The sequence below is a fragment of the Phormidium sp. FACHB-592 genome (assembly GCF_014695795.1).
Taxonomy (GTDB): Bacteria; Cyanobacteriota; Cyanobacteriia; order Leptolyngbyales; family Leptolyngbyaceae; genus Stenomitos.
This window is the reverse complement of sequence record NZ_JACJOZ010000075.1, coordinates 230,686-288,356: the sequence shown is the minus strand read 5'-3', so window position 1 is coordinate 288,356 and position 57,671 is coordinate 230,686. Positions and strand designations below refer to the sequence as shown.

The following is a 57,671-nucleotide window of genomic DNA, read 5'->3' as shown; positions in this document are numbered from 1 at the left end:
TTCTGCATTACCTCCTCTGCCTTCCCTGCTCCCTTCTAGCTGCTGGTTGCTCACTCCTTGCGCCTCGCTCCGCTTCTTTCTTTACCTATTTTCCAAAATTTTTTGATCAACTCTCCAAAATATGTGTAACATCGCTGGTGAGTAAGAGCGCTAGAGAGGGAAAGTCTTTTTTCTGCCGATCGCACCCTTCATTATTGTAGTAAGGGCAATGTATGATTGCTTTCAAACGTAGGGTCAAGACTGCGATTGATGGCTTTAATGATGGTTGCTTAAGACAAAAAGGTTTTTGCTTTCAAGCCTCCTTACCCAGCGCAGACTTCGGATCGTTTTTCTTTGTTGAAAAGCTGCTAAATTGGTGAATCTTTTTAAGGTTTATCTCTTTATTTCTAAAGTGGTCGATCTGAACTAGATTGGGTATCATACCTAACACTAGATTCTGCTTGATTCGTTTTTATAAACTCGCCTTTAACTGTTTAAGTGAGTAGACAGCATTGTGGTTAACTCTCTGAGAAATCTGCTTCCTGGAAAGCCTAAGGGCATTGGTATTGAGCTGTCTCCCGATCGGATTAGCGTGGCTCAGCTACGCAAGCAAGGTCAGACGTTTAAACTAGAGGCTTTGGCAACGGTTCCTATGCCAGAGGGACTGTTTCAAGAAGGTCAAATTGTTGATGCTGCGGGCATGGCTGAACTTATTCAGTCAACGCTTGCAGAAAATAAACTCAAAATTAAACGGGTTGCTACAGCAGTGCCAGGGGGGCGCGATACTGTTACCCGCATTATTCCAATTCCAGCAGAGCTGAATGATCAGGAACTGCGAGAAATGGTTCTTAATCAAGAAGCAGGGCTTTATTTACCCTTTCCACGTGAAGAAGCAGACGTTGACTATCAAAAACTAGGGCTGTTTGTTGACGAAGACGGCATTGAAAAATTTCAGGTTTTGCTGGTAGCGACTCGCAAAGAAATTACAGATTCTTATGTTCGCACCTTTCAGCAGGCTGGCTTGCAGATTGATGTGCTGGAAATCAGCAGCTTTTCACTAATTCGCACCATTCGTGAGCAGCTACGGCAGTTTTCACCCCAAGAAGCAGTAGCGATTGTAGATATTGAGTTTGAGAGCACCGAAATCTCGATCGCGGTGGATGGCGTACCTCAGTTTTCTCGTACCGTACCGATCGGCACTTACCAAATTCAAAGCGCTTTGTCGCGGGCTATGAACCTGCCTCCGTCGAGAAGTACTGAGTTACTCCAGAGCATGACTATTCCCGTGAACCCGGCGGATGGGATGGGTAATCCTGGCAAGATGGGAGGCGGTAATCCAGGTGCAGCCGCTATGCTGCGGATTATTGGTGAACTGGCAGATGAGTTGCGGCGATCGATCGACTTCTACTTGAATCAGGGCGATAACCTGGAAGTAGCCCAATTGCTGCTAGCTGGACCTGGTGGCTCGATCGGTCAGCTCGACGAATTTTTCACGCAACGATTAAGTTTGCCAAGTAGTCAAATTGATCCGATTGCCGCGCTGGGTTTAGAAGTCGCTCAAGATGTACCTCTAGCCCAACGTCCAGGGCTAGGAGTAGTACTGGGCTTAGGTTTACGGGAGGCTAAGTAGAATGTACAGTCTAGACATTAACTTTCTCAACGATCGACCGGAGTATAAACCGGAAGGCGCACGTCAGAAAACAAAGGCAGTCTCAACCGATAGTAAGCGACCGATCTTTGTTGGTGCGGCGGTAGCGGTCGCTCTGCTAGCAGCAGTCGGTGGCTCTCTGCTCTTCTTGCAGGCGCAAAACGCAACCCTTGAGCAACGGCAGTCTGAGTTAGCCAGCCAGATTGGCGACTTAGAGGCTAAACAAAAGCAGATCGCTGCCATTAACGCCCAAACGCAAGAAATCAAAGCTGAAACGGCTGCGCTGGCAGGTGTGTTTAATCTGGTCAAGCCTTGGTCTGCTATGACGCAGGAGATGCGCGATCGTATTCCTCCTGGTGTACAGCTTTTAAGTATTACCCAATCAGTACCCACGGCTTCAGCAACGCCCCAGGCAGCACCAAGCCCAGGCGCTGCCCCCGCAGTTGTCGGTCCTCCTGGGTCAGTGCTTCAGATAGCGGGGATTGCTAATTCATTCAATGATGTCAACGACTTTTTGCTGGTGCTGCAAAAATCAAACTTTTTGAAAGCCGAGAATACAAAACTTGTGAAAGCGGAGTTGCAGAGAGAGGCTACCAGAGTTGAACCAGTCAGGCTGCAAAACTCTCAACAGCAGCAATTGCGAGCCGAACAACTGCCGCTGTTGCCCAGACAAGTGGCATTTCAGATTGAAACAGCCTTAAGCGACGTACCCGCCTCTGATTTATTGCGCGAGCTTGACCGTAAGGGTGCAGTTGGTTTAGTGACCCGTATTGAGAATTTGCAACGTAAGGGAGTGATTAAACCATGACCGCTGGCGGTGATTTTATCCCCAACGATCCAAATCTTGATACTGAACCCAGTTATCCAGTTATTTTTGGCATCGCGCTAACACCCGTTATCATCGGCACGTTGCTGGCAGTCGGTGGTCTTGCACTGGCAGCTTATCTGTTCTTGAATTTTGTGCAGCCCGCACTGGCACAATACAACACCTTGAAACAGAAGGTGCAGGATCAAGAAGCGCAAGTACAGCAGGCAGCCGCGATCGCCAAGCAAGATGCTGAAGCAAGAGCTAACCTCGAAGCTGCTAAAAAACAGGGTGCTGATGTTTTAACGCTGTTCTCTAATGAAGCCACCCTCAACACACTGCTACTTGACTTAAACCGTCAAATTGAAACGCGCAACGCTGGTGTAGCCAGGTTAGAGCGCGATCGGTTAGCAGCTTGTCCGGCATGGGTGCGTAACAACGTTGATGAATTGCGGAAGAGTGGTGTAGAAGTGGCACGGAAAGCTTCATTGAGAGAATTTACACCTAATGCAAAAGCGTCAGGGGTCATTACTGATGGTGCTTATGGTTCACTTGTAAACAACAAGCTCAAGCGCCAGGTTGCTAATGTCGTCTTTGAAGGCAATGTTAACCAAACGCAAGCCATTTTCCGCAATATTGAGCGGTTACAGCCGTTTCTTGTCTTCAAAGACGTGAAGATTGTCGTGGGTGACGGGACGCAAGCCCCTACCACTGTGAATCGACTGTTTGAGGTTCGGGGTAACACAGTACAATTTTTGCCAAACTGTCAGCCTGAACCGAAGTTGACCACAACCTTCACACTAGAAGCCCTGTCGCCCTTAACAGCGGCAGAAAAACCAAAAGCTGCGCCTGCGCCTGCCCCTTCGCCGTAGCGTGATGAACGTCATAGCCTGACAAAAGTTATAGTCTGATGAAAAAAGTGTAATAAGGCAGCACGTTACCAAGTTGATTTCGTGACAGTTCATTTTTAGTATCAACAGCCCAAGCCCAGCATCTGTGCAAGCAATCTAACGATTTGAGTGAGGAAGGAACCGTGAAACAGTCTCTAGGATTTAATAGCATTGCGCTGGGTGGGGCAGCCGCACTGATAGCCATTCAACCCGCACTAGCCGCACCGGTACAAGTAACAGGTGTGCAGCTTAATCGAACGGCATCGGGTGTTAATGTGACGCTGCAAACTCAGTCCGGTAGTCGTCCTCAGGTTTTTGCAGTGAATCGTGGCAATAGCTGGACGGCAGATTTGCCAAGTAGTCAGCTCCGTCTAACAAGCGGCAAGAATTTTCGTCAGGATAACCCAGCTCCAGGCATTGCGTCTGTAACCGTTGCGCCTTTAAGTGCCACCAGTGTCCGCGTTACTGTTGTTGGCAAGTCAGGTGCGCCGGTAGGACAGGTAGTGCGACCCGACAAGGGTGGTGTCTTATTAAGTGTAAGTCCGTTTGGTACGCAGCAAGCGGCAGCGCCTACACCGATCGCGGCAGGGGCAGGGGCAGCAGCAGCGTCTGCTCGCTCGTACTCAGTAATCGCGCAGCCACCAGCGTCTGCGGCTGGTCTAGCGCCTACAACAGCCCCGATCGCTGTCCCCTTACCAGAAAAACCAGTAGCATTGGCTCCAGCGCCCACTAATCGTGTGCCTGTAAGCTCGCGAACTGTGATTAGTCAGGCACCTGTTACTCCAACACCTGTTGCCCCCGCGCCTATTACTCCAGCACCTGTCACCCCCGCGCCTGTCACTCCAGCACCTGTTGCCCCCGCGCCCGTTCCGGCAAGCCCCACAGCCGTTCCTACCAACCGAACGGCTCCGCTGTTGCCCAATCCAGAGATTCAAGTTCGGGATGCGTCTGGGGCATTGGTACCTCCTGGTGTGGTAGGCGTTGCCCCACGTGCAGTACCGCCGCCAGCAGGGGATATTGCGACTGCTCAGGTTGATGCGTCTGGGACAACGATCGATTTAGGGTCCGCGGAACGAGTCCCCCGTCTTGTCTTGCGAGATGCTCCCGCGCGAGAAGTGCTGGGGTTATTGGCACGGGCAGCAGGGCTGAACCTTGCCTTCGTGGGTGATTTGTTAACTCAGGGGCAGCCAGGACAGCCAGCACCCGCAGCAGCCGGACAGGCAGGTGCAACCGCCGCTAGCGAAGGACCGAGAATAACGCTAGATGTTGAAAATGAGCCAGTGCAAAACGTGTTTAACTACGTGTTGCAAATTACGGGCTTAGAGGCAAATCGCGTTGGACGGACGGTTTTTGTTGGACCGAAGCTGCCAAATACGGCGCGTAATCTTGTTGTACGGAGTGTGCGCCTCAACCAGGCATCTATTACAACTGCAATCAATTTTCTGGTAACGTTGGGTGCTGAAAGTGCGGTTAGCCGCGATCGTCTGGTGACCAACGCGGTAGCAACACCCGTTGGCACCCTGGCAGGCGGTGCTGGTGGTTCGGCAATCACACAGACGCAGACTGCCACCGAGTCTCGTATTGAGAACCAACGGGTGGAGTATCAAGATTCCACACCACTGCTGCGCGGCTTGCAAATTTCTGGCGATGAGCGGACGAACCAGGTCACGCTAGTCGGTGAACCGAAAAAAGTTGGTATAGCGATCGCCCAACTCGCTCAACTCGATATCCGTCGTCGTCAGGTCACAGTCAACGTTCGCGTTGTGGATGTTGATCTACTCAGCAGCGACCAGTTCTCTGCCAATTCGTCCTTCGGTATTATTGATAACACGCGTGCAGTACTGGATGCTGGCACCGCTGTCGTTAACTTTGGTCGGACTGCGCCTGCCGATACGGGACTTGGCAGCGGTTTAAATACGCTCGGCTCAGCAGTCGGTGCTGGTCTTGGCGGTCCCTTTAACTTCGCACGCAACTTCCTTCTCCAGCTACAGGCATCAATCTCCAGCGGCAATGCCAAAATCCTGACTGACCCCACACTCCTGGTACAAGAAGGGCAAACAGCAACGGTCAACGTAACCCAGGAGGTAATTACAAATATTACCCAACAAACGACCGCCTCTGAAAACTCGACTCAAACCACAATTACCGTTGAAAAAGGTCGTGCAGGCTTAATCTTGCCCATCAAGGTTGATCGGATTGATGACAATGGCTTTGTTTCTCTCTCCATTGCACCGTCGGTCTCGCGGATTGGTGACGTTAGAAACGTCAACCTCCAGGGCAGCGTCAACGCCATCAACCTGTTGAACGAGCGTCGCTTAGAATCTGGGCAGGTGCGTCTACGCGATGGGCAAACCTTACTGTTAACGGGCATTATTCAGGATGAAGACCGAGCCGATGTTACCAAAGTGCCAATTTTAGGCGACATTCCTATCCTCGGTGCCCTTTTCCGTCGGACAAACCGGACAAACCAGCGCCGGGAGGTTATTGTCATCGTTACGCCGCGTGTTCTGGATGATAGCCAGCAAGCGACCTTTGGCTACGGCTATTCACCCGGTCCAACCGTGCGTCAAGTGTTGGATGGCAATAATGGTAATAGGCAGTAAAGCGCTACTAGCCTTCCGCTAGCACCGCTTTGTTAAGACGGAGTGCAGGAGTTTCTCTTGCACTCCGTTCGTTTGATGTCGCTTCAAGTGGATCAGTCATCGCCTTCTTGTAAAGGGAGCAAGCGATGTAACGTGATTCCCACAACAGATGTATAGCAGTCGAAGAGAACGTAGGACAGACATAAACCTTAAAAACTCTTTTGAGCCAGGGCTTCGTTTCATCCCACCGCAGAGCGGAAGCAAGCTACAGCCCTCGTCCCTCATCCTTTTGCTATAGGGGCTAGTAAGGTCACTTGTTCAAAAGACAACGGCTATCTTTGTGCAGGCTTAATTTGTATCATTACCTTCGCGCTGACATTGCCTTCTTTAATTCACTACGGCTTTAGCTTAGTTCGCTCCAGGCGTTCTGGTGGCTACCTCACGGTGCTGTGCCAAAGGGGAAAAACATTCGCTAGCGTGGTAGGTAGTTGTTGTCTTTCAACCTGCCATGTATCGTTTGTCTTTTTTAGCAGTCTTAGGTCTTGCCCTGGTTGCTTGCCGTACTGCTGATACCTCGCGCGCTGCACCAACGGCTGACCCTGCGGCATCTGCTAAGGCATCTGGGTCACTTAGCCAGACACAAGCAGCACCAACGCCAGCCGCAAAGTTAGTTAAGACAGAGGCTTTGTCGCCACAACCCATCAAAATTCTCCCTGATAGCTTGCCGCAATCCTACGCTAGCAGCAGTGCATCTAAATCGCCCAACGTCATTCCTATTCCGTCAACACCAACGCTAAAAGTTCCGGCTGGTTTTGTGGTTAGCGTTTTTGCGGAAGGTTTAGACCGTCCTCGTTGGCTGGCGCTAACGCCTACGGGTGACGTTCTGGTGACAGAAACGCGTCAAAACCGCATCCAGCTTTTGCGCGATGCTAATCAAGATGGCGTAGCCGAGGTGCAGAAAACCTTTGCTGGCTCACAAAACGGCTTGAATATTCCCTTTGGAATGTCATTTAGCAACGATGCCTTTTTCTTAGGAAACACTGCCTCTGTGCTGCGCTTTCCTTATACCAAAGGACAAGAGCAGCTTAGTGGGACCGGTACAAAAATTACTGACTTACCAGGAGGTGGCTATAACCAACACTGGACGCGGAATGTTATCGTTTCGCCCGATCGCACAAAGCTCTATGTCTCGATCGGCTCTCAGTCGAATGCAGATGAAGAACCTTCACCACGAGCTTCCGTGCAGGTCATGAATTTGGATGGTTCCGATCGCCAAACGTTTGCCTCTGGTCTGCGGAACCCTGTTGGGCTAGCGTTTCATCCCACAACACGCGAACTCTATACCACTGTGAATGAGCGCGATGGACTGGGCGATGACCTAGTGCCTGACTACTTCACCCGTATTCAGGCAGGGCAGTTTTACGGCTGGCCCTATGCTTACATTACGCCCGATCTCCTCGATCCAAATCATGTCCAAAATGGGCGTAGCGTTCGTCCTGACCTAGCCGCTCAAACTCGTACTCCAGATGTACTGTTTCAAGCGCACTCCGCCGCTTTGGGCGTACAGTTTTACAACGGTCAAACCTTTCCAGCCAGATACCGCAACGGAGCTTTTGTTGCCTTTCGGGGTTCCTGGAATCGCGATCGAGGCACTGGCTACAAAATTGCCTTTGTACCTTTTAATGCCCAAGGACGACCACAAGGTTATTACGAAGACTTCTTGACTGGCTTTCTAGTCAATCCCACGGGTCCCGATACCTGGGGTAGACCTGTGGGATTGTTAACCCTCCCCGATGGAAGTTTGTTGGTCACTGAAGAAGCGAATGGACGGATTTATCGGATTCAGTATCGGGGGTGAGGGATGAGGGATAAAGTTTCTTTTGCTCCTTTTGCTCCCTCTGCTTCTTGCTCCTGCTATCGTCCCCATCACTTCACTTCCATTGAGAAGGCATAGCGATAACCCTTAAAGTTGGACTCTAGCTCGATCGCGTAGTCGCCAGTCTGTGTAAGGGGTCCGCTCCAGGTCGATCGCCTGTCGTCTTTCTCATGTCCTAATAGCACGGTGCCATCAGGGGCAGTAATCATCGGAAACGGTCCACGATCGCGGTTAATGGTCAGTGTTTGACCCTGCTCAACGGGGAAAACGTAGCGATGGCTGCCTGTACCGACGAAGCGATCTGCCACTTGCACGGGGTCGTTGGCATCACTCAGGCTAATACGCTCTACTTTTTCGTTGCAGCTATTCGTTGTCTGCCGCTTAGAAATCCAGCCTTTCAGTGGTGTTTTGATTTGGAGCCAGCCGTTTTGGTCAGATGCGATCGTTACTAGCGTCCCGTTCTTCAGTTGACCAACCACATTATCGCCCTCGGTTGTAGGTGCTGAACGAACGTTTAGCGGCGGTTCAGGGTCATTAACCAACGCCATTTTGACTACGCAAGACTCAATGGTGCGGTTGGCAGCACTTGCCCGGTTGTCAGTAGCCGTCTGATTTGCTGGCTCGGTTGTTTGCTTCTGTATCGTTGTTTTTGGAGTCGAAGCAGGGGAAGGACTGGGAGAAAGGCTGGGAGAGGGGCTAGCTGGTGCGGTCAGCGGAGACGCACTGATTGGCTCTGGTGGCTCTGTTACCGAAGATTGAGAACAGGCAACCGTTAGTCCGGCAAGTGCTGCTAACGAGATGGCACCTGCTACAGCCAGCACAGAAGCATTAGGTTTCATAGAAGAGGGTTCCTGGAAGATGTATCTAGAGAGTGGCTACACAGCGCCTGAAGATGGCGACGGACGAAGCCTAGTAGTCTGTGCAGCTTTTTGAAGTGCAACATCATGAGGGGCAATGTGTTTGATCTGTCTGGCAACAGATAGCAAGAGCAAGGCTTAATGACAATCAACAGACCCCGTTGTAAAGACAGCTAGCTCCTCGTCCTTTAGGATAGATTGCCTTTAACTGAGCCTAGTTATAAGACATTTCACTTACCGTTTTGAAAGAACAAATCGGCATGAAATCTGCCATATCTTACCAATAACCTAAACGTTACAAGGTGTCTGTGTAGCTATCGTTCTACTGCATCAAGCAATACTGACGTGCCGTCTAGGGGACTGTCACAATTTTGGCTAGGATTGCAACATAATCGGCAGCGATCGCCCTTCATGCCATCTATATTGATCTTAGTTGTTGTCAGAGGGATCAAGGCTTGAGTGAACCATCGATCGTTGAACAAGCGTGGGAAGCCCTTGAAAAATCGATCATTTACTACGAGGGGCAACCGATCGGCACGATCGCAGCCAGTGACCCTGAAGTAGCATCGCTGAACTACGACCAGTGCTTTATCCGCGACTTTATTTCATCGGGGCTGCTGTTTCTGATCAAAGGCAAGCCCGCCATTGTGCGCAATTTTTTGGAAGCGACCCTCAAGCTGCAGCCTAAAACTGGGCAGCTTGATTGCTCTAAGCCTAGTCGTGGGTTGATGCCTGCTAGCTTCAAGATTGTGATGGTTGACGGGCAAGAATATATCAAGGCAGACTTTGGCAATCACGCGATCGGTCGAGTGGCTCCCGCCGATGCCTGTTTATGGTGGATTATTCTCTTGCGTGCGTACCTCATTGCAACGCAAGACTTTGAGCTAGTGCAACGGGCTGATTTTCAAGAAGGCATTCGCGTCAGCCTCGAACTCTGTCTGGTCACACGCTTCGATATGTATCCGATGGTATTGGTGCCGGATGGAGCCAGCATGATCGATCGACGGATGGGGCTTTACGGGCATCCGCTCGATATTCAGTCTCTGTTTTATACCGCGCTGCGAGCCAGTCTCGAGCTACTGGTGCCCAATACAGACAATCAAATTATGATTCAGGCAGTGTGTAGTCGTCTACCGCTCCTGCTGCGACAGCTACGCGAGGATTACTGGCTTGACCCAGACCGCTTGAACGTCATTTACCGCTACCAGGTTGAAGAATATGGTGAAGAAGCGCTCAACCAGTTCAATATTTACTCCGACTCAATCCCGTTTTATCGACTGGCAAAATGGGTGCCCGAAGCAGGGGGCTATCTAGCGGGCAATTTAGGTCCTTCGCAGCTAGACTGTCGCTTCTTTGCGCTGGGTAACTTGATGGCGATTATCGGGTCGCTTACGACAGAGTTACAATCCCATAAAATTTTGAATCTGATTGAGCTGCGCTGGAGCGACTTGATCAGCTATATGCCCATGAAGCTTTGCTATCCGGCGCTGGAAGACGTTGACTGGCGCACGATTACTGGCGCTGATCCCAAAAATCGTCCCTGGTCTTACCACAATGGAGGAAGCTGGCCGGTTTTGCTGTGGATGCTGGTGGCAGCGGCAAAAAAAATGAACCGTGGTGAACTGGCGCACCACGCGATCGCCATTGCCGAACGCCGACTAGTACAAGATCAATGGCCTGAATACTACGATGGTCCCGATGGTCGTTTAATTGGCAAAGAAGCACGGCGCTACCAGACCTGGACGATTACTGGGTATTTACTCGCCAAAGAAATCCTTGCAAATCCTGATCACCTCAAACTTATGACCTTTGATTTCAATGGATAACGCTACTTCGCTCTACTGAGCCACGTTTTCCTGCCAACCTTTGGAGGAACGTTATCTCAATTCAAATGCTTGCTACAGATTCCCTCTGCCTACTGCTCCCCCTTAATTCCTCTTATGGGTGGGAAGCCGTAGCAGGGGGATCTTGCTTTGTTGCGTGTCAAAAGAGAATTGGTATGAAACCTTTACAACCTGATGTTGACCTGTCGATTTAAACAGAGTGTTGTCATCAGTTAGAAGCCTCGAGGAGCGCTGCGATCGCCACCCCTCGCTAGAGTGCCAGACTTAAACCTTCCGTATTCGGAGATACAAACTACCCCTTCTAGCAACACGTACGCTGGCGAGTAATCTGACCCAGCAAGCGAGTAGAAACCAAATGCAAACGCACTATGCTGTCGTTATTGTCGGTGGCGGTCAAGCTGGTTTAGCCATGAGCTATTGCCTGAAAGCAAGAGGCTTTGACCATCTCGTTTTTGAGAAAAACACGATCGGCTATTCGTGGCGTGCCAAACGATGGGATTCATTTTGCCTAGTGACGCCCAACTGGCAGTGCAAACTCCCTGGCTTCCATTACCCAGGCGATGACCCACACGGGTTTATGCAGCGCGATGAAATTGTGCAATACATTGAAGCCTACGCCGCCTCGTTTGATCCACCTTTAAAGGAAGGCGTTGCTGTGTCAAAGGTGCGACGCAATGAGGCTGGCGTGTTTGAGATTGAAACAACGATCGGCAACTACACAGCCGATCAGGTCATCATTGCGGTCGGCGGCTATCACGTACCCAAACTACCCTCGATCGCCGAGCGTTTGCCTGAAGCGATTGTCCAATTGCACTCATCCGAATACCGCAATCCAGAATCGTTGCCTGACGACAAGGCAGTTTTAGTCGTTGGTACGGGGCAATCTGGCTGTCAAATAGCTGAAGATCTTCACCTTGCAGGCAAGCAGGTGCATTTATGTGTGGGCAGTGCGCCACGCTCGCCCCGTCGCTACCGCGGCAAAGATGTAGTGGATTGGCTCGATCAAATGGGGTACTACGACCTGTCGATCGACGAACATCCTCAAAAAGAGAAAGCACGCACGAATACCAATCACTACGTTACGGGTCGCGGTGGCGGACGCGAAATCGATCTGCGCCAATTTGCACTCGAAGGGATGCAACTCCACGGTCGGCTCAAAACCATTCGCAACAATAAACTCGAATTTGCCGATAATCTGAAGCAAAACCTCGATCAAGCTGATGCAGTTGCCGAAAATATCAAAAAAGGCATTGATAGCTTCATCGAAAAAAATCACATCTCAGCCCCGATCGAACCACCCTATCAACCTGTCTGGGAACCTGAGCAGGCGCTCCTCGACCTTGACTATGAAGCCGCCAATATTGGCGCAGTTGTTTGGTCTACAGGCTACCATTCCGACTTTAGCTGGATCGAAATTCCAGTCTTTGATGGCAAAGGCTATCCAGGGCACGATCGCGGTGTTACAGACGTACCAGGCTTCTATTTTCTTGGGCTACCGTGGCTATACACCTGGGGTTCTGGCAGGTTTTCAGGAGTCGCACGCGATGCAACGTATCTTGCCGATACGATCGTCATGCGAAAAAAAGTCTCCCAACGCAACGACTGGAGTACCATCAACGAATTTTTGCTGGGTTCGTAATGGCAGCACTACCAGAATGAAAAGCCCTGTTACTTCGGTAGACTAGGAAGCGCTATCACTACCATCTCGCCCAGAACTCTGGGAACACAACAACTGCATGCTCAGCTACCTCAAAGGCACTGTTGCTAATGGCAGTTGCCCGTACCTTTCTGGGATGCGGCTGGATCACCAATCACCAAACGAGTTGGGATAAGCTGGGGCTGGCTGGCGCAACGGAAGCACTCACCTGGGACTGCAATGCCATTGGCGGCACTTGGATGGAAGAACACATCACCTCAATGGCAGGCGCACAAGATGGTACGTGTATGGAAATTGAGACGTTGCAAGAAGCGATCGCCTCGATCGATCGCCCTATCGCCAGCACGATACTCTGTATAAGGTTATTAGCTTATTAGTTATTAGGTTATGTCAATACTGACGCATCCCATTCTTTTTAAAGCCCTACAGGGTAATTAATTGTTTAGTTACTCTGAAATCTCAAACAGTTTCGTTATCTTTTTATGGATATTGAAGAGTTTCAGAAAAATTTTCCAGCGGATTTAGAGATACCTGAGATTCTTGTGCGCTTGCTTGCGTTCCAAAACATTCGAGACGAATACTTTGGTGGTTTTAGCCTTATAGAATTCTCTCACGATGATGTTCTATCGTGGTTTGGCGGAAACAAACACGCTGCTTCTCAGTTCATTATTTTTGGGCATTCTCCTGCGGGTGCCTCATACGGTTACTGGTTATACGATAAGCACAGGATTGATACGGCTCCGATTGTTGTAATTGGCTTTGGTGGGGATGGTAACACAGTTGTTGCTAACTCACTTCAAGATTTCTTAAGAGTAGTTTCAATTGGAGAAGATCCCCTCTGTTATGTAATTACTGAATGGGGGTGGAGCGATCGTGATGAGATTGAAGTAAATCAAAACTTAGAGAACTACCGCAGATGGTTATTGAGGGAATTGGCTTTAACCGTACCAAGCATTGAGGAAGCTGAGGCGATCGTTACCGCAGCAAAGAATGCACATCCTGATCTAGAACAGTGGATACAGCAGTTATATAAAAATGATTAAAACGAAAATATTTGCAAGATTGACAGTGAATAGAAAAAAGCTTGTAGGTAATAGGGAGCTTGTTCTAAACTCAGTTGCCAGTCAAAAAATTAACAACTCACCACTAACAACCAACTGCATGATCGGCTACCTCAAAGGCACTGTTGCATACATCCAGAAAGCGAACAACCGTGTCACCTTAACGTTAGAAGTCGGTCAAATTGGTTATGACATCCAAATTGTGCCGCGTCTGTTGCAGCAGTTGGCTGGCGTGGGGGAGACGGTGCAAATTTTTACGCATCTCCATGTGCGGGAGGATCAGATTGTACTGTTTGGCTTTGATTCGGCTGCCGAGCGCGATTTGTTTCGGCAACTGGTCAGCGTCAGTGGTATTGGTCCGCAGTTGGCACTAGCGCTGCTCGACACGATGGGGTTGCAAGACTTGATACAGGCGATCGTCGTTGGCAACACCCGTGCCCTCTCTCGCACTCCAGGCGTAGGTACTAAAACCGCCGAACGTCTTGCGTTAGAGCTAAAAACAAAGTTAGCAGAATGGCGACAGCAAGCAGGCATGATCACCGCTCCTTCTGCGGGACCAATTCTTTCAATTCAGGAAGATGTGGAGATGACCTTGCTGGCATTGGGCTACACCAACAGTGAAATCGCCCAAGCACTACAAACGGTAGGACAAAGCAGCAGCCTCTCGAAAACTGCGGATGCGGAAGAGTGGATTCGACGGGCGATTGCCTGGTTAAGCCAATAGGGCAGGAGGCAAAGGGCAAAAGGCAGAAGGCAGAAGGCAAGAGGCTCACAAATCCTTGCTCCTCACTCCTCTCCCCTCACTCCTTCCCGATCCAGGTTGCAATCCGTAGTCATAACGAGTATGATTTAGGGGTGAGCTTGAGAGAACGGCAATGGTCAGAGTAGAAGCAATACCCATTGATAAGATTCGTCGCCCCTTGTTTCGACAAAATGATCAGGCGAAAGTTAGTGCTTTGATAACATCCATTCAAGACATTGGGCAGCAAGAGCCGATCGATGTCCTTGAAGTTGAAGGCGAATATTACGGTTTTTCTGGCTGCCATCGCTATGAAGCTTGTAGTCGTTTGGGGCAAGAAACGATTCTTTGCCGCATTCGACGTGCTCCGCGTGCGGTGCTACAGCGACATTTGGCTTAGGCTGCTTTTACGAGCAGTTTGCACGAATGGGTAGTATTTTTTTGCCGCAGCAGACTAGCGGCGATCGTTCTTAACAAGCTACTGTCTAAACAAGCTACTGTTAGAACTCGTCACAAATCGCTCATTTCAACGTTTTCACTGCGTTCAACGAAACGATTTCTTTTACTTAAAGGACATTATGGCAATCCCAACCGAAACAATGCCCATCAACATCGGCATTGACGAAAAAGCGAGAGGCGAAATCGCGGAAGGTCTGTCTCGTTTTCTGGCAGACACGTACTCCCTTTATCTCAAAACCCATAACTTTCATTGGAACGTGACTGGTCCCATGTTTCAAACGTTACACCTGATGTTTGAGGGGCAGTACACCGAATTGGCTACGGCTGTTGATTTGATTGCTGAACGAATTCGGGCACTTGGCTTTCCTGCACCTGCTACCTATTCAGAGTTCGCGCAGTTGAGTTCGATTCCCGAAACGCTAGGCGTGCCCAAAGCAGAAGACATGATCCGTGAATTGGTTGCCGGTCAAGAATCGGTTGTCCGTACGGCGCGATCGATCTTTCCAGTTGTCGATCAGGTGAACGACGAGCCAACAGCTGATCTGCTAACTCAACGGATGCAGGTGCATGAAAAAACTGCCTGGATGCTAAGAAGCCTCTTAGAAGGTTAAGAGTGAAGGTTAAGAGTTTTGAGTTTTGAGTTTTGAGTTGAATTGACCACTTAAAATTCAAAACTTAAAACTTAGAATTTCTTTCCCTATGTCCCCAGATTTTACCCACCGTTTGCGCGAGTTGATGCAGTCGGTGGGTTTTTCTAGTTTTAGGGCGCTGAGTCAGGCAGCAGGTGTGTCAGAAAACCAAGTTCTGCGGCTACGACGTGGCGATACTCAACTGCGGGTCGAGACGCTGCTGAAACTGAGCCATGTTCTTCAAGTACCTGTAAGCGAATTACTGCCTGTAGCGGCTGATGCGAAAGGTCAGGCGTCAGCGGTCAGCGGTCAGCAGCCAGCGGTCAGCGGTGAGCATTCAGAACTCAAAACTCAAAACTCAAAACTCGAAATTGACCACGCTGCACTTCATCAACGCCTGTTGGACTTGCAGCATGAGTACGATCGCCTACAGCAACAGCTTGCGCAGCAACGCCAAGATTTGTGGCAAGAGTTTCAGCAGTCAAGCGTGCAAGTTCTGGAATCACTGCTGCTGCAACTGCCAACCGCTGCCTATGCCGCGCAGCAAAATCCACAAGCTCCGGCTGCCAAAATGCTGCCATTGCTGCGTCCACTGGATCAACTGCTGCAAGCATGGGGTATCGAGCCGATCGCCACGGTTGGCGCTGAGGTGTCCTACGATCCCCAGCAGCATCAATTGATGGCAGGTGTGGCTCAATCCGGCGATCGTGTCAAAGTTCGTTATACGGGCTATCGTCAGGGCGATCGCTTGCTCTATCGGGCAAAGGTTAGTCCGGTTAGTTAAAAGATCGCACGCCGTTTAAGCAATTGCAAAGAAGCAGATGATTGGGGTTAAGAAGAACTATCTTAGGATGGAGTTCAATCAATCCCTACTTTTTTGGGTCGGTTATGCGGATAGAATGCGTTGCTCAAGATCAGAATGCTCAGGATCAGCTTTACAGGCAGCGAGCGACGGTAGCTGTCAAAGCACTACTTCGTCAGCCATCGCTTGGGGTCGTGTTGGCGATCGCATCTATGTTCGGGCTTGGGCTTGGGCTAGCAGCACCCGGCACCGCCGCCACTCGTAAGGATGTCGAGTTGCAGATTGGTGTGGTGCAACGCTTTGGCAGTAAAGCAACCGATGGACTGATGTTGCAGGCAGCCACAGGCGATCGCCTGACCTTCCGGTTTGAAACAAAGGGCAAGGCTCAAACTGTTACCGCTACAAGCGCCAAGCTAGATATCGTTCAGCAAACTCTACCGGAACCAAACCTGCAAGAACGAGTGGTTCTTAGCACTCACCGCAGTTTTGAGAGTGCCGAAGCGAGCGCTAACCGCTGGCTAGCGCAGGGCATTCCGGTCGAAGTTGCCCAACCAGAACGTTGGCAGGTCTGGGCAAAACGAGACACGTATAGCAATCCCTTACTCCGTCGTCTGCTGTTGCAGAGTCTTCAGGCACAAGGTATGCAAACGGCATACATTGATACTCAGGTGTTGCCGCAACAGCCGCGTGCATCGCTAGTGGTCAATGGCTACCGCTATACTCGCGATCGCGTTGAGATTGGGTCGTCACAAGGCACGATTCAAGTCCTACAGACAAGCGGTGACAAAAAACGCACTCTCTACGCTGGTAGTTTACGGCTGCAACCTAATACCTATGGCACGTATACGCTGGTTAATCAGGTGCCACTTGAAACCTATTTGCGTGGAGTGGTGCCGCATGAGATTGGTGCTTGGGCAGTGCAGCCTGTGCTAGAGGTGCAGGCAATTCTGGCTCGTACCTATGCCCTGCGTAATGTGCGACGCTTTGCGATCGACGGCTATCAGCTTTGTGCCGATACCCAATGTCAGGTCTATAACGGTCTTACAGGCGCTCATCCAGCGACCGATCGCGCGATCGCTGCCACTCGTGGCACTGTCCTCACCTACAAGAACGAGCTGGTCGATGCCGTCTACTCTTCCTCAACGGGCGGCATTACTGCACCCTTTACCGATATTTGGGCAGGTGCCGATCGCCCTTACTTGCGGGCTGTCATCGATTCAGTGGGTCAGCCATGGGATTTGGCGCGGCAAAACCTGGCAGAGGAAAAGAGTTTTCGCCGCTTCATTAGCCAGACCAAAGGCTTCAATGAAGCCGGGGCTAACCTCTTTCGCTGGCGGGTTGAGAGCCGTTTAGAGGATCTTAATCGAGACATACGGCGCTACCTGGTCGCCTTAAAAGATCCGCTAGCCAACTTTAAAACCATTCAACGTCTTGAAGTGACCAAGCGATCCCCGGCTGGACGAGTGCTAAACGTACGCATTACCACCGATCGAGGCACCTTTGAACTGGTGAAAGACAACATTCTCGTCGCCCTGTACGCGCCGAACAGCACCTTGTTTTACGTCGAACCGCTCTACGGCGCAAACAAGACCCTACAAGGCTACAGCTTCGTTGGCGGTGGCTTTGGGCATGGCGTTGGGCTAAGTCAAACAGGCACCTATCATCTCGGTAAGCTGGGCTGGTCGAGCGATCGCATCCTTAGCTTCTACTATCCCGGCACTCAACTGCGACCCATCAGTGATGCCATTACGTTCTGGCGCGGCGACCAGAACAACGGTAGCTAAAAAGCAGTTAGCTGCTACTCCTAGTCAAGCTCTTTTGAGCCATCACTCATCCTTGCTGACCTGAGAATAGTTGCTCTACCAACATTAAAAGTGGTGCTTTAGCTCTGCTCTCAGTAAGTTTAGCCAAGCCAAAATCTCTACCCAGAGCCTAAGGTTATAAAAACAAAAACAGGCGGTAAAGAGCTATAGAGACTCCTTACCGCCTGTTTTTACATCAGTACAGCAACAGCGTAACCGTTAGTACAGTTCTTCTTCTTGATGGGTCAGGATTGTGACATCCGAGGTTGGGTAAGCAACGCACGTCAGCACGTAGCCTGCTTCAATCTGATCATCATCTAAGAACGATTGGTCTGATTGATCAACCGTGCCTTCCTTTAGCTTGCCAGCACAAGTCGAACAAGCACCAGCGCGGCAGGAGTAGGGTAGATCAATCCCCTGTTCTTCGGCAGCATCAAGAATATACTCGTCTTCAGGAACCTCAATCGTTGTATTCAGCCCTTCAGCCTCGTTGACTAACGTGACTTTAAAAGTTGCCATGCAGTGGTCCTCTCAATTAATGGAAACAGTACTCTAAGCTCATTGGAAGCTGGCTCCGTAGCTTTATTTGAATAAAGTCTGCTTCCTGAATCAGCTTTACTCTTGATACTACGGGAAAACCATTGGTTTAGAAACGTTACGTCATCAGTGGGATGAATGGTATTCGTAATAAAAGTACCAGATTTTATCTAGTTAGCTTATATAACGACCTGTAACGCCCTATCTCATAATGATGCAAACACGCGATGGAACGATAACTTCAGTACTGCTAAGCCGAAGCCTCATGTCTTGGCACTACTGGCAGAAGGCGGTTTCTATCCTTAACTATTTTTTGTGGTGCTAGGGTTTTGTGATGACAGGTACATTAAGAGTGCAGCCCATGACAAAAAACGCCTCGTCTTTTTCGATCCCTCTCCAGGTTGGACTGGTTGGTACGGGCTATGCGGCAAAGCTGCGATCGCAGGCACTTCAGGCAGAACCGCGTGCCACACTAGCCGCCGTTGCCGGACACATCCTCGAAACCACGCAGGCATTTAGCCAGACCTATAGCGCAGATGCGATCGCGTCCTGGCAAGCACTGCTGGAGCGATCGTCTCTAGACTTGATCATCATCGCTACAGTAAATCGGGAGCATGGGGCGATCGTCCGAGCCGCGTTGGAAGCAGGGAAGCACGTCATTGTGGAGTATCCCCTAGCGCTGGATGTTGCCGAAGCGATGGAGTTGATTGCGTTGTCGAAAGCTCAAAATAAACTGCTGCACGTTGAGCATATCGAGCTATTGGGCAATATGCACCAGGCGCTGAAAGCCTCCCTGCCGGCGATCGGCACTCCCTTTTACGCCCGCTACGCCACCATCAAACCAGAGCGTCCCGCTCCTCAGCGCTGGACGTATCAGCCTGAACTCTTTGGGTTCCCGCTGATGGGTGCCCTGTCGCGGCTGCATCGTTTCACCGATCTCTTTGGCAAGGTGGCAACTGTAAGCTGTCAGACCCAGTTTAGCGATCGCAGCGAGTTGAGCGATCCCCATTACGCGTCCTGTTATTGCACTGCCCAGCTACGGTTTCAATCGGGTCTGTTGGCAGAAGTCATTTATGCCAAAGGGGAAGCCATGTGGCAACCAGAGCGCAAGATGGAGGTGCATGGCGAAAAGGGCGCACTGATTTTTGATGGGGATCAGGGAACGCTCGTGCAGGCAGAGGGAAGCCAACCGATCGCACTAGGCAGCCGTCAGGGACTCTTCGCCAAAGATACGGCAATGGTGCTGAATTACTTAATCGACGGTATTCCGCTCTACGTAACACCCGAAGCGAGTTTATACACGCTAAAAGTGGCAGATGCAGCAAGGCGATCAGCTGAAACAGGACAAACCATTACTTTAGAGTAACCATTGCCGCTTGCCTTTTTCATGCTTTCGTTTACTCTTGATCGTTCGCAGGACATGACTTAATCCTGCAAGGCTTCCTCATTCTTTATTGAGAGATGGTTAAGGAATACAGACTCTCACGATAAAATGGGAGACTCAAGCACGATCGTCCCCTGCTGCACTGTTAGACTTCCACCACACTCGCCGTTCTTAAGCTAATCTCAAGTCCATGAAGCATACTCTCTCGGTTCTAGTTGAAGACGAAGCGGGGGTTCTCTCCCGCATTGCTGGTTTGTTTGCCCGTCGTGGGTTTAATATCGAGAGTTTAGCTGTCGGACCCGCTGAGCAAATGGGCGTTTCGCGCATTACGATGGTTGTTCCTGGCGATGATAACAGCATTGAGCAGTTGACCAAGCAACTCTACAAGCTTATCAGCGTGCTGAAAGTGCAAGACATTACCGAAGTGCCTTGTGTCGAGCGCGAACTGATGCTGATGAAAGTCAACGCTACCAGCACCAATCGTTCTGAGATTGTGGAACTGGCGCAGATCTTTCGGGCACGGGTGGTTGATGTCGCCGAAGATTCTGTCACGCTAGAAGTAGTCGGTGATCCGGGCAAGATGGTGGCGATCGTCCAGGTGCTCAACAAATTTGGCATTCGCGAAATTGCTCGCACCGGCAAAATTGCCCTTATGCGTGAATCGGGTGTGAATACAGAGTATCTCAAGTCTCTAGAAGCGAAAGTCTGAATAGTTGTTGGTCGTTAGTTTTTAGTTGTTAGCTTGAGACTGGATTTTGTCTAACAACCAACAACTAAAAACCAACAACTTTATGCTGCTACACGAAGTTGATTCATCCATGTAGCAAGATCGTTAAAGGAGCGATCACGGTACATGCCATACCGTTCTTGCTTGTTGCGAATGCGTTTGGGCAGTTCTGGCAGAATTCCAAAGTTGGGCGGCATGGGTTGAAAATGCTTGGGCGATGCCGAACTAATGAAGTCGAACAAGGCACCCATCATGGTGGTTACAGGTAGGGCGATCGGCGCTTGTCCTAACGCGACCCGCGCTGCATTCGTGCCAGCCAGCCAGCCGCCCGCTGCTGCTGCTGTGTAACCTTCAGTGCCAACTAATTGACCTGCGGCGAGCAAGGTTTCGCGCTGCTTAAATTGCAACGTTGCATGAAGTAACTCTGGCGCGTTGACAAAGGTATTGCGGTGCATCACACCCATGCGAACAAATTCGGCATCCTCTAAGCCCGGAATCAGTCGAAACACACGCTTTTGCTCACCCCAGCGCAGGTTTGTCTGAAAGCCCACCATATTCCACAGTTGTCCTGCTCGATCTTCTTGCCGCAGTTGGACGACTGCATAGGGACGCTTCGCCTTATTTTCAGGCTCCCGAAAGTCTCCCTGCCGTGCATCAAACAAGCCCACAGGTTTCAGTGGACCGTAGCGCATGGTATCTTCGCCGCGTCTCGCCATTTCTTCGATCGGCAAACAGCCTTCAAAAAACTTCGCTGTTTCTTGTTCAAAGTCTTTTAGCTCTGCCTGCTCTGCCTGACACAGCTCTTGCCGAAAGTGAAGATACTGGTCACGATTCATAGGGCAGTTGAGATAGGCGGCTTCACCTCGATCGTACCGAGACGCAAGGAACGCCACCTCAAAATCGATCGACTCGCCCACGACGATCGGGCTAGCGGCATCAAAGAAGCTCATGTACTCCATGCCTGTAAAGCGGCGTAGATCCTCTGTTAGAGCCGGACTGGTTAAAGGTCCTGTCGTCAAGACGCTAATGCCCTCAGTGGGAATCGCCTGCACTTCTTCACGTCGCAGATCAATTAGAGGATGCTGAGCAAGCGTTTCAGTCAAATTCTTGCTAAAAATGGCACGATCGACCGCCAGCGCACCACCTGCTGGCACTGAGTGTTGATCGGCTTTACTAATCACGATCGAACCCAAACGCCGCAGTTCCTCATGAAGCAAACCAGAGGCGCGATCGCTCGACTGTGCCCCAAAGGAGTTGCTGCATACCAGTTCTGCCAGATGCTCTGAATGGTGCGCCGGACTTAACCGTTGTGGTCGCATTTCGTATAGAACGACTGGGATACCTGCCTGGGCAATTTGCCAGGCGGCTTCCGTCCCCGCCAAGCCGCCGCCAATCACATGAATAGGTTTAATCTCTGCCATCGCTATCTCAGACCGCTATGCATCTTTAACCAGGATACGAGGTTCAGGGAAGATGGTGGTTGCTTGGATGCTTAAAACTCTAGAAGACTCTCGCCTAAACGCTGGCAATTTTGAGCAGGAGGGTTTCGTGTGTTTGTAAGGAGCCTCAAGCAGCTTTCTACATCAACTACGCAAGATATTCTCGTAAAATGTAAAAGGATTGTAGAGACAAAGGTTAATTCATGTTTTGGGCTGACAAAATTGCTGCGGATGCACAAGAAAACCAGGTTGTCAACGATTCAAAAACTCCCTCTGGAAGGGTTCATGTTGGATCGTTACGAGGGGTTGTGATCCATGATGTGATTTACCGAGCCTTAAAATATGCTGGGAAATCGCCTAAGTTTCTCTACGGTGTGGATGATTATGATGCGCTTGATACGGTGCCTCATTATCTCGATCGCCAAAAGTTTGAATCGTATCTAGGTTTTCCTCTCTGCAATGTGCCCTCACCAGAGGATGGTGCTAGCGATTACGCGAAATACTTCATGGGTGAGTTTCTAGAAGTTTTCGAGTATTTAGGCGTTAAACCAGAGGTTTACTATTTACGTGATCTGTATCGCTCTGGTCGCCTAAATACTTACATTGATATCTTTCTCAAAAATGCTCAACTTGTAAGAGAAGCTTATCTAGAAGTTAGCAAAGCACGGCGATCGGATAACTGGTATCCCTTTCAAACCATTTGTGAAAATTGCGGCAAGATTGCAACAACTGTCGTCTCTGATTACAACGGTTCGGAAGTTTTCTATACCTGCAAGCCTGATGCAACTGATTGGGTAAAAGGTTGTGGTCACTCAGGATGGGTTTCTCCGTTTGATGGCAATGGCAAATTACCCTGGAAAGTGGAGTGGGTCGCTAAGTGGGATCTTTTAGGCATCAATATTGAGCTTGCTGGAAAAGACCACTCCCAAAAGGGCGGCTCTAGAGATGTTGCGAATGCAATCTGCCGCAAAGTATTACGCAAGCAGCCACCGTTTCATTCACCCTACGAATTCATTCTGGTCAATGGAACAAAGATGAGTTCATCGAAGGGCGTTGGCTCAAGTGCTAAAGAAATTGCCGCCTTACTTCCGCCTGAATTACTGCGCTTTTTGATACTGCGAACGCAGCCCAAAACGGTCATCAACTTTGCTCCCAATTATGAGACGACAACTCGGCTCTTTCGAGACTATGACACTTTAATTGAGAAGTATCAGGCTTTATCGCCAGCGCTGCAACAAGCAACTGCCTTGCCCGAAGAGCTAAAACCATTGTTGTATGCTCAACTAGATGGAGTCGTTAAGCCCTACCATCCAGTCGAGTTAAGTACGCTAATTTCTTTGCTTCAAGTGCCGCACCTTGATCTGCAAAAAGAGATTACAGCACGTAGTACACAGCCCCTTAATGAATATGACTGGCAGATTGCCAATCAAAGAATTGCGGTGGCTCAAAAATGGTTGGCAGACTATGCTGACGAAGAAGAAAAATTGGTGATTTATCTTGACAAGGTGCCTGAAAAGGTAAAAGACCTAACTCAAGAACAGGTGGCTTATCTTAAACAGCTAATCCACACCTTAGCTAATGTTCCAGCCTGGGAAGCTGAAGCGCTACAAACAGCATTGTTTGCAACGGCAAGAGAATTAGAGATGCAGCAACCCCTTGCCTTTAAAGCTGTTTATTTATCTTTTCTGGGCAAAGAACGTGGACCGAAAGCAGGCGCTTTACTATCGTATTTAGAGCGGGACTTCACCTTAGACCGCTTGAAAACAGTCACCGCTAGCTTTACGCCAGTTTAAGCTGTTCCTGCTTTATGCCTGGGGAGTCCGTTGAAGAAGCTAGCCAGATATAGCGATCCTATCTGGATTGTGAGAAAGGATTTCAGGGGAATCCTTTCTCACAAAGCCTCTCAATCTCACAACTATTAGGACTGTTATAGGACGTTTCGTGGCGTTGGATCACAAGATTAACGATCGCACGTTCATCCTGCCGCAATTCAAGTCAGCTTAATCAAGCTTGTCTAGTTGACCTAGAAACTCCTCTGGGTCTTCTTCTGGCAATAGCGCGGGTTCCTTATTCGATCGCATCCAGGCGGCAATCATACCCGCGATCGGAATGGCAAGAAAAATTCCCAGCAAGCCAGCTACCCGTTCGCCCACAAAGAGAGCCAAAAATAGCAGCACCGGATTTAATTCCAAGGCATCTCCCATCACTTTGGGATGCACAAAATTATCCTGAATTTGTTGAAGGATGACGCAGGTGATCACCGCTTTAAGGGCGATCGCGCCTCCTTGAGAGGCGAAGACTAGCAGGGTCACAACCAGTACGCCGAGCGTGGCTCCAATGCCAGGAATCGCATCTAGTATGCCGATGATTACCGCCAGAATAAGGGCATAGTTAATGCCCAAAAGCGAAAAAAGAATAAAAGTAGCGCTTGCTAAGAACAGCATTAACAGCAGTTGTCCACGCAAAAAGCCGAGGAAACTGTGTCGGAACGTCTGAGCAAAGCGATCGCGAGACGCAATAGGTGCCAGCCTAAGAAATAGTTGCCATAGCTTTTCACCATGAATCAGCATATACAGGCTAATCACTGCCCCAAAAATACCGGTAAAAACGCTAGAAAAGATGGTTTGTACCACGCCTAGTCCGGAGGCTAAACCTGTTTGCAGCGTGCCAATGAACCTGCTGATATCCAGTTGATTGAGGAAGTCCCGGAATGGCAGGAAGTTTGGCTGGTTCAAAGTATCTTTGAGCTGAGTCAGCAACCCCTGCCCCTGGTTCACCACTTCCAGCCCAACCAGCATGATTAGACCCAGCAGTAAGGCGATTGCCCCAAGAAAGGTAATGGCGATCGCCAGTCCTCTAGGCATAGAGCGTGACAGCCAATCCACTGGATAATTCAAGAGTGCAGCAAAGATGCCCGCAGCGGTAAAAAGGGCGATCGTGCCATAGAAGTAATTGATTAGTAAAACAGTTGCCCAGCCACAGCCAAACAGCAGTAGGTAATGCAGGAGGGTGGTATTACTATAGGCTTGCCATAATTGGGTTAAAGGCTGGGAGGGCTGCGGTGGGCGCATTGTCAATTCTCCTGGCTCAAAGCCATCGCTCGATCAACCAGGCGTGAGCGTTCGCGTCACGATGTTACCAATCTGATGGAGCCGCAGCACTGCCACAAGTACTTCAACCAGTTCTACCGCGATCGCCTGAACCGCAATTATAGGCGCTGGGCTACTAATGAACAATCCTTCCTAAATGTCTGAGTTCGCTATGGCTTTGGATAGGGTGATCAATGCAGTTATGCAAGCGAAAACGGCTGTAAAGAGCATTTACAGCCGTTCAATTAATTTCAAGTGCAAGACCTACAGCGTGAAGCTTTCAGACAGCAATTATTTTTTAGAAACCAGTGGTTGCTGTCAGGTGATGTTAACTCAACCGAATCAACAGCAAGGGGCGATCATGTTGAGGGGTAGATGCACCCCTTGTAAGCGTTTAAACGATTGAGAAACATGCAGGAAACTGAATCATCAACAAGGCGATCAACTTACAAAATTACGTTAGAGATATAATCTACGACAACGTAATTCACTTGATCAAGCAGCAACACATTAGAACCAATAACTACTAGATCATAGTTCGCTGGCAAGTTGACGTATGTGTTCACTTGCTTCGGCAACCGCACCAATTTCTTGGCAATACCGGGAGGTAAACCTTTACCGCGCAGCAGTTGCTTTTGAATACTAGGTGGTAGAGAGCGAGATTGTCTCACAATTTCAGTTCGGGTCGCACTGGTCAAAAGATTGTTACAGGTACAGTTGCCGCGCAGCAGCTCAACTAGCACCGTCCGCTGGCTTGATGAAAAGTTTGTCACCTGAGTTTGTTGCACTGTCGCTGTGCGAACGGGACCGTTGTACGCTGTCACAATCCGGCTAGTGTTTTTGTAAACTGTCACCACACTTTGGATTGTTTTGGTTTGTGAACCAACACTGTTACCTGTAAAGGTAAAAGTCCAAGAGTCGCCGTTATCAACATACGGACAATTTTGAGCGGGTCCATGCATGGAGGCTTCAGCACGGTAATAGCGAATGCCACCGTTTGCTGATTCTGCGGCTTGGCGAGCAAGGTTTTTTGCCCGATTCAGGTCAATCCGAACGACACGTTTTTTATCATCGTCATCGCGATCGCGTCCCCGATTGCGATTGCGATTTTTCTTGTCATCGTCATCGTCATCATCGTCGTCGTCATCGTCACCATCTGCCATTAACCATTGCTGGCTATCAGCATTTTGCTTCGCAGACATTTCGCCCAAGGTGCTTGCTTGAGGGTTTGGCGCAAACGCATAGGCTGCGGAAGGCATTGCCGTTAGGAGAGCGAGACTGATTGCAGCCAAGGCACGTTTACTCAAAGGTTTAGCCAATAGTGAATATGGCATTAATTGTCATCCTTTCTAAGTTGAATTGGTCGGCGATCTAAGTTCTTAAACTATCTCGGTACAAATAGTGTTCCCTTTAAGCAACCTACTTAACCTCACCTTCATAGAAAGGCTGGTTTAAGCAACCTAGAAGTGATAACGCTTTACACTTGCAGCGATCAACCGCTTTTTGCAGCTAATTGAACACTGTAAAAAACTGCTCACTGCGTCGTTATTTGTAGTTCCAGAGATTAATCATTTCGCAATTACTGCTAACAAGAGTTTGCCCATCGGGGCTAAACTTCAACGACCACACTTCGCTGGCACAAAGACGACCTCGATCGACAGGCGCGTTGTTAAGTGTGTTAATGAGTCCTCCATCCCGTAAGCGCCATAGCTTTATTTCTCCATGAGTACCAGTGGCGATCGTTTGACTGTCTGGGCTAATGGCTACAGAGCGGACATAGTCAGTTGCCTGCCCTTTCAAGCTGTGTGTAAGCTGACCTGTTTTTAAGTTCCAAGTACGGGCAAAATCACCATGACCGCTGACTAACGTTTTGCCATCGGGGCTAATGGCGATCGACCAAACTTTGGATCGAGCATCAAACGTGCGGATGGCGGCTCCCGTTTTGAGGTTCCACAGACGAATCGTACCGTCATAGCTACCAGTGGCAAGGCTTCGACCATCAGGAGTGAAGGCGATCGCTTCAATGTCCTGGGTATGCGCCAACAGCGTGTGCTGCAATGTGCCAGAGGCTAAAGCCCAGAGTTGCACTGGCACCTTCGGTCCGACGCGATCAGCTTGCATGATCAGTATCTTGCCATCAGGACTAATACCTTTAAGGCGATGGGTGCCCGGAAAACGTTGCTGCAACTGTCCAGAGCGGAGATCCCAAAACTGGATTTGTTCACCCTTTTGCGATGGATCGCTGAGTCTAACCGCCAGTGTCTGCCCATTTGGACTAAAGGGCTGCTCCGCCGCCCAGCCTCGGAGCGTACAGACAACCTTCTTAGTCTGCCAATGCCATAATCTGGTCAGGTTCGCACTTGGGTCATTGTCAATTTGCTCGGCGCTGCTGCTGACAAGCAGCTTACCGTTGGGGCTAAGAGCAAGTGAGATAACCGAGCCAACAACCCCTCTAGCATTTCGGTCAGTTTTGTAATCAAAATGATGTAACGTTCGGTTGAGCGTGGCTTGCCTCCACAACGCAGGGCTAGTCCGGGTGGCAGAACTAGGCACCGAAGTAGCAGTGAGTGCTGGCGGTAGCTGGCAGGCTGGCAGGTTGGCGGGTGTGGGCAATTTAGATGGCTGTACGGATGGTGGGGTAGCCGCTGCGGTGACGCATGGTTCAGTCGATCGCGCTCCACTTGGCATGATTGCTCGACACCAGTTCGTCTGCCTTGAGCTTACTGCACCTGTTAGTTTGGCATTCCTGAAGCTAGCACCCTGGAGGTTGGCATCCGCAAGTTTTGCCTGCTCTAGATTGGCACCATCCACGTTGGCTCCCTGCAAGTTTGCGCGCTCCAACCAGGCACCGCCTAAATCCGCTCTCTGGAGGTTTGCACCGCTTAGGTCAGCATTATCCAAAACGACCCCGTGCAGATTCGCCTCTCTCAGATCTGCCCCCTTCAAGTCGGCGTTCTCTAGTCCCAAGCCTGTTAGATTTGCTCCCCGAAGGTTGCAGTTGGGACATTTTTTCGTCATTCCCAAGCGCTGTTCACGAATTGTTTGGCAGCCTGCCAGGGATAGAATGCTGATGGCAAACACTGCTGTTAAGACGCTGACAGTTTTCATGCTTGCACTTGGCATCCTTCGGTAGCTTATTTGCGTCTTTACATCTGGACTGCGATCGACTGCATTTATGGCAACGGAGATTGCATGGTTGCGCCAGTGAAAGCGCGATCGCTACCGAAGTGACGGGACTAAACATCGGTGGTGTGCGAGAAATAGCTACCGACATTGAAGCTGGTAGTGTCTTCGATTTGCTTCAGCGTCGATCGGGTAATCAGCTTGCCCGCTTCGACCAGCACTTTCCCAGTTAGAGGATGCAACAAATCCTGATCGGCACGTCTGCCAATGAGTGCTTCGATATCCTTGATGGAGTTGATATACATACCGGGTGGTAGTTCAACTACGACACCATTTTGCAGAACTCTGGCTTGACAGGCTAAGCGGGAGTTGGGCTTGCAGGTTGTAATGACCTCTAGCGTACGTTGTTCACGGCGGCTAATCGACGACAGAGATTCCATGCCCTCTTGCACGTAGATGTGGCAGGTGGCGCACATACCCCGACCACCACATTCTTTCAAAACATCCAAATCTTTATTTAAAAGGACTGACAGCAGATTGCCGTTGGTTTCAACAGAGGTTTCCTGCGCGATCGGTTCCAGTCTGACAGTTTTAGCCATGATTTTTAGAGGAGAAAGTAAAAGGTGAAGTATAGGGAGAGAGGCGTAGGCGTGGGGGGGAAGAGATAAGGTTGGGGGGTTGAAGTCTAAGGGATAAGAACACTAAATCTGAATTCAACACTCAAAATTTTCCTCTTGCAGCTGCCTGCTGCCCCTTGGCTCCCCTCGCTGCCGTCCCCGCACTCTTTACCCTTTTGTGGATTCGTTGAATGGCTTCAGTAGGAGTGCTTTTTGCTGGTCGTTGAGGGCTTTTTGTTCAACGATCGCAGGAAAATCGCGCATTACTTGAGAACAACGTTTGACGAAAGCGGTAACCCACTCTTGCAGCCACTGGCGCTCTGGTGAGGTGAGGGGTGTAGTGGTTGCCTGCGGTGGTGCTCCTGTGACTGTAAACTGGGCCGTGCGATCGACCTGCACAGTGGCTAGCCAATCTGATGATGGACGCGTAGCTTTCCAGTAGTTTGCAATCACGTGTGTGCCAAGGTATTGGGTTGTGAATTGGCTGAGGTGGTTGAGCGCGGCGATCGCCTCGAACAACGTGGCAGCGTCAGATGTTTTAGCACTGGGAGGGCTAGGTTCTGGCAGAAACGGCGCGGGACTACTGTTTGCCAGTGGTGTCTCTTCTACCAGTGGTATGTCTGCAAGCGGTGTAGCCTTAGTTGCCTGTGGCTTCTCTGACTGGAGAGCTGTTGTTGCGTTAGGAGTTGTGGCTGGGGCAGCACTTTGCTTGCGATAGTGCAGACCTGTAAGGGTGACGTTACCTGCAAGCAACCGAAAGGTCGCGATCGCATTTGGTATATCTTCCTTCAGCACAGTCTTAAGCTGGGTGATCATGCTTAAATAGTCTGCACAGATTAACCTCTGATGGGTTAACACCAGCAGCACCATGCCACGATCGAGCCTATAAAGCCGCACCTGATGTTCAGCAAATTGAAACTCAAACACGTCAAAGCTATCAGGAATGGTTTCAACGACTTGCAAGATACCTTGAGCGAGAGCTTCTTTTTGTTGAAAGTTCAGGGCTTGGTCGATCCCGCAGAAATAAGGACGAGAGCGCCCATCCATTAGGGCAACGCCTGCAATTCCTGGTAAATTCAGAAAGTCCTGAATAACCTCCCGTTTCATAGTTCTTTAATTTACGTTTCAATACGATACATGGCACAACGTACTGCTAGGGACTATGCAGGCGGCTGTGTTAGGGTTTCTGGTTTAGCAGCTTCTTGCTTCTGGTGAGTGAAAGGCTGTTTAGCCAGTAGATGAACACTCCGGCTCCTCCCATCTCTCAGGTTTAGCAGTATGTCTGACCTTCCATTTACTCTGGATCAACTACGCATTCTCAAAGCGATCGCCGCTGAGGGAAGTTTTAAGCGCGCTGCCGATAGTTTATACGTCTCTCAGCCTGCCGTTAGTTTACAAGTCCAAAACCTAGAGCGCCAGTTGGATGTGCCCTTATTTGACCGTGGTGGTAGGCGAGCACAGCTTACAGAAGCGGGGCATCTCCTTTTGAGCTACGGCGAAAAGATTCTCACGCTCTGTCAAGAAACCTGTCGCGCGATCGAAGATTTGCAAAACCTTCAGGGCGGCACGTTGATTATTGGAGCGAGTCAAACAACTGGTACGTATCTATTACCTCGTATGATTGGCGTTTTTCGGCAGCAGTACCCTGATGTTGCTGTGCAGTTACACGTGCATTCAACCCGTCGCACCTCCTGGAGTGTGGCGAATGGACAAATCGATCTTGCGATCATTGGTGGCGAAATTTCGCCTGAATTGCAAGACTCTCTAGAAATTATTCCCTATGCTGAGGACGAACTAGCACTGATTTTGCCCGTCTTGCATCCGCTAGCAAAAGCGGGAACGATCCAAAAAGACGATTTATACAAGCTCCAGTTCATTGCGTTAGATTCACAGTCAACGATTCGCAAAGTTATTGATCAGGTACTGGCTCGCTGTGGTATTGAAACGCGTCGCCTCAAAATTGAGATGGAGTTAAATTCGATCGAGGCAATCAAAAATGCCGTGCAGTCGGGTCTAGGTGCAGCGTTTGTGTCGATTTCGGCGATCGAAAAAGAGCTGCAAATGGGTGTGTTGCACCGTGCCAGAATCGATGATGTGGTCGTGAAACGGATGTTGTCGGTCATTATTAATCCCAACCGCTATCGATCAAAGGCAGCCGAAGCTTTCTGCCGGGAAATTTTGCCAAAGTTTGCTGGCTATGCCAATTTGCAGCCCTACCAACCGGAACACACCGAACTGTTAAAGCCTGCCATTTCTAGTTCAAGCAGCCGTTTAGTCGTGCCAGAAATTGATTAAGCTAGCCTTAGCGATCGCCTCACAGCCCATTTTTTATGGATCTTTACTGCACTCGTCCAGGCTGTCCACGTCCCGTCAATGCTTTCGCTGACTTAGATCATCAAGTCACACTCAAAGCAGTGCCGCAAAAATATTGCACTACGTGCGGCATGGAGTTGATTCTGATTGGGCGGTATCTGCCGCTGAGACTACTGGGACAGGGTGGCTTTGGGGCAGCTTTTTTAGCGCGCGATCGCTACACGCCTGCTATGCGCCAGTGCGTTGTCAAACAGTTTTTGCCCTCTGGTCAACTTAGCCCTGCTCAACTGGTCGTCGCGCAACAGTTGTTTGAGCGCGAGGCAGAGGTGCTGGAGCAACTAGGCAACACGCATCCACTGATTCCTGACCTGTTTGCCTTTTTTGAGCTAACAGCTTCCAGTCCTCAAGCCGGTAAGCAAGACAAGTTTTTCTACCTCGTACAGGAATACATTGACGGGGAGACGATGGAAGAGGAACTTGTACAGAAAGGCACGCTCTCCACAGACGATGTGGTAGCCATGCTGAAGGAAATGCTTAATGTTTTAACCTTTGTCCACGAAAACGGCTCCATCCATCGTGATATCAAGCCGTCCAACATCATGCGTCATCGCAATGGACGCTTTTACCTGTTAGATTTTGGTGCAGTGAAGCAGGCAGCCAAAGGCACGGCAACGGCTAAGTCAACTGGTATTTATTCGTTGGGTTTTGCGCCGCCAGAACAGATGTCGGGTGGTGAAGTGTATCCCTCTAGTGACCTTTATGCCCTCGCTATCACTTGCCTGATGCTGTTGACGGGCAAGCAGCCCAATGATCTGTTTGATTCCTATAGCAATACCTGGAAGTGGCGTAATGATGCGCCCAGTGTGCCTGATTCTTTGGCTGATGTGTTCGATCGGATGCTGCTGCAAACTCCCAGTCAGCGGTTTCAGTCGGCAGCAGACGTATTGGTGGCGTTGAAAGCAGCGTCGGGTACTGTACGATCGCAGCCCTCAAAGCGAACGCCTTTACCGACACCCCAACCGACACCGACACCTCCTACCACGCTACCGCAGCCCGTCTCCCCCCCGCAGGCACTTCAGCCCACCCACAAGAAAGCTACACCCCAGGTCGCTGTTCAGGCTGCAAAACCTGTGCGCCAACGTGCCGCGATCGCGCCGTTCTCAACAGTGGAATTGTTGGGTGCCGCTGCTTTTACTGGCTTTGAAGGGGGGCTGCTGGCGATCGCCCTGTTGAGTCTTTCTGGCACTGTGCTGATTGGTGCTGGTTTTTGGGTAGTGTTGCTAGCCGGACTAGTCTTTTTGCAAAGTCGTCGCATTATTGAGAGGCTAGATTTGCTGATTGTGGTGGGTCTCACGCTGCCGATCATACTGTTTTTGCCGCCACTGCATCGTGCGGTTGCCTTGCTAGGCGGCAGCGTATTGACGACCGTTATAGCCATAGCTGTGGTGACTGGATTAAGTGCGATCGCGGTGACAGCTTTTTTTCGGATCATTTTCAATCTGCTGTCAAACTGGCTTTAAAGAACACAGATTAAACAAGGCCAGATTTTTCACTCAGGGGTTCGGTATTGCCTTCGCATCGCCATACTAAAAGCTCTTACCCTGATGGCTTGAGAGATTTATGAGTGCTTTTACTTGGCTCCTGAGAATGCTTTGGGAACGCTCGTTCAAGAGCCGACGTACAAGATGAAAGCTCGATCTCTGCCTAGTGTTATACCAACTCTTTAAATACCGGCTACAGATAGTGCATTCTGAATGGAGTCCCAGCCTACCAGCGAAGCAATGACTGCTGGAGTCATCGCTTCCAGTCTTGAGCGCATCAACAACCCCAACTCATCCAAACTCTTGGGCAACTGCCAGCGCAACCCCAACTTAAAATGCTGCCATACTCGCTCAATCGGATTAGTTTCTAGCGCATGTGATGGCTGAAACATCAGGATGATGTTGCTTGGAATCTGCAATCGCTTGGCTCTATGTGCCCCGGCTTGGTCCAGTTGGATGATGAGAATACTGTCGTTGTATTGTTGACTGACCAAGTTCAGAAACACCTGGAAACAATCGCTGTTAAGGTGGGTGAACTCGTAGAAGAAATGTGCTCCCGTGGCAGGTTCCACCACGCCGTACAGGTAAGTGGCCTGAAACTGCCATTGCACTTTGCCTTGGGGTTTGATGCCTTTGGCCGTGATTTTGCGTCCACTGATGGTTTTGAGTCCAAGGCGCGTCTCGTCCTGGCAGAAGAAGCGGATTTGTCCGCTCAGTCTCAGCACAGCGATGGCATACCAAGCCAGCATCGCGAGGTTCTCAGCGAGTTTTTTTATATGCCTCCACCCGCTCCTCGGACTTCGCCACACTCACCGGACGCGCCACTTTCGGTGCAGCTTTCAGCCTGTAATGCACCAGTTGATGCACGGTTTTGTAGGGAGCACTGATGCCAAGTTGCGTCTTTAACCACTGGCAAATCTCACCGTAGCTGTTGAAGCCCTCACTTTGGTGCAAGCGTTGGTTGAGTGCCTCTTGTGCCCAGAGGGGAATGCTTTGCCGTCGCCCCGTCCGGGGCGTATGGGTGAGCAGAGCGGTGAGACCGCCACGGCGATAGAGGCGGAGCCACTCCTGCACCGTGACGCGATGACGACCGAGCAGGGTCGCGGCCGACTGAACCGTGGTTGCTTGTCCAGTTTTGAGCAGATAAAGCAGTTGGATCCGTTCTTTATCAGAAGCGGTCTTCTGGCTGCCGAGTCGTTGTTTGAGGTCTGCTTCCGTTTCCGTGATCTCGAGTTTGTAAACGCCTGCCATGGCTGCTGCTTGAACCCAATAGCTACTTTATACCATCTGTAGCTTAAACTTCAGGAATTGGTATTAGCTGGAATGCTAGCTCTGGCTGCGGTTGACGTTAAGCGTTTACCCTTAAACACTTGATCGATCGCTAGCTTTTGAAATAGCACAACAAATCTTTATCTGAAGCCCCCTCTACTCAAGCGCTCTTAGGGGAACAATAACAAGAGTGACACCGGAGCCTAAGAGTATTCTGATTGCAATCTCAATGCGGATCACAACGTTACAGGCTTTGCTACACGTATCGTCGGCTCAACTCTCCTCAATACAATTAGTCTGTGTTACATGAGACCATCTCCTCTGAAGCTCTATGGCACCAAGCGCCGATCGGCATACTTCAGCTTGGTTTAGATGGGGGCATTACCCATGCCAATCCAGCTTTTTGTAAGCTAGTTGGCTATACAGAAGCACAACTGCGCCGCCTCGATCATCGTGCCATTTCTCACCCTGACGATTTTGTGGCTGAAGTACAGTTACTTCAGCAAATGATTGATCACGGTCAACGCCAACAAGTTTTTCGAAAACGCTATCAGCAGTGTGATGGCAGCATAGTTTGGACTGAAGTTAACCTCTCCTTGACACCCAATGATGAAACAAGCGAGGGAGTAATTCTTTGCTTTATTACCAACGTCACCGATCGTCGCCTGAGAGAGCAAGAGGTGTGGCGCTATCGTGAGCGAGAGGCGCTGCTGGCAGATATCTCGTTGCAGTTGCGGGCAACAACTAGCTTACAAGACGTGATGCAAGACGCTGTAGAACGGCTACGGCAAACCCTTTTGGTCGATCGCGTTCTGGCGTATCAATTTTTTCCTGACCAGAGCGGCGTTTGTTTGGTAGAAGCGGTTGCCCCCCACTACCCTTCGATGCAAGGACAAACGTTTGCGGCTGACTGTGTGCCCTCGACTTATCTAGATGCGTACCGTGATGGCCGGTTGTGGGCAGCCACCGATATCCTCGACGAAGATCTGTCCGACTGCCACAAGGAAGTGCTAGAAAATGCTTACGTTCGGGGCATGATGGTTGCTGCGATCGTCAGCATGGATGCAGCACTAGAGCCTCAAAAGCGTACCCTCTGGGGTCTGCTAGCGGTACATTGTCGCGTGCCTCGCCTCTGGACGATTGAGGAACAACGATTGCTGCAAGTGGTAGCGACTCAGATGGCGATTGCGGCTGAACAAAACCAGCTACTGCAATCGCTTCAGCAGCGTGCCCATGACCTTGAAGACCGAGTGAGCGAACGGACGCGATCGCTAGCACAGGCGCTTAAGTTTGAGCAACTGGTGCATCATTTGACCGAGACACTACGCCAGCATCTAGACGCTGACCAGGTACTACAAGCAGCGGTGGAAGGACTCACGCAGATACTCGATCTTGATCGCTGTGCGGCTGGTTTAATCAGTACCGACCAGGCTTGCTTGACTATTTGCTATGAGAGTATTGGCGATGGTGCATTCTTACCAGCCCTGTTAGGGGAGTCGTTCTCATGGCAATATCTGCCAACGATGTGGTCTCAGACGCTTAAGCCGCCCAGCGATCGCAGCACGACGATCGCTAGAGACACCGAAACTGCGTCTTCAACGGCAGGATCTAAGCAAGCGGCTGCAACACCATTCTGCGTGACTCCACCATCCTCAACGGCATCATCCTTAACGGCACGATCCTTGGCGGAATACACTAGCCCTATTCGAGATGACCAGGGGCTACTCGGCATTCTCACAGTTTGTCGTCATCCCGATCGCTCGTTTGCACCAGACGAAATCACGTTGATCGAACAAGTTGCCAGCCAGTGTGCGATCGCGCTTCGTCAAGCTGACCTCCACCACCAAAAGCACGACTTGCGCGTTAGTGCAGACTACTTTCGCTCGTTTTTAGCAACATCAACCGATGTCTTTATAGAGTACGACGCTAGTTTCCGCTGCCTGTCGATCAATCCTGCGGGTAGCACGATGCTAGCGCTGGCGACCGAAGCGATCGTGGGCAAAACAAATCAGGAACTTTTTGGTGACACAGCCGCATTCATTGACTCCACACTTCAGCGCACTTTTGAGACAGGCGAAAAAGCCTTTGTTGACTACGAACTGCTCTTGCCACAAGGTCGCCGCATCTTTGAAACCGTTTACACCCCCATCACAGCGCCATCAGGAGCAGTCCAGCGCGTAGTGGGGGTTAGTCGTGACGTAACGGAACTGAAGCAGCAGTGGCAACTTTTGGAACAACAAAACCAACAGTTAACCGAAACCACGCGCGTCAAACAAGAATTTATTGCCACCACCAGCCATGAGCTTCGCACTCCACTAACGGCGGTTTTAGGCTTCTCAAACGTCCTACTGCAAGGCTTTTTTGGGACGCTCAACGCAAAACAACAGGATTATGTGGAGCGCATTCACGAGAGTGGGCAGCACTTACTAGATTTGATCAACGACATTTTAGATTTATCACGCCTTGAAGCCGATCGCCTGGAGCTAGACGTGCAAGCCATCCTAGTTGCAGACGTCTGTGAAGGTGTGATGGGCTTGATCCGTGAACGTGCGCTGAATCAAGGACTCAAGCTAGACATTGATCTTGATCCAAGTATCGACTGGATTGTTGTTGATCCTAGACGGCTCAAGCAAATGTTGCTGAACCTCTTAGTTAATGCCATCAAGTTTACACAAGAGGGCACTGTCGGCTTGAAAGTCTATCGGCAATCGCTACCAAACTGCGCCCATACTTTGACAGCAACTGAGCCAGCCGAGTCGAACGATGATACAACCATCGATATGATTCACTTTTTGGTCTGGGACACTGGCATTGGTATTGATGCTGTTAATCAGCAGAAACTCTTTTTGCCCTTTTCCCAAATTGATAGTTCCCTGGCTCGACAACACCAGGGAAGTGGTTTAGGACTCGTCATTACACGCAAGCTGGCAGAATTACACGGCGGCACGGTCATGCTAGAATCTAGCCCCAATGAAGGTGCTCGTTTCACCATTTCGTTGCCGTTCCGCGGAGCGGTCTAACGCTTAGGAACACAGTTTAGTAAAGTCAGTTTTGTCGTGTCATCGGCATGGCGTTGCGTTAGCGTAGCCATGCCGCAGGTCTATTGTCCTTACAGAGAGTTGAATTTACAGGTTGTTCACGGCTCGTTTCTAGTAGCTTGCGTCACCTGGAACACGATCGCCTGCCAGTTCAGCACCCTCTTGCTCTAACGAGGCATTGCGAATTGCCAGCCACTGACGAAACAACTCAACACCGTGCAAATCGCTTGCTTGATAGTGGCGCACCGCCCGATCGATCTCCTGAGATGTTTTGAAAACCGGAACCGTGCCTTGAAGTTCTTGCATTGTCAGCCTCCGCTTTAAGTGCGTTTGGATCTATCTGTATTATTCCCTAGAAATCTGAAGCAGATATGAAGATAATAAAAAGTATCTTAAGCTACAGTTTTTGTTTTCGTGAATTAAACCAGGGGCAGTAATAGCTCAAACTCCGTTCCGGTGGCTAAAGGCTGCTCTGTTAAGGTTGCTGAAGCATGAGCGTCAGTTCTGTCAGCTGCTGGGCATGATCGCAGGTTAAATTTGCCGCCATGCTTGGCTGTAATAATTTGGTAGCTTACAGCTAGACTCGTTTCCTTCTCTGCCCGCTTCTTCACCGAAAACGACTCCAAAATACGTGCTTGATCCGCAGCCGCGATGCCAGGACCGTTGTCCGCAATGCAGATTGCAACCCAGCGCAATGTGGGAGCACCAGCGATCGCCTGCGATCGAATTTCGGTCGTGATTGTGATCGTCGGCTTCACGGCAGTGGGCGGAAGTATGAGGCTCTGATGACTTGCTCTTAAGTCTTGCTCTAGCTGCTGGCTCACTGCTTGATCAATCAGTGCATCCACCGCATTACTAAGGATATTCATGAAAACCTGGTGAAGCTGTCCGGCAAAGCAGACGACGGGTGGCAAATGTCCATAGTGCTTGACGACTTGAATATCGCTAGTGAGGCGGCTTTTGAGCAGCAGCAAAATGCTATCAAGCAGTTCATGCAGGTTGGCAGGCTTAGGGTAAACCTCATCAATGTGGCAAAAGTTTTGCAAGCTGCTTGCCAACTTTGATAAGCGCTCTGCGCCTGTACGAATGCTAGCGATCGTCTGTGGCAAATCCTGTCGAAGGTAGTCAAGCTCTAAGTCGTCTCGCAACTGCGCCAGCGCGGTAGGCAACTGCCCCAGATTTGTTTCGTAAGCAGTCAGCAGTTGTAAAAGGCTGTCACTATAGGTAGAAACGTGGCTGAGATTGCCCCAAATAAAGCTTACTGGGTCAAGAATCTCATGAGCAATGCCATCTACCAGTCTCCCCAGGCTTGCCATCTTGTCGCTTTGAATCATTTGCGCTTGTGTCCGCTCGTACCGCACCTGCGTCTCAATGCCACGGATCTGCCAGTAGGCAATATTGAGCGTGTGAATATCCAGCAAGTAATATGTTTGGGGATCTGCCTGGACGACGATCGGTTCACCTTGTAGCTCTGGCGATCGCCGCAATGCCTGCTGTGCTGCCACCACGATCGGTGTTGTCCCTGACAGCAGTAATAAATCGCTACGAGCGTAGCTGTACAAGACCCGAAGCGGTTTCTTGAGAAAGAGTTCAATGCCGCTAGGACGAATCAAATACTCTAGCAGGCGATGGCGGGAAATCATGCCCCTAAACTGCCCCTGCTCCACCAGTACCGCTCCTGGTAACAATGGATGTTGCTCAAACGTCTGAGCAAGTTCAATGCCTAAGCAGCCCAACTCCATGTAAAAACTGTAGCGCTGCAATTCCTGAAGCGTTGCCTCCAGGTGTAGTGTTTGTAGACATCCCTCTACAAGCGTTGGTGGTGAGAGATGATGGTAGAACTCGTTTGGCACCGTGTGACAAAACAATTTAGGAACCCCAATCTATTTATTTAAGAAATAACCGATGGAGCTAGCCATACTGGCAGGCAGGTTCCGCTCAGTTTGCCCAGAAGTCGGCAAGTAGTAACTTCCTGCATTTTTCAGACAAGACAAGGGCTTTCTCAGCACAAGACGGTTTAGCTATACCTGTCATCGGTAGCCAATTTTCTGGTTATTGCCTTTTAGTATCTTTAAGTATTGATAAAAAAAGTAGCGTTACGGTTGCCGTAGGGATGCATTTTCACTTAGATGGAAACGTTTAAAGCGACGCTAGTTACTTATGACCAATTCTGGATCGTCCCCTGAGCCACCAAAGACTGGATTTAAAGTCACACTCCTTCAAGGTGTGATCGGTGCCGTGTCCCTAGCTGGCACTACAGCCATTCCGCTAGTGGTACAGCGCCTTGTTGCACCTGCTCCACCTGCCAGTAGTCCAACGCCAGTACCAGCTCAAGTGACACCATCTCCTCAGGTACAGCCCACTCTGAATGAGCTGGGTGTAACCCAGTTGTCTAACGATGGTGACGCTCACGATAAAGGCAAAGGTAAAAAGAAGGGTAAGAAGGACGATTAAAATTTTGTGCGGCAGATCGATTTGCCCTGAGAGAGGTTGTCCTTGAGGATAGCCTCTCTCAGCTGTTTTAATGCGTTCTCCGGTAGAAGCAGAAGCGAGCAACTTTACTCAGTTCGGATACCCGTACAGACAAAAAAGTTGCAATTGTATCTAACCTTCGGTAGATTAGCACTCAGGGGGTGAGAGTGCTAACTCCTCCCTAAGTGCTAACGCAACTGAATTTTGTTGTTCAGCTTAACCTGCTAGTTTGGAGAATTTTGTATGGCAGCCGTAACTCTGAGCGTCTCTACTGTAAAGCCGCTGGGTGATCGTGTTTTTGTGAAAGTAAGCGCCTCTGAGGAGAAAACCGCTGGTGGAATTCTTCTACCTGATGCTGCGAAAGAAAAGCCTCAGATTGGCGAAATCGTTGCCGTTGGTCCTGGCAAGCGCAGTGACGATGGTGCCCGCCAAGAACCAGAAGTGAAAATCGGCGACAAGGTGCTTTATTCCAAGTATGCAGGCACCGATATCAAGCTTGGCGCTGAGGAATATGTTCTGTTGTCTGAAAAAGACATTCTGGCGATCGTCTCTTAGGAGTTAAGAGTTCTCAGTTTTGAGTTTTGAGTTATTCCATGACCGTGATAACCAAAACTTGAAGCTTGAGATTCAAAGCTGGTAAGCGATTCAACTCAAAACTCATCACTCAACACTTATAACTACTGGAAACTATGGCTAAGCGCATCATTTACAACGAAAATGCCCGTCGTGCTCTTGAAAAAGGCATGGACATTTTGGCTGAAGCAGTGGCTGTCACCCTCGGTCCTAAGGGTCGGAACGTCGTACTAGAGAAGAAGTTTGGCGCTCCCCAAATTGTGAACGACGGTGTCACGATCGCCAAAGAAATCGAACTCGAAGACCATGTGGAAAACACAGGTGTTGCGTTGATTCGTCAGGCAGCTTCCAAGACCAATGATGCAGCGGGTGATGGTACAACCACTGCAACCGTATTGGCTCATGCCATTGTGAAAGAAGGTCTGCGGAACGTGGCAGCGGGTGCAAACGCGATTTCACTTAAGCGCGGCATCGATAAGGCAACTAACTTCCTGGTAGATCGTATTGCTGAGCACGCTCGTCCTGTGGAAGATTCCAAGGCGATCGCTCAAGTCGGTGCAATTTCTGCTGGTAACGATGATGAAGTGGGTCGGATGATTGCCGATGCCATGGATAAGGTCGGCAAAGAGGGTGTGATCTCCCTTGAAGAAGGCAAGTCCATGACAACCGAACTGGAAGTCACTGAAGGGATGCGCTTTGACAAAGGCTATATCTCGCCTTACTTTGCAACCGACACCGAGCGCATGGAAGCCGTTCTTGATGAGCCTTTCATCCTGATCACCGATAAGAAAATTACGCTGGTACAAGATCTGGTGCCCGTTCTGGAGCAAGTTGCTCGCTCTGGTCGTCCTCTGGTCATCATCGCTGAAGACATTGAGAAAGAAGCGCTGGCAACCCTGGTGGTCAACCGTTTACGTGGCGTACTGAATGTTGCTGCTGTCAAGGCTCCTGGCTTTGGCGATCGCCGTAAGGCAATGCTAGAAGACATTGCTGTGCTCACTGGTGGTCAGATGATCACTGAAGATGCAGGTCTGAAGCTAGACACCACTAAGCTTGAATCGTTGGGTAAGGCTCGTCGCATCACCCTCACCAAAGACACCACCACGATCGTCGCTGAAGGCAACGAGAAAGCTGTCAAGACTCGTGTTGAGCAAATCCGTCGTCAAATTGAGGAAACCGAGTCCTCCTACGACAAAGAGAAGCTACAAGAGCGCTTGGCAAAACTGGCTGGTGGCGTTGCCGTCATTAAGGTCGGTGCAGCAACTGAAACTGAAATGAAGGACCGTAAATTGCGGTTGGAAGATGCGATTAATGCAACTAAAGCTGCTGTTGAAGAAGGCATCGTTCCTGGTGGTGGTACTACGTTGGCGCACCTGTCTCCTGAACTGGAAACTTGGGCAAACAGCAACCTCAAGGGCGAAGAGCTGATTGGTGCATCGATCGTTGCTCGTGCTTTGGCGGCTCCCCTGAAGCGGATTGCTGAAAACGCAGGTCAGAATGGTGCTGTCATTGCTGAGCGCGTCAAAGAGAAGGATTTCAACGTGGGCTACAACGCCGCGACAAATGAATTCGTTGACCTCTTTGAAGCCGGTATCGTTGACCCTGCTAAAGTGACTCGTTCAGCGCTGCAAAACGCTGCTTCGATCGCGGGCATGGTGTTGACTACCGAATGTATTGTCGTTGACAAGCCTGAACCCAAAGATGGCGCTCCTGCTGGTGGCGCTGGTGGTATGGGCGGCGGCGACTTCGACTACTAGATTTAAGTATCGGGTTTGAGGCGTTAGCATTCCGAACTCGAAAACTTACAGAAAGGGGCGATCGCTTTTATGGGCGATCGCCCCTTTCTTATAGATTTCATACGAGGGCTGATGGCGTTACAGTAAGCGATCACGTTATTGCATAATGACAGTGCGAGCAAAAGATCAACGCCCTTTACCTTGAGTGCTTGCTACACCGCTCTTGATGTGGAAGGGGTACATTGGCTCGTCAAGCTTAGGCTTGCTGTACTCATGGTTAACACGTACTTATGGCTAAAGTCTTTGCTTCAATCACTGAAGATCTTCAGCGCCTTATTGCAGCACAGCAGATGTTTTTTGTTGCGACTGCGCCCCTTGCGGCGGATGGGCACATCAATGTTTCTCCTAAAGGTTTAGACAGCTTTCGGATTCTTTCCCCTAATCAGGTTGTTTATCTTGATTTAACTGGAAGTGGCAACGAAACATCAGCACATTTACAAGAGAATGAGCGTATTACGCTAATGTTTTGTGCGTTCCAGGAACCGCCAGTCATTCTGCGGCTCTATGGTAAGGGCCGTACTGTTTTGCCAAATTCTCCTGACTGGGAGCCCCTTTATGCTAAGTTTTCGCCTATTCCGGGTACTCGTCAACTGATCGTTGCAGACATCGATCGCGTTCAAACGTCTTGCGGTATGGGTGTACCGTTATATGAACCGATCGCACAGCGGCAATCGTTACTGAAATGGGCAGAGAAGAAAGGCAGAGACGGTTTGAAAGACTATCAGCAGCAGAAAAACAGCAGCAGCATTGATGGGTTGCCAGCACCACTGGCACAAACACCAAAGAGCAGAGTGTAAAAGGTCTTGCCGCAATCTAAAGAGCTGAGACTTTTTTAGAAAGCGTTGGTTGCTTGTCCTAATATCTGACCCGCTCTCTTAGAGGCAAAGACATAAAATTAAGGTGGCTCTAGCGAACTAGAACCACCTTAAACCCGTTGATTAAGCGTGTAGAGACCTAGTAACAGTTAGTTACGCGATCGAAGCCATTTTTACATCGCTGTTAGCAAGTAGTTCCTGAAGTTCATCAGAATCCACTGTTTCCTTCTCAATCAGCATGGCTGCTAACTGATCCAGCACATGGCGATTAGCAACTAAAACCGCTTTACAGCGACGGTATGCCTGCTCGACCAAGTTCCGTACTTCATCGTCGATCGCTGCTGCTGTCTCTTCTGAGAAGTCCCGTTCAGCAGCAATGTCGCGTCCTAGGAACATATTGCCCTGTTGACGACCCAGCGCTACAGGACCGAGGCGATCGCTCATCCCAAATCGTGTAACCATTTGACGAGCCACCCGAGCCACCTGTTGAAGGTCATTCGATGCGCCTGTGGTTACTTCTTCTTCGCCATAGATAAGTTCTTCTGCCAAGCGACCACCAAGGGCAACTGCCATCTGGTTTTGCAGGTAAGAACGCGAATACAACCCTGAATCCATCCGGTCTTCGCTAGGCGTGAACCAGGTAAGACCGCCAGCACGACCGCGTGGGATGATGCTAATTTTTTGCACCGGGTCGTAGTCAGGCATCAATGCGCCAACCAACGCATGACCTGCTTCATGGTATGCCACTAACTCTTTACGCTTTTCGCTCATGACCCGATCCTTCTTCTCTGGGCCAGCAAGGACGCGATCGATCGCATCGTTCACTTCATCCATCGAAATTTCGGTCAAGTTGCGACGAGCTGCCAGAATTGCCGCTTCGTTCAGCAAGTTCGACAAATCAGCCCCAGTAAAACCAGGAGTCCGACGGGCAATTTTCTCCAGATCCACATCTTTGGACAAGGTTTTGCCGCGTGCATGGACGTTAAGAATTTCGAGGCGACCTGCATAATCGGGGCGATCGACCACAACTTGACGGTCAAAGCGACCCGGACGCAGCAAGGCTGCATCCAGCACATCAGGACGGTTTGTTGCCGCAATGATGATGATGCCGGTATTGCCCTCAAAGCCATCCATCTCAGTCAGCAACTGGTTAAGGGTTTGCTCCCGCTCATCATTACCACCACCTAGTCCAGCGCCCCGTTGACGACCCACTGCGTCAATTTCATCAATAAAGACGATACAGGGTGCGTTAGTCTTCGCTTGTTCAAACAGGTCACGGACGCGAGAAGCACCCACACCCACAAACATTTCGACAAACTCAGAACCAGAGATGGAGAAGAACGGTACGCCTGCTTCACCTGCGACAGCACGCGCTAGAAGGGTTTTGCCTGTTCCTGGAGGACCCACTAGCAGCACGCCTTTAGGAATCTTGGCACCCACTGCCGTAAAGCGATCAGCGTTCTTCAAAAAGTCCACCACTTCGCTGAGTTCCAGCTTCGCCTGGTCAATACCCGCAACGTCACCAAAGGTCACCTGTGTTTGTGGCTCCATTTGCACTCTGGCTTTTGACTTGCCAAAGTTCATTGCTTGATTACCAGGACCACTCTGGGCGCGGCGTAGCAAGAAAAATAGACCCACTAGCAACAAGACTGGGAAGAACAGGCTACTTAGAGCTTTGAGCCAAAACCCATCATCGTTCTGCGGCAAGACAGAAATATCGACCTTGTTTGAAGTCAGAATGTTGATCAACTCAGGATCATTGGGCAAATTAACTACGACACGATTGTTGCCATCCTGAACTACCGCAATACTGCGATCGGCGCTAATCCGAACTTTTTCGATCTTGCCCGTTTGCACCTTTTCAATAAACTGGCTGTAGCGCCAGGTTTCCCTGCTAGGGGGCTGCTTGTCAAAGAACGCAGTCGCCAAAGAGACAACTACGATCGCGAGCAGCGTATACAGTCCAACATTTCTCCACCGCTTATTCACCGGGATTTGTCCTCCTTTTATAGGGGTGCGGAGTTTTGCACTATTCGTTTGATGTTAATTAATATTAACGTACTCTCAGGAATAGCGGATCAAGGTCTGGTAGCAAGGTTTAGAACTTGCCTGCCTTCATCATGCCAAAATTGGGCTGACCAAATTCTGTTAACGTCCTTGTATCTCCTCATCCTAACGAATGGCTCGTCGTGGTGAAGTGCTAATTGCAGTGCTAAATAATCAGGTGGATTTGGCGATCGCCCGTGAACAGTATTGGTATCGCATTCCGATGGCACAGTCGGAAAAGCTGAAGCAGCAAGGCCATTGGTCGCCCAAGTGGCTAGCGTTTTACCAAACTAAAGTGTTTGGCACTGAGGCATATTGTGTGAATTACTATGCCTCAGTACGCCGCATTTGCGAAGTTTATCGCTGGGAACTGTTTCCTGATCAGCCTAAAGATGACAGGAGTGAGCAGCGCTACCAGAAACTAGAACTATCGCCGTTAGAAAAGCTAGCCCAGCCGCTCGTCAGTCAGCGCCTTCGTCCCATCACCTTTATTCCCACGACCTGGGATCAATTTCAAGCAGCAAGTGCGATCGAGGAGCTATTAACGCACTCGAACACATGATGCTTGGACGTTGCGATTGTAGAGGCATACTATCCATAAAAAAGGGACAGGCGATCGCCTGTCCCTTTCAGGTATGAAATTGCAGTGCCAACGTTAGAAGTTCATCTCGGCTTCCTGCACGCGCTCAACTTGCTTCTTCTTCAGCACAAGCATGATTTGAGATAGGACCACAATACCGAAGAATGCGAGCAGACCCTTAACGCGATCGGGGTTTTGCAGCACGATTTCTGTATCTGCTTGACCAAAGCCGCCTACATTGGGGTTAATAGTCAGGGCATCACCCGCTTTCACCTCTTGCCCTTCTGAAACAACCAGATCTGGTCCAGCAGGAATCGTATCAACGACTGTCTTGCCATCCGCCATTTGAATCGTGACCTCATAGCCGCCATCTTCTGGCTTAGTCACCTGGGTGATCGTGCCCGCTTCAGACGCATTGTAAACAGCGTTGTTGCTCTTTTCGCCATTGGGGTAAATTTGTCCACGACCACGATTGCCGCCTACGTGAACCGCATACTTACCGAAGCGGAGCGATTTATCCGTCTTAGGATCAGGAGACAAGATTGGGAACACAATCTCCTGGTACTGCTCACCGGGCAGCGGACCAATCACAACAATATTCTCTTTCCCTTCGCTGTAAGGCTGGAAGTAGAGGTCTTGCACCTTCTCCTTCATCTCTTCGGGAATCCGATCTTCCGGTGCAATCTTGAAGCCTTCGGGCAGCATCAGCACTGCGCCCACGTTTAGAGGACCCTTGTCGCCACCGCCAACAACCTGCTGCTTCGTAACGTCATAAGGAATTTTGACAACGGCTTCAAACACAGAGTTGGGCAGTACAGACTGGGGTACTTCCACTTCGGTTGGCTTTGCTGCTAAATGGCAGTTAGCACAGACAATGCGCCCAGTTGCCTCACGGGGGTTTTCATACGCCTGTTGAGCAAAAATCGGATAGGCTGACGCAGTTTGGGGCAGCATCAAACTGCCTGTCAAAAACACTGCGATCGCCAGCACTGTCAGCGCAGCAGACTGACAAAGCTCAGCAGTAGGTATCAATCTCTCTAATGGATTTTTTTTCATTGGTAACGAACGTGTCATGAGCAAGGGACAGTCAGCAAACGATTGAGATTTAAGCCCACCAAGGGTCTTCACCAGTACGAAAATCAGTCTCAGTCCAGGGAGTAAAACTTACTTTGTTGTCAACAACAGTTGCATGTGCCAACGGTAGCGACAAGGGCGCTGGACCGCGAACAACCTTGCCATTGCTGTCGTACTGAGAGCCGTGGCAAGGGCACTTAAACTTGTTCTCAGCGGCGTTCCAAGGCACTACACAGCCTAGATGCGTACACACCGCATTGATGCCAAAGTCAGCCAGCGCTTTATCTTCTTTGATCACAATGTAGGTTGGATCGCCCTTCAACCCCTGAGAAAGGACGTGATCTCCAGCCGCATGACTAGCAACAAAATCGCTCACTAAAATATCGTTACCGAGTGCATCTTTAGCAGTAGCACCACCACCAGCAGCACCACTGGATGGAGGGATAAAGTATTTTACTACTGGATAAAGGGCACCCAACGCAGTGCCTGTCACCGCACCAAATGTCAAAAGGTTCATGAACTGACGACGCCCAAGATCGGGCACATCCGAAGATCCAGAAATTTGTGTCATGACTACGTATAGTTCTGTTAAGGGAGGGCTGTGACAATTGCTGGCGAGCGTTTAGTAGAGTTGCCATCCGCTTCACTCCACGCTGCGATGGATTCAGATGTCTGCCCCTTTTGCAGTCATTCGCTCGCCAAACACTGCAATAATCCTCTCACAGAGAGGCTTGTCGCTTTTCTGAGGAAGTTACTAAGATTATTACATTTCTTGACGCTAGCATCATAGCTAAGTAGGGGGCTGTCAGTTTTATACAAAATGTTAACAATGCGCTGAAGACTCCTTTGCATCGTTAGCTATGTGTAAGCTTGCCAGCAAACTTAAGAAAAATAAGACAAGCAATGAGCCTGTGTGATCGGTAGACGGACGCAATCAAAGACTTCTCCTTAGCTTCCCTTAGAAGGGGACAGCAACTGCTGGGGTGGCACACGGTAGTTTCTCATGTCCAAGTACTTAGTAATAGCACCATGACCGGAAATGACTTACGTCAGATCTTGCTCGATAAGTGGGGACGCTCGTATGACGTTCAATTGCGGCGTACTCAAGGCAAGATCTTTTTTTTGGTCATGTGGAAGTATCTGGAGCAGGTCTCTTTTCCCTTGACCGAAACTGAATACGTAGAACATTTAGATGAAGTCGCAAGCCATCTGCAAGCGTGGGGTAGCGCGGAGCAAGTGCATACCTTGATTCAGCAGACGCGCGATCGTCCCCGGCTTGGCAAGGCAGTCAGCATTCCTCTCGAACTGGGCGAACGAGCCTCTGAATGGTTGCTCGAAGAGTTTTAGTCACACAAAGACTTTCAGTGGCACGAAAGACTTTCAGGACACACAAATGTATACCTTTCTGTCCATGCATAACTCAGTTTGGTTATGAGGGTTCAGTTTGTCAAAGCGTTCCTAGCGTTGAAACAAAATGACTTCGTGTGTCGGCAAGATGGTTCGCTTAAGACGATTTAGCACAGAAAGGCGATACTCCTGCTTAATAACTCCCTTCTGCCGTGCCTCTATAAAATCCCGCCCTTTAAACCCGAAGGGCACAAATTGATAGCTTCTGACTGGGCTAGACCAAAGTTTTTTGAAGTTAGAAAAGACTTCAAATGGACGAATACGTTCGCCTCCTACCAGATTCAAGCTTTGATAGAGGTCAAAGTAGAACAAAAAACCCCCTGGTGGAAGCGTCTGATAAATCTGTTGTGCTAACTGTTTACGCCTTTCCATACTCTCAATTGTTGACAGAACGGCGGCTATTGAAAGCCAATTAAAGCCCTGATTGGCAAAGGTCGTTGGATCGCCTTCATAAGTCTCAAAGCGAATTGCAGGATTGAGCTTTCTAGCAAGATCGATCGCGCCAGGCCTAACGTCTACGCCCATCAATTGCTCTGGTCGCAGCCCTAAGTCAACATACATTCGAGTACTGCGCCCATTGCCACAGCCTAAATCCAGCACATTGAGTGACTCTAAGGGAAGCGGGTTTAACAGTAAGGCTTGTGTTAGCCAGTAGAAAAGACTTAAGCGATAGGCGATTTCAAACTCAGAAAAAAGCGGGTTCCAAGTATCAGTTTCACCTGGTTCGAGTCGATCATAAGTATCTCGAACTAGGTTAGCCAGTGAATCTTTTTTGATATTCATAATCGCTATTAGGTGAAGAAGCTAGACTTCTCTGAATCATATTTGCTGGACAAGCTGTTTCAAACTGGCAAACGTGTTATGTAGCGATATTGCCTACTAAAGCGGTATTAATTTTTAAAGCTCTGTTTGACGCATGGTTAGAAACATCTTAATAATCCAATCCTTGTAAAATCAGAATGCTTTTCGGCTAGAGAGGATAAAACTCTATAGCTTTAGAAGAAGTCCTTCAAAAAACCTTTGCCAGTAACTTTTACGCCAATCTAGAAGTAAGTACTTCCTGTCGTGTTGTTTACTTCTAACGCCGCATACTAAAAACAGGATGAAAATGTGAAATTTAGAGGAAAGAAAAATAGTGTGAATTTTTATATCGTTTCTACCATCAGAGAAAATCCTTGCAGCTTCAGCAGCTCTGGTGTGTAATCAACCTTAAAACTCTGATCCCCATCCAGTAATTGTGCAAAGCATCAAACTCTCTAACCAGAGTCTGATTGTCAGCCAGTATGAATACCGACATAATAGAACTATTAGCTCAACAGCATTCATTCTTCGTTTTTGCTCGCTTTAGTTGTTTTCGCTACGTTCGCTGTTAACAATTCAAAATATAAGGGTGGCGATCGCCCTATCAAGCCAATGATTCAAACTTCGCTTAACCTAAAACCATTTCATATGAACATGAACACTATTTTGGATATTCACTGCCCAAACTGTGGTAGCCGTGCCGAACGGCATTACCTTGGGGCAGAACACTTAACCCGGACCCAATGCTCGACTTGTGACTATCTGATGGTGATGTGTTCCCAAACAGGACGGGTGATTGAAGCCTATGCCCCTGGGCTTTATGCCCATCGCTAAGTGCTGGCTCTGAACTCTAAATGTGCTAGCCACTAGAATGTATGGTTTTGGTTGAATGTGATTGACTCAATGAAGTTTTATATCCCTGGACTCCTCAAAAAGCTGGGGATTCTGTTTCTTTAAATTCGATCACGCCTTGGCGTAGAGCCGTCATAAGCGTGATACTTGCCCCTAAAACTTAATAGCTTCTCAACGCTACTCCTTCAAGGTTATTTCTAAAAGTTTCGTGCTGGCGTTCTCACACGCTCTTTAAGCAGCCTGCTAATGCCCTTCAGGTTAGTCCCAAAGTCTTAGTTAAGTTTTTGGTAAAAAAGTTGAAGTGGTGCATAGCGCTGTGCCTAGTTTCTGTAGCTTTGCAGATGCTTGTAGTGGTTGCGCTTACTTATTAGGCATTAGCGAACTCTCAATAGCAGGCTGGTTTTCTTGCTATGCAGCTAACGGAAACCACATAGTCCAGCACAATTTATATAGCCAGATTAAAGACTGTCCATTAGCTGTATTCGTCAACCGATCCTTCATTCACAATGGTGTCCTTATCAGGAGACGAGCCATGGCGGCACCAACAACCTATTCTCGCTTTATTCGCTTCCTGCAAGAAGACTTGGCAATTTCGGCTGCCTCGATCGCCATTGCCCTTCGCCACAGGGAACTCGATCCAGGACCGTTATCAATGATTCTTTGGCAATATGGTTTAGTCACGCTTGAGCAGCTCGATCAAATCTATGATTGGCTTGAGCAAGCATAGGTGCCTGTGAGCTTAGATGGATTGGTAAGACGCGAGATCGCCTGTTGTTTCTGGCTTGATCACTGGATGCTTTGAGAAAAATTTGTCTCTAGCTGCTATAAAAAAAGGCTTTACTGGTAGAGCGGGCTAAACGTAGTCTGCTCTTTTGTTTTTTGATCAGGTACTCTCTTCTTCGCCGTGGTATAGGCATACCAAGTTGCTTTTGTATCGTTTTTGCCTCTATCATTCGGTCTATCTGACTCTTGTGCAACGATTGAAAGCAAATGATACGAGCTAAGCCTGATTGATCATGTGAAGTAATGATTCTCCAGACGATGAAGAAAGGACTGTACGTGCGTATGGTTACGCTGGGACTGCTGCTATTGGCTCTACCGCTTGGAGTCGGTTGGTGGGCAGTGAATATGCTGCGCTTTCAACACCTTTCTGGGTGTCAGTCACTAGCAGAAGCAGAAAACCAGACGGATGACGCAGCGGCAGTAAGTTTCTATTGTGCGCAGGAAAGTGTAGGTCAGCAAACGGTTGATGGACTGTCAGAAGCAATTAGAATGGCGCGTTTAGTGCCGTCAGAGCATCCCTTAGCAGCACAGAGCGATCGCCTGGTAGAGCAAGCCTCTCAGTCACTTTTGGCTTTAGCTGAAGACTCGTTTCAGGGAGGAAACCTGGAGGAGGCGATCAATGCAGCACGGCGTATTCCTGTTCTAACCGCAGCATACAAAACGGCGGATGAGCGAATTGAGTCATGGCAAACTGCTTGGGATACGGCACAGTCTGTTGATAGTGATGCCCAAGCCTTTGCTGAACGCGGTCAATGGGACCAAGCCTTTGCTAAAGCAAGGGAGTTGCGGCAGTTAGGTAATCGCTATTGGGATGGCGATCGTTACCAGGCATTGGTGCAGAAGATTCAGGAAGCAAAGGAAAATAAGGCAGCACAGGCAAAAGCAGAGCGCGAGCAGCAAAAAGTAGTTCAGGCAAACGTTGCTCCTCGCTTTGATCCGTTGCCAGACTGGCAAAAAGAGCAGGAAAAAGAAGCGGCGGCTAACCTCGATCGCGCTCGTAAACTGGCAAGTGCTGGCAGTGCCGACGGGCTGCGCGCTGCAAGTGATGCTGCTGGGCTGGTATTATACGGTACGCCTCAGTACGAACAGGCGCAGCAATTGGTTGGACAGTGGAGCCGTCAGCTTCAGGAATTACAAGACCGCCCCTATCTCACTCGCGCTATACAGCTAGCAGGTAAAGGTGATATGCCCTCGCTACAGGCAGCGATCGCCGAAGCCAGCAATGTTAGCTTTGGTAGCGCACTCTATCAGGAAGCACAGGCGAAAATTGGTCAGTGGACAGATGCAATTCAAAAGCTTCACCTCCAGGCATACCCTGTTCGTCCAGCCAATAGTAGTTTAGTCAGCCCTGCTAACTACGCTATTCCGCCTGCAGCAGCGCCTACACCATAAAGAGAGGGCGCTGGAGATTTAATGCTCAAAAAACGCTACTTTTTGATTGTCCATGCAACTTTAGTAGAGCAAACAACCGCTTACTCTATGGCATATGCCATCGCCTCAAGAAGGCTCTGTATCAGTTGCGAAGCGGTGGCGAACGCTTTAGGCTGTAGCAAAAACCTTGGCTGCTGCTGCTACACCTGCGCCAGGTGTAAAGCCTTCATAACCTAGCTCTTGTAACGTTGCTTCTAACGCACCGATCGCGGTCAAAATATCACGATCGCTGACAAAGCCTAGGTGCCCAATACGAAAGATTTTGCCCTTGAGGTGATCCTGCCCGCCTGCAAGGATGATGTCAAACCGCTTTTTCATTACAGCGCGGATTTGTTCAGCATCAACGCGATCGGGGGCAACCGCAGTAATGGCGGGGCTAGCGGCACCATCGGGTGCAAGCAATGGCATCCCTAAGGCTTTGACAGCCGCACGCGTAGCACTAGTCAATCGCTGATGACGTGCAAAGATCTGCTCCAAACCCTCTGCCTGCATCATCCGTAGTGCCACTTGCAGGGCAAAGAACATATTAACGGGCGGTGTAAACGGTGTGGTGTTCTTTGCTGCATCTTTGCGGTACTTGCCCAAGTCAAGGTAGAAACGGGGCAGTTTAGCCGTTTTGTATGCTTCCCACGCTCTGGCATTAACGGTCACGAAGCCTAATCCTGGCGGCACCATATAGCCCTTTTGAGAACCGGAAGCAACTACATCCAGACCCCAGGCATCAACTGGTACATTGTAGGAACCCAGACTGGTCACAGTATCAACGATGATGAGCGCTTCGCCATGGGTTTTAACGTGACGGTTAATCGTTTCTAGATCGTTCAACACCCCAGTGGACGTTTCGCTATGGGTGACGATGACCGCCTTGATTGCCTTTGCAGTATCTGCCTCTAACATCTCCCGAAATTTCTCTGGGTCAAGCGCTTGTCCCCATTCAGCAGTAATAGGCTTAACGTTCAAACCATAGGCTTGGGCAACCTCTACCCAACGCTCACCAAATTTACCGTTGCTGCCGACCAGGACATGCTCGCCCGGACTCAAAAAGTTAATGATGGCTGCTTCCACTGCACCTGTACCGCTGACGGTTAGACTCAGCACATCATTTTGCGTTTGATGCAGCCATTTCAACCCATCTGTTACTTCCGCCATGATTTTGGAAAAGTCGCCACTGCGATGCCCGATCGGGTGCTTCGCCATTGCGAGTAGAACCTGTTCTGGTACCGGCGTTGGACCCGGAATCATCAGCATGAGCTTGTCGTCCATAAATCTGCCCTGAGCATCAATAACATCGCGCCTGATGGCGGCATACTCCAGAATGACACAATTTCTTACCTTTCAACCAAGGTGACGATCGCCACCTGGCTGCAATTGCCATCTTTTACGATCGCTGCGGTTTGTAATTGCGCCGACGAAGCAGGAAGTCAGGCAAATCAACTTTTGTTTCCTGAGGAAAGGGAGACACTGGGATGAGGGTAGGGCTGCCGGGTTCGGGTTCATCGGCAGCGGCTAACAGTGTCGTTAGCAACTCTGATAGTGCTGGTGGAGCATCCGGTAACGCCTGATCCAGTAATTCTTTGAGCTTAAGGATGCCGCTTTGACTGCTCAAACAGCGGTCTTTCCAATGTTGGATGGCGGTTTCATATTCACTCGCCTGCTGTGCCTGCCGCAAGATCTGCTCTTGCATATCAGCAGTCTGATTTTCCAGCTCTGTCAGGCGAACATACTGGCGATCGCGCTCTTCTTCCAGTTCTTGGCAGGCGTGCCGAAGCATTGCCTGAGTCGTTGTTTGCTTGGCTGCCTGAGTTTCTAGTGCCGCAATTCTGGCATGGGCTGTGACTAAATCAGGCGCGATCGCTACGGCTGATACGTCTGGTGTCGCCTGAACTGGGGGGACGCGAGACGTAACTGAAACATGAGATAAGTGAGCCTGTTGCAAACTGTCGAGCCATGTCTGCTGCTCTTGCAGCGTGGTATGAGCCTGCTGTAGCTCTGTTTCAAGCTGTTCTAAGGCAATTTGGCGATTGCTCAGAATTTGTGAGAGTTCGCAAACTTGATCACGAGCGCTCTCTAACCGCTCTGTCAATTGAGTGGCTAAAGTCTGGGCATCCAGTGATTGGGACTCCAACGCGATCGTCCGTGCTTGTTGGGTATGCAGATCGGTTTGCAGTTGTTCTAGCTGCTCCTCTAGCTGCTGGCGGTATGCTTGCACGTCGGCACGATCATGGGCAACCTGAGTTTGTAGTTGCTCTAGCTCTTGCTGCTGCGCCTGAGTCAGCCCTTCCATCGTGTTTAGCAGCGTTTGCAATGAGCGATCGCGTGCTTGCGTTTCGGTTAGTTGTGCGGTTAAGGCTTGCTGTTGATGTGCCAGTTGCAGCTTTAAACGGGCGATCGCCCGCTGTTGAATGTTAGAAATATCTTCAGTCGCCGCTAGCTGTGCTTCCAAACGCTGCTGGTCAACCATCTGTAGCCGCATCTCGCTTAACGATGCCAGCGACTGATCAAGGGCTTGCTCTAAGTGGCGAATGCGCTCAATCTGCTCATGGGACAGCAATCGAGCTTGCCTTAGCTCGGCTTGCAGGGTTGCTTGCTCATGTTCCCAACAGTGCCATTGCGATGCTAAAGCAACGGTTGCCTGCTGGCATACCATTTCAATGAAATCTGGATCAATCGCATTGAGTTCATGATGTGTTGCTGCCCAGGCAGTCAAAAAGCCTTGCAGAGGCTCTAAAAATTGTGTTTCATCACGTTGTGTGTTGTCTCGCTTTTGGTTGTCGTCCCCGGTGATTGTCCCTCCAGCAGCCAGCGCTGTCGTCTCCTGCAACTGACTGTCGCCAAGCTGTTCTTGTAGGGCAGGCTGTTGTTGCGGAGCAGCGTAGCTGTCCGCTGCTGCTAAAGCGCTAGAAGCTAGATTCGGTTCAGACACACAGAACCTCCCGGAAACGTGAACCAGCTATATTGATCGCTCGTTAGGCTAGTGATCTGACTCTAGAATGTTCAACTTTAAGCAAGGCATCCAGCTACTTCAGAAGCTTTAAAGTTTAGCGTTTCAACGTTAGCCGTCCTAAGCCAAGACTATTCTTTTTGTAGACTCAGCACTGTATCAGGGATTTCTTGATCAGGTGTCAGACTGTTTAGCGACCAGCGATACTCGATCGGCTGGTTGCGGCGCTCACAGTTTTCTTCTAGCTGCTTCTGTAGTGCAAGTGCTTTACGAAGCGTGATGATTAACTGCTGTACTTGAGCCTGAGCTGGAGACTGCCGACCCACAGCAACTATTGTTTGACGTTCGAGCAGTTGGAGGAGGAGTTCGTAATGAATGTGTGATGGAAGGGGAATGGGTTCCATTAAAACTGACTACCTTATAGCATGAATCAACTGGGACAACAGTCTGGGGCTACACCGTTTAGCGATCGAACTAAGCTGTCAAGCCGTTGGACGATGAAGCTGTGGAACCATCCAGCAAAGGTGCTGCGCGTTGCGCTTAGAGCGCCTTTTGACAACAGCCTATGGCTTTGGAGTTCTACGGGGTTAGCGTTCTGCCAACGAGTTCTGCTAGTGCCACTGCTGGATCGGGTTGTCGCATGAGTGACTCGCCAACCAGAACGGCACTAGCACCGGCTGCCTCAACTAAGGACAGATCAGCAGGTGTATGAAGCCCTGATTCACTCACCACGAGGATGTCCCGCGATCGCAGTTGGTCTTGACGATCGTTTAGCAAGCGGCATGTCGTTTGTAAATCAACCGAAAAGTCCTCCAGATTGCGATTGTTGATGCCAATCAAGTTAATGCCTTCAAGCGCCAACACGCGATCAAGCTCTGCCAGGGTATGGACCTCAACTAGGGCAGCCATGCCTAACGCTGCCGCAATTTTCAGAAAGTACTGGAGGTCTTTATCAGACAGAATGGCAGCAATTAGCAGTATGGCATCGGCTCCACTGATCCGTGCCAGATACATCTGATACGGATAAATAATGAACTCCTTACATAGCAAAGGGAGGTCAGTAACAGCGCGGATACGGGCAAGGTTGTCGAAGCTGCCCTGGAAAAATGTTTGGTCAGTCAAAACTGAGAGACAAGTAGCACCGCCTTGTTCATAAGAGCGGGCGATCGCAACAGGATCAAAGTCTTCCCGAATGATTCCCTTGCTAGGCGATGCTTTTTTAACTTCGGCGATAACTGCTGGATGAGTCTTACCATGCTGGAGCGCCTGCAAAAACGATCGCGGCGATGGTAGATCTTTGACTTGCTTTTGCAGCTCTAGTAGAGGGACGCGATCGCGCAGTTGAGCGACTTCAGTCTCTTTCTGCCAGACGATTTCCTCCAAAATATGACGAGGAGCTGCATCAGGCATCTTTGCCTGATAGCGCAATGACTGTACAGAAACCGCAGGATTAGGTGGACGACGACGGATCTGCATTGGTAGCCTGGGCGTAAGTTAAAACAAAGTAAGCGATCGGAGCCGTGTTCTACCACTGCTCAAAGCGATGCTAATGAATGCTTTTGATAGCGTAACCTAACTCTGAAGCTGTACGGAGTGGAATTGTATAGAGCCGTACAAAAATAATCCGAATTTTTAAGAAAGGCTAAAGGCTAAAAGCTAAGGGATAAAAGTTGTAGGTTATGAGTTAAACAGCTTCCAACCCCTACGCTTGCTTTAAGCTGTCTGACCCTTTTAGCCCTTAGCCTTGCTTCCTTAATGCGTTGTCACTGCTCGTTTATACGCTTCGTCTAGCACCTCCGAGAGTGTGGGATGGGCGTGTACCAAGAAGGCAAGGTCTTGAATGGCTTGCCGTTGGGCGATTGCATTAGCGGCTTCTTGAATGAGGTCAGAGGCGTGCAGACCAAAGATATGAACGCCCAGCACTTCACCGGTGTCTTGCCGATAAATAACTTTGGCTATGCCATCGGTTTCGCCTTCTGCGATCGCTTTAGCGTTCCCCTTGAAATAGCTTCGTACAGCGGCAATTTCAAAACCTTCTACATTACCCTTCTCTTTAGCAGCCGGTTCTGTCAAGCCAACAAAGCCGATTTCGGGATGGGTAAAGGCGGCGGCAGGAATGCTGTGGTAATCAACCGCACGGGGGCGATCGCAGATGTTCTCAACCGCTGCCACACCCTGAGCGGCTGCCGCATGAGCCAGCATCAGCTTGCCCGTTGCGTCACCGATCGCCCAGAGATGGGGTACAGGTTCGCCATGCGACAGCACTGCCATGTGGTCATTGATGGGGATGAAACCTGGTCGCACGGTTTCTACGCCGACTGCATCCAACCCCAAATCCTTGGTTAGCGGGACACGTCCCGTTGCAACCAGACAGGCATCGACCTCCAAAACTTCAATGATTTCCTTCGTTTTGGCATCCGCCAGTTCAATAACAACGGGCGAACCAGGCGTAATGCGTTTTGCTAACACGCCGACTTTCGTTTCAATATCGCGGGGGGTAATGAGCTTCCGCTGCGCGAGTTTAGCAATATCAGGGTCGAACCCTGGCATGAGTTGGTCAAGCGCTTCAATTAAGGTGATTTCGCAACCCAGTGCAGAGTAAACGTCAGCAAACTCTAAGCCAATGTAACCGCTACCGACGATCGCAATCCAGGGGGGCAGCGACTCTAACCGCACCGCATCGTCGCTGGTAAAGACGGTCTTACCATCCAGCTCAATACCTGGTGGCACAAAGGGCACTGAGCCTGGGGCAAGCATAATGTCCTTCGCCGTGATGACTTTCTCGCCATCGGTTGTTGTAACCGAAACTTTTTGCTGTCCGGCGATTTTGCCCCACCCATGAATCGTGTCAACGCCCAAGCGCTTCAAACTACCAACTAATGCCTCTCGCTGCTTAGCGACGATGGTATTGGCATGATCAGCGATCGTCTGGCGGTCAAATGCCACCTTGTCTAATTGAATGCCAAGCGCTTTCAGGTGATGGGTATCCTGCAATTCGCGCACTCGTCCCGATGCAGCTAGCAGCGCTTTGGAAGGAATGCAGCCACGATTAACGCAGGTGCCACCCATATCGGCGGCTTCAATGACGGCTGTTTTCAGCCCACAGCTTACTGCATGAATCGCTGCCCCATGACCGCCAACCCCGGCTCCAATGATGACCAAATCGTAATCGAATGACTGACTCACAACTCTCTCCTGGTGCATTACTTTCTATTCTCTGTCGGACAGGGGCGATCGACAAGGGAGGGAGTAGGAAGTAGGCGAAAGAGTGACTCGTATTTAGTTTTAAATTCCTTCAGGCATCCTAGAAAAGTTATTAGAAGAAAGCTGACCACCTGACTGCTGAATCAGCTTAAAACTCTTTAGCATAGTGGTACAGAGCGCTACTCAAGC

The 57,671-nt window shown here is 49.8% G+C and carries 50 protein-coding genes and 1 pseudogene; 29 read left to right on the top strand and 22 right to left on the bottom strand.

Features of this window, described 5'->3' with window-relative positions; all coding sequences use genetic code 11:
* Positions 1-493: 493 nt before the first annotated feature.
* From pilM to H6F86_RS22745, 5 genes are all read left to right on the top strand, one after another.
* On the top strand, positions 494-1,609 hold the full coding sequence (gene pilM / locus H6F86_RS22765) for a type IV pilus assembly protein PilM (RefSeq protein ID WP_190451530.1): 1,116 nt from the start codon (positions 494-496) through the stop codon (positions 1,607-1,609).
* A 1-nt stretch (position 1,610) separates the two neighbouring features.
* Positions 1,611-2,435: a PilN domain-containing protein gene (locus H6F86_RS22760; RefSeq protein ID WP_190451528.1), complete on the top strand. Its 825-nt coding sequence runs from the start codon at positions 1,611-1,613 to the stop codon at positions 2,433-2,435.
* On the top strand, positions 2,432-3,304 hold the full coding sequence (locus H6F86_RS22755; RefSeq protein WP_190451526.1) for a hypothetical protein: 873 nt from the start codon (positions 2,432-2,434) through the stop codon (positions 3,302-3,304). Before H6F86_RS22760 ends, H6F86_RS22755 begins: the two co-directional genes overlap by 4 nt.
* A 161-nt stretch (positions 3,305-3,465) precedes the next feature.
* On the top strand, positions 3,466-5,925 hold the full coding sequence (locus tag H6F86_RS22750) for a type IV pilus secretin family protein (protein ID WP_190451524.1): 2,460 nt from the start codon (positions 3,466-3,468) through the stop codon (positions 5,923-5,925).
* A 487-nt stretch (positions 5,926-6,412) separates the two neighbouring features.
* Entirely contained in the window at positions 6,413-7,762 is a 1,350-nt protein-coding gene (locus tag H6F86_RS22745; protein WP_190451522.1) for a sorbosone dehydrogenase family protein, read from the top strand.
* Positions 7,763-7,830: 68 nt separating this feature from the next.
* Here H6F86_RS22745 and H6F86_RS22740 read toward each other — a convergent pair whose 3' ends face one another.
* On the bottom strand, positions 7,831-8,619 hold the full coding sequence (locus H6F86_RS22740; RefSeq protein ID WP_190451521.1) for an SH3 domain-containing protein: 789 nt from the start codon (positions 8,617-8,619) through the stop codon (positions 7,831-7,833).
* A 473-nt stretch (positions 8,620-9,092) separates the two neighbouring features.
* Between H6F86_RS22740 and H6F86_RS22735 the strand changes: the two genes are divergently transcribed.
* The 9 genes and pseudogenes from H6F86_RS22735 (at position 9,093) to H6F86_RS22695 (ending at position 17,612) form a co-directional block, all read left to right on the top strand.
* A complete protein-coding gene (locus H6F86_RS22735; RefSeq protein ID WP_190451519.1) occupies positions 9,093-10,463 on the top strand; it encodes a glycoside hydrolase 100 family protein in 1,371 nt (456 codons plus the stop codon).
* 373 nt (positions 10,464-10,836) lie between these two features.
* A complete protein-coding gene (locus H6F86_RS22730; RefSeq protein WP_190451517.1) occupies positions 10,837-12,120 on the top strand; it encodes an MSMEG_0569 family flavin-dependent oxidoreductase in 1,284 nt (427 codons plus the stop codon).
* A gap of 113 nt (positions 12,121-12,233) precedes the next feature.
* Positions 12,234-12,538: pseudogene (locus H6F86_RS22725) on the top strand (7,8-didemethyl-8-hydroxy-5-deazariboflavin synthase subunit CofH); the annotation flags it as partial.
* An 82-nt stretch (positions 12,539-12,620) separates the two neighbouring features.
* Positions 12,621-13,181, top strand: a complete 561-nt coding sequence (locus H6F86_RS22720; RefSeq protein WP_190451515.1) for an SMI1/KNR4 family protein — start codon at positions 12,621-12,623, stop codon at positions 13,179-13,181.
* 118 nt (positions 13,182-13,299) lie between these two features.
* A complete protein-coding gene (gene ruvA / locus H6F86_RS22715) occupies positions 13,300-13,923 on the top strand; it encodes a Holliday junction branch migration protein RuvA (RefSeq protein ID WP_190451513.1) in 624 nt (207 codons plus the stop codon).
* A gap of 151 nt (positions 13,924-14,074) precedes the next feature.
* On the top strand, positions 14,075-14,338 hold the full coding sequence (locus tag H6F86_RS22710) for a sulfiredoxin (protein WP_190451512.1): 264 nt from the start codon (positions 14,075-14,077) through the stop codon (positions 14,336-14,338).
* Positions 14,339-14,516: 178 nt separating this feature from the next.
* Positions 14,517-15,008 carry a Dps family protein gene (locus H6F86_RS22705; protein ID WP_190451510.1) on the top strand — a complete coding sequence of 164 codons (492 nt, stop codon included), beginning with the start codon at positions 14,517-14,519 and terminating at the stop codon, positions 15,006-15,008.
* Between the two features lie 88 nt (positions 15,009-15,096).
* The gene (gene grpE / locus H6F86_RS22700; protein WP_190451508.1) at positions 15,097-15,810 is read left to right on the top strand and encodes a nucleotide exchange factor GrpE; all 714 of its coding nucleotides are present in this window, start codon (positions 15,097-15,099) and stop codon (positions 15,808-15,810) included.
* A gap of 104 nt (positions 15,811-15,914) precedes the next feature.
* Positions 15,915-17,612 carry a SpoIID/LytB domain-containing protein gene (locus tag H6F86_RS22695; RefSeq protein WP_206756074.1) on the top strand — a complete coding sequence of 566 codons (1,698 nt, stop codon included), beginning with the start codon at positions 15,915-15,917 and terminating at the stop codon, positions 17,610-17,612.
* Between the two features lie 237 nt (positions 17,613-17,849).
* Here H6F86_RS22695 and H6F86_RS22690 read toward each other — a convergent pair whose 3' ends face one another.
* Positions 17,850-18,149 carry a ferredoxin gene (locus H6F86_RS22690; RefSeq protein WP_190451506.1) on the bottom strand — a complete coding sequence of 100 codons (300 nt, stop codon included), beginning with the start codon at positions 18,147-18,149 and terminating at the stop codon, positions 17,850-17,852.
* Between the two features lie 379 nt (positions 18,150-18,528).
* On the opposite strand from H6F86_RS22690, the gene H6F86_RS22685 reads away from it, so the two are divergent.
* Both H6F86_RS22685 and ilvN read left to right on the top strand, forming a co-directional pair.
* Positions 18,529-19,533: a Gfo/Idh/MocA family oxidoreductase gene (locus H6F86_RS22685; RefSeq protein WP_190451504.1), complete on the top strand. Its 1,005-nt coding sequence runs from the start codon at positions 18,529-18,531 to the stop codon at positions 19,531-19,533.
* A 208-nt stretch (positions 19,534-19,741) separates the two neighbouring features.
* Complete coding sequence (gene ilvN / locus H6F86_RS22680; RefSeq protein ID WP_190451502.1) at positions 19,742-20,260, top strand: acetolactate synthase small subunit; 519 nt, start codon at positions 19,742-19,744, stop codon at positions 20,258-20,260.
* An 80-nt stretch (positions 20,261-20,340) separates the two neighbouring features.
* On the opposite strand, the gene trmFO is transcribed toward ilvN, so the two are convergent.
* Positions 20,341-21,699 carry an FADH(2)-oxidizing methylenetetrahydrofolate--tRNA-(uracil(54)-C(5))-methyltransferase TrmFO gene (gene trmFO / locus H6F86_RS22675; RefSeq protein WP_190451494.1) on the bottom strand — a complete coding sequence of 453 codons (1,359 nt, stop codon included), beginning with the start codon at positions 21,697-21,699 and terminating at the stop codon, positions 20,341-20,343.
* Between the two features lie 221 nt (positions 21,700-21,920).
* Here trmFO and lysS point away from each other — a divergent pair, with 221 nt between their 5' ends.
* Positions 21,921-23,510, top strand: coding sequence for a lysine--tRNA ligase (gene lysS, locus H6F86_RS22670; protein WP_190451493.1), 1,590 nt, complete (start codon positions 21,921-21,923; stop codon positions 23,508-23,510).
* 207 nt (positions 23,511-23,717) lie between these two features.
* Here lysS and H6F86_RS22665 read toward each other — a convergent pair whose 3' ends face one another.
* From H6F86_RS22665 to H6F86_RS22645, 6 genes are all read right to left on the bottom strand, one after another.
* Positions 23,718-24,788, bottom strand: coding sequence for an AI-2E family transporter (locus H6F86_RS22665; RefSeq protein WP_190451490.1), 1,071 nt, complete (start codon positions 24,786-24,788; stop codon positions 23,718-23,720).
* A gap of 33 nt (positions 24,789-24,821) precedes the next feature.
* Entirely contained in the window at positions 24,822-24,953 is a 132-nt protein-coding gene (locus tag H6F86_RS32930; protein WP_277881699.1) for a hypothetical protein, read from the bottom strand.
* A 299-nt stretch (positions 24,954-25,252) separates the two neighbouring features.
* Positions 25,253-26,065, bottom strand: a complete 813-nt coding sequence (locus H6F86_RS22660; protein WP_206756073.1) for a hypothetical protein — start codon at positions 26,063-26,065, stop codon at positions 25,253-25,255.
* Positions 26,066-26,351: 286 nt separating this feature from the next.
* Positions 26,352-27,914, bottom strand: a complete 1,563-nt coding sequence (locus tag H6F86_RS22655) for a pentapeptide repeat-containing protein (RefSeq protein ID WP_190451486.1) — start codon at positions 27,912-27,914, stop codon at positions 26,352-26,354.
* Positions 27,915-28,042: 128 nt separating this feature from the next.
* On the bottom strand, positions 28,043-28,528 hold the full coding sequence (locus tag H6F86_RS22650; protein ID WP_190451485.1) for a 2Fe-2S iron-sulfur cluster-binding protein: 486 nt from the start codon (positions 28,526-28,528) through the stop codon (positions 28,043-28,045).
* A gap of 186 nt (positions 28,529-28,714) precedes the next feature.
* The gene (locus H6F86_RS22645; RefSeq protein ID WP_190451483.1) at positions 28,715-29,653 is read right to left on the bottom strand and encodes a hypothetical protein; all 939 of its coding nucleotides are present in this window, start codon (positions 29,651-29,653) and stop codon (positions 28,715-28,717) included.
* A 171-nt stretch (positions 29,654-29,824) separates the two neighbouring features.
* On the opposite strand from H6F86_RS22645, the gene H6F86_RS22640 reads away from it, so the two are divergent.
* Together H6F86_RS22640 and H6F86_RS22635 are read left to right on the top strand one after the other, a co-directional pair.
* Positions 29,825-30,841, top strand: coding sequence for a LysR family transcriptional regulator (locus H6F86_RS22640; RefSeq protein WP_190451480.1), 1,017 nt, complete (start codon positions 29,825-29,827; stop codon positions 30,839-30,841).
* Between the two features lie 35 nt (positions 30,842-30,876).
* Complete coding sequence (locus H6F86_RS22635) at positions 30,877-32,379, top strand: serine/threonine-protein kinase (protein WP_190451478.1); 1,503 nt, start codon at positions 30,877-30,879, stop codon at positions 32,377-32,379.
* Between the two features lie 203 nt (positions 32,380-32,582).
* Here H6F86_RS22635 and H6F86_RS31685 read toward each other — a convergent pair whose 3' ends face one another.
* Positions 32,583-33,149, bottom strand: coding sequence for an IS630 family transposase (locus tag H6F86_RS31685; protein WP_199305424.1), 567 nt, complete (start codon positions 33,147-33,149; stop codon positions 32,583-32,585).
* A 10-nt stretch (positions 33,150-33,159) separates the two neighbouring features.
* On the bottom strand, positions 33,160-33,651 hold the full coding sequence (locus tag H6F86_RS31680) for a helix-turn-helix domain-containing protein (protein WP_199305423.1): 492 nt from the start codon (positions 33,649-33,651) through the stop codon (positions 33,160-33,162).
* Positions 33,652-33,968: 317 nt separating this feature from the next.
* Between H6F86_RS31680 and H6F86_RS22625 the strand changes: the two genes are divergently transcribed.
* Positions 33,969-36,689, top strand: coding sequence for a PAS domain S-box protein (locus H6F86_RS22625; RefSeq protein ID WP_190451476.1), 2,721 nt, complete (start codon positions 33,969-33,971; stop codon positions 36,687-36,689).
* Between the two features lie 129 nt (positions 36,690-36,818).
* Here H6F86_RS22625 and H6F86_RS22620 read toward each other — a convergent pair whose 3' ends face one another.
* Positions 36,819-37,013, bottom strand: coding sequence for a hypothetical protein (locus H6F86_RS22620; protein WP_190451474.1), 195 nt, complete (start codon positions 37,011-37,013; stop codon positions 36,819-36,821).
* Between the two features lie 113 nt (positions 37,014-37,126).
* Complete coding sequence (locus tag H6F86_RS22615) at positions 37,127-38,560, bottom strand: ATP-binding protein (RefSeq protein WP_347240924.1); 1,434 nt, start codon at positions 38,558-38,560, stop codon at positions 37,127-37,129.
* A 307-nt stretch (positions 38,561-38,867) separates the two neighbouring features.
* On the opposite strand from H6F86_RS22615, the gene H6F86_RS22610 reads away from it, so the two are divergent.
* The 4 genes from H6F86_RS22610 to H6F86_RS22595 all read left to right on the top strand — a co-directional run bounded on the left by H6F86_RS22610 (position 38,868) and on the right by H6F86_RS22595 (position 42,345).
* Positions 38,868-39,161 carry a hypothetical protein gene (locus H6F86_RS22610; protein WP_190451473.1) on the top strand — a complete coding sequence of 98 codons (294 nt, stop codon included), beginning with the start codon at positions 38,868-38,870 and terminating at the stop codon, positions 39,159-39,161.
* A 261-nt stretch (positions 39,162-39,422) separates the two neighbouring features.
* On the top strand, positions 39,423-39,734 hold the full coding sequence (groES, locus tag H6F86_RS22605) for a co-chaperone GroES (RefSeq protein WP_190451471.1): 312 nt from the start codon (positions 39,423-39,425) through the stop codon (positions 39,732-39,734).
* A 134-nt stretch (positions 39,735-39,868) separates the two neighbouring features.
* Complete coding sequence (groL, locus tag H6F86_RS22600; protein ID WP_190451470.1) at positions 39,869-41,509, top strand: chaperonin GroEL; 1,641 nt, start codon at positions 39,869-39,871, stop codon at positions 41,507-41,509.
* Between the two features lie 269 nt (positions 41,510-41,778).
* The gene (locus tag H6F86_RS22595) at positions 41,779-42,345 is read left to right on the top strand and encodes a pyridoxamine 5'-phosphate oxidase family protein (RefSeq protein WP_190451468.1); all 567 of its coding nucleotides are present in this window, start codon (positions 41,779-41,781) and stop codon (positions 42,343-42,345) included.
* A 171-nt stretch (positions 42,346-42,516) separates the two neighbouring features.
* Here H6F86_RS22595 and ftsH3 read toward each other — a convergent pair whose 3' ends face one another.
* Positions 42,517-44,352: an ATP-dependent zinc metalloprotease FtsH3 gene (gene ftsH3, locus H6F86_RS22590; protein ID WP_190451466.1), complete on the bottom strand. Its 1,836-nt coding sequence runs from the start codon at positions 44,350-44,352 to the stop codon at positions 42,517-42,519.
* A gap of 190 nt (positions 44,353-44,542) precedes the next feature.
* Between ftsH3 and H6F86_RS22585 the strand changes: the two genes are divergently transcribed.
* Entirely contained in the window at positions 44,543-44,971 is a 429-nt protein-coding gene (locus H6F86_RS22585) for a hypothetical protein (protein WP_190451462.1), read from the top strand.
* 93 nt (positions 44,972-45,064) lie between these two features.
* On the opposite strand, the gene petA is transcribed toward H6F86_RS22585, so the two are convergent.
* Together petA and petC are read right to left on the bottom strand one after the other, a co-directional pair.
* Positions 45,065-46,063 carry a cytochrome f gene (gene petA, locus H6F86_RS22580; protein ID WP_242033633.1) on the bottom strand — a complete coding sequence of 333 codons (999 nt, stop codon included), beginning with the start codon at positions 46,061-46,063 and terminating at the stop codon, positions 45,065-45,067.
* Between the two features lie 31 nt (positions 46,064-46,094).
* Entirely contained in the window at positions 46,095-46,634 is a 540-nt protein-coding gene (gene petC, locus H6F86_RS22575; protein ID WP_190451460.1) for a cytochrome b6-f complex iron-sulfur subunit, read from the bottom strand.
* A 458-nt stretch (positions 46,635-47,092) separates the two neighbouring features.
* Between petC and H6F86_RS22570 the strand changes: the two genes are divergently transcribed.
* On the top strand, positions 47,093-47,410 hold the full coding sequence (locus H6F86_RS22570; RefSeq protein ID WP_190451459.1) for a DUF3067 family protein: 318 nt from the start codon (positions 47,093-47,095) through the stop codon (positions 47,408-47,410).
* Positions 47,411-47,521: 111 nt separating this feature from the next.
* Here the strand turns inward: H6F86_RS22570 and H6F86_RS22565 are convergent, their stop codons facing one another.
* Entirely contained in the window at positions 47,522-48,253 is a 732-nt protein-coding gene (locus H6F86_RS22565; RefSeq protein ID WP_190451457.1) for a class I SAM-dependent methyltransferase, read from the bottom strand.
* Between the two features lie 672 nt (positions 48,254-48,925).
* Here H6F86_RS22565 and H6F86_RS22560 point away from each other — a divergent pair.
* The 3 genes from H6F86_RS22560 to H6F86_RS22550 all read left to right on the top strand — a co-directional run bounded on the left by H6F86_RS22560 (position 48,926) and on the right by H6F86_RS22550 (position 51,298).
* The gene (locus tag H6F86_RS22560; protein WP_190451455.1) at positions 48,926-49,105 is read left to right on the top strand and encodes a replication restart DNA helicase PriA; all 180 of its coding nucleotides are present in this window, start codon (positions 48,926-48,928) and stop codon (positions 49,103-49,105) included.
* Positions 49,106-49,655: 550 nt separating this feature from the next.
* The gene (locus tag H6F86_RS22555) at positions 49,656-49,850 is read left to right on the top strand and encodes a DUF2949 domain-containing protein (protein WP_190451453.1); all 195 of its coding nucleotides are present in this window, start codon (positions 49,656-49,658) and stop codon (positions 49,848-49,850) included.
* A gap of 299 nt (positions 49,851-50,149) precedes the next feature.
* Complete coding sequence (locus tag H6F86_RS22550; protein WP_190451451.1) at positions 50,150-51,298, top strand: hypothetical protein; 1,149 nt, start codon at positions 50,150-50,152, stop codon at positions 51,296-51,298.
* Between the two features lie 147 nt (positions 51,299-51,445).
* On the opposite strand, the gene H6F86_RS22545 is transcribed toward H6F86_RS22550, so the two are convergent.
* From H6F86_RS22545 to lpdA, 5 genes are all read right to left on the bottom strand, one after another.
* Positions 51,446-52,600: an alanine--glyoxylate aminotransferase family protein gene (locus H6F86_RS22545; RefSeq protein WP_190451449.1), complete on the bottom strand. Its 1,155-nt coding sequence runs from the start codon at positions 52,598-52,600 to the stop codon at positions 51,446-51,448.
* 115 nt (positions 52,601-52,715) lie between these two features.
* Positions 52,716-54,260, bottom strand: coding sequence for a hypothetical protein (locus H6F86_RS22540; RefSeq protein ID WP_190451447.1), 1,545 nt, complete (start codon positions 54,258-54,260; stop codon positions 52,716-52,718).
* 149 nt (positions 54,261-54,409) lie between these two features.
* Complete coding sequence (locus H6F86_RS22535) at positions 54,410-54,682, bottom strand: DUF5340 domain-containing protein (protein ID WP_190451445.1); 273 nt, start codon at positions 54,680-54,682, stop codon at positions 54,410-54,412.
* A 175-nt stretch (positions 54,683-54,857) separates the two neighbouring features.
* Entirely contained in the window at positions 54,858-55,754 is an 897-nt protein-coding gene (gene trpC / locus H6F86_RS22530) for an indole-3-glycerol phosphate synthase TrpC (protein ID WP_190451443.1), read from the bottom strand.
* A 276-nt stretch (positions 55,755-56,030) separates the two neighbouring features.
* Positions 56,031-57,464: a dihydrolipoyl dehydrogenase gene (gene lpdA, locus H6F86_RS22525; RefSeq protein ID WP_190451441.1), complete on the bottom strand. Its 1,434-nt coding sequence runs from the start codon at positions 57,462-57,464 to the stop codon at positions 56,031-56,033.
* Between the last annotated feature and the right edge of the window lie 207 nt (positions 57,465-57,671).

Bases quoted from the DNA above. Each gene is read 5' to 3' on its own strand.
- H6F86_RS22760 (WP_190451528.1), top strand. From the start codon at position 1,611: ATGTACAGTCTAGACATTAACTTTCTCAACGATCGACCGGAGTATAAA.
- H6F86_RS22755 (WP_190451526.1), top strand. From the start codon at position 2,432: ATGACCGCTGGCGGTGATTTTATCCCCAACGATCCAAATCTTGATACT.
- H6F86_RS22745 (WP_190451522.1), top strand. From the start codon at position 6,413: ATGTATCGTTTGTCTTTTTTAGCAGTCTTAGGTCTTGCCCTGGTTGCT.
- H6F86_RS22740 (WP_190451521.1), bottom strand. From the start codon at position 8,619: ATGAAACCTAATGCTTCTGTGCTGGCTGTAGCAGGTGCCATCTCGTTA.
- H6F86_RS22730 (WP_190451517.1), top strand. From the start codon at position 10,837: ATGCAAACGCACTATGCTGTCGTTATTGTCGGTGGCGGTCAAGCTGGT.
- H6F86_RS22720 (WP_190451515.1), top strand. From the start codon at position 12,621: ATGGATATTGAAGAGTTTCAGAAAAATTTTCCAGCGGATTTAGAGATA.
- ruvA (WP_190451513.1), top strand. From the start codon at position 13,300: ATGATCGGCTACCTCAAAGGCACTGTTGCATACATCCAGAAAGCGAAC.
- H6F86_RS22710 (WP_190451512.1), top strand. From the start codon at position 14,075: ATGGTCAGAGTAGAAGCAATACCCATTGATAAGATTCGTCGCCCCTTG.
- H6F86_RS22705 (WP_190451510.1), top strand. From the start codon at position 14,517: ATGGCAATCCCAACCGAAACAATGCCCATCAACATCGGCATTGACGAA.
- grpE (WP_190451508.1), top strand. From the start codon at position 15,097: ATGTCCCCAGATTTTACCCACCGTTTGCGCGAGTTGATGCAGTCGGTG.
- H6F86_RS22695 (WP_206756074.1), top strand. From the start codon at position 15,915: ATGCGGATAGAATGCGTTGCTCAAGATCAGAATGCTCAGGATCAGCTT.
- H6F86_RS22690 (WP_190451506.1), bottom strand. From the start codon at position 18,149: ATGGCAACTTTTAAAGTCACGTTAGTCAACGAGGCTGAAGGGCTGAAT.
- H6F86_RS22685 (WP_190451504.1), top strand. From the start codon at position 18,529: ATGACAAAAAACGCCTCGTCTTTTTCGATCCCTCTCCAGGTTGGACTG.
- ilvN (WP_190451502.1), top strand. From the start codon at position 19,742: ATGAAGCATACTCTCTCGGTTCTAGTTGAAGACGAAGCGGGGGTTCTC.
- trmFO (WP_190451494.1), bottom strand. From the start codon at position 21,699: ATGGCAGAGATTAAACCTATTCATGTGATTGGCGGCGGCTTGGCGGGG.
- lysS (WP_190451493.1), top strand. From the start codon at position 21,921: ATGTTTTGGGCTGACAAAATTGCTGCGGATGCACAAGAAAACCAGGTT.
- H6F86_RS22665 (WP_190451490.1), bottom strand. From the start codon at position 24,788: ATGCGCCCACCGCAGCCCTCCCAGCCTTTAACCCAATTATGGCAAGCC.
- H6F86_RS22660 (WP_206756073.1), bottom strand. From the start codon at position 26,065: ATGCCTTCCGCAGCCTATGCGTTTGCGCCAAACCCTCAAGCAAGCACC.
- H6F86_RS22655 (WP_190451486.1), bottom strand. From the start codon at position 27,914: ATGAAAACTGTCAGCGTCTTAACAGCAGTGTTTGCCATCAGCATTCTA.
- H6F86_RS22650 (WP_190451485.1), bottom strand. From the start codon at position 28,528: ATGGCTAAAACTGTCAGACTGGAACCGATCGCGCAGGAAACCTCTGTT.
- H6F86_RS22645 (WP_190451483.1), bottom strand. From the start codon at position 29,653: ATGAAACGGGAGGTTATTCAGGACTTTCTGAATTTACCAGGAATTGCA.
- H6F86_RS22640 (WP_190451480.1), top strand. From the start codon at position 29,825: ATGTCTGACCTTCCATTTACTCTGGATCAACTACGCATTCTCAAAGCG.
- H6F86_RS22635 (WP_190451478.1), top strand. From the start codon at position 30,877: ATGGATCTTTACTGCACTCGTCCAGGCTGTCCACGTCCCGTCAATGCT.
- H6F86_RS31685 (WP_199305424.1), bottom strand. From the start codon at position 33,149: ATGCTGGCTTGGTATGCCATCGCTGTGCTGAGACTGAGCGGACAAATC.
- H6F86_RS31680 (WP_199305423.1), bottom strand. From the start codon at position 33,651: ATGGCAGGCGTTTACAAACTCGAGATCACGGAAACGGAAGCAGACCTC.
- H6F86_RS22620 (WP_190451474.1), bottom strand. From the start codon at position 37,013: ATGCAAGAACTTCAAGGCACGGTTCCGGTTTTCAAAACATCTCAGGAG.
- H6F86_RS22610 (WP_190451473.1), top strand. From the start codon at position 38,868: ATGACCAATTCTGGATCGTCCCCTGAGCCACCAAAGACTGGATTTAAA.
- groES (WP_190451471.1), top strand. From the start codon at position 39,423: ATGGCAGCCGTAACTCTGAGCGTCTCTACTGTAAAGCCGCTGGGTGAT.
- groL (WP_190451470.1), top strand. From the start codon at position 39,869: ATGGCTAAGCGCATCATTTACAACGAAAATGCCCGTCGTGCTCTTGAA.
- H6F86_RS22595 (WP_190451468.1), top strand. From the start codon at position 41,779: ATGGCTAAAGTCTTTGCTTCAATCACTGAAGATCTTCAGCGCCTTATT.
- H6F86_RS22585 (WP_190451462.1), top strand. From the start codon at position 44,543: ATGGCTCGTCGTGGTGAAGTGCTAATTGCAGTGCTAAATAATCAGGTG.
- petA (WP_242033633.1), bottom strand. From the start codon at position 46,063: ATGACACGTTCGTTACCAATGAAAAAAAATCCATTAGAGAGATTGATA.
- petC (WP_190451460.1), bottom strand. From the start codon at position 46,634: ATGACACAAATTTCTGGATCTTCGGATGTGCCCGATCTTGGGCGTCGT.
- H6F86_RS22570 (WP_190451459.1), top strand. From the start codon at position 47,093: ATGACCGGAAATGACTTACGTCAGATCTTGCTCGATAAGTGGGGACGC.
- H6F86_RS22565 (WP_190451457.1), bottom strand. From the start codon at position 48,253: ATGAATATCAAAAAAGATTCACTGGCTAACCTAGTTCGAGATACTTAT.
- H6F86_RS22560 (WP_190451455.1), top strand. From the start codon at position 48,926: ATGAACACTATTTTGGATATTCACTGCCCAAACTGTGGTAGCCGTGCC.
- H6F86_RS22555 (WP_190451453.1), top strand. From the start codon at position 49,656: ATGGCGGCACCAACAACCTATTCTCGCTTTATTCGCTTCCTGCAAGAA.
- H6F86_RS22550 (WP_190451451.1), top strand. From the start codon at position 50,150: ATGATTCTCCAGACGATGAAGAAAGGACTGTACGTGCGTATGGTTACG.
- H6F86_RS22545 (WP_190451449.1), bottom strand. From the start codon at position 52,600: ATGGACGACAAGCTCATGCTGATGATTCCGGGTCCAACGCCGGTACCA.
- H6F86_RS22535 (WP_190451445.1), bottom strand. From the start codon at position 54,682: ATGGAACCCATTCCCCTTCCATCACACATTCATTACGAACTCCTCCTC.
- trpC (WP_190451443.1), bottom strand. From the start codon at position 55,754: ATGCAGATCCGTCGTCGTCCACCTAATCCTGCGGTTTCTGTACAGTCA.